Origin of the sequence: Streptosporangium oxazolinicum (assembly GCF_039537505.1) — a bacterium.
GTDB lineage: Bacteria > Actinomycetota > Actinomycetes > Streptosporangiales > Streptosporangiaceae > Streptosporangium > Streptosporangium oxazolinicum.
In genome coordinates this window covers 576,717-632,046 of record NZ_BAABAQ010000002.1, presented here as the reverse complement: position 1 = coordinate 632,046, position 55,330 = coordinate 576,717, and the positions used below count along the sequence as shown (strand labels likewise).

The window sequence follows — 55,330 nt, the reverse complement described above, 5'->3', positions numbered from 1 at the left end:
CGGCTGGTACGCCCGCACGACGGAACTCTGGAACCGTGCGGTGACCGCGCGACCGGCCCTGGTGGCCCGGCCGCGCACCGACGCGGAGGTCGCCACCGCCGTCACCGCCGCCCGGGAAAGCGGCGTCGGCCTCTCGGTGCGCGCGGGGGGCCACGACTGGGCCGGTCGCGCGCTGCGGAACGACGGGCTGGTGATCGACCTCGGCGAGATGCGCGACGTGCGTGTCACGCGGGACACAGCGGTGGCCGGGGGCGGGAGCCGAGCCATGGACGTCGTGACGGCCGCCGCGCCCCACGGCATGAACGTCGCGACGGGGACGGCCGGTGTCGTCGGTATGGCCGGGCTCTCCCTCGGCGGGGGCTACGGCCCGCTGCTGGGCACGGCCGGTCTGGCGGCCGACAACCTGCTCGGCGCCACGGTCGTCCTCGCCGACGGCCGCCTCGTCTCCACCGAGGACGACCCCGAACTGCTGTGGGCGCTGCGCGGCGGCGGCGGAAACTTCGGCGTGGTGACGTCGATGCGGATCCGCCTCCACCCCGATCGCGGCTTGGTGGGCGGCATGGCCCTGTTTCCCTGGCAGGACGCCGCGAAGGTCTTGGACCGGTACGCGGAGCTGACCGCCGACGCCCCCGAAGGGCTGACCCTCCTGCTCGAAATGACCGTCGTTCCCGATGTGGGCCCGAGCCTGCTCGTCGTGCCCGTCTGGTCCGGCGAGCGGCGGGAGGCCGACGCCGCCCTCGACGAGGTCGCGCGACTCGGTACCCCGGTCATGAGCACCGTTGCCCCGATCTCGCAGAAAGACCTGTTGGGGCAGTTCGACGACAGCGTGCCCCACGGAATGCACTGGGACATCCGCACCCGTACCGTCGCCGCGTTGACGCCCGCCGTCATGGAGCTTCTGATCGCCTCGGCCGAGGCGCGTCCCGGGCCCGGAGCGGGGATCGGCCTGCGCCGGTTCCACGGTGCCGCCACCCGTGTCGGCGCTGACGACACGGCCTTCGGCCTGCGTACCGATCATGTACTGGTCGAGATCTCCGCCGGTCGCGGACCGGACGAGGACGATGTCGTATACCGGGATTGGGCCGATCAGGTCAGCGCCGCGCTGGCGCCTCACGCGATGCCCGGCGGCTACCCCAACTTCCTCGGGCCGGATCAGCATGAGCAGATCGAACACGCCTACGGTGCCCACGCCGCGCGTCTGCTGCGAGCGAAGGAGACGTACGACCCCTCGCACGTCTTCACCGCCACGCCCCTTCCCGCACGCCGGTCACAGGAAGCGCCGGTGGCGCCTGAGCGCGTGGCGGACTGACGACCGCCCCATCCCGAAAACGGTTCCGCCGCCGACGGGCGTCACCGAGGCACAGCGTCGCTGACGTCGCGGATGACGCGGCTAAAGCCCGTTCCGAGGTCGCTGTGCGGCGGTGTGTCGTGATCTGCGGGCAATGAGGTCTCGCCGGATTCCCCGAAGTGCGCGGCGGGGAATCCGGCCTCTGCGGTACGGGACGCGCGAGACGGCCGGGGCCTCAGGAGGCACCCGAGCCCGTGAGGTGGGCGCGGATCTGGCGGATGTGCTCCGGGGTGGTGCGGCAGCAGCCGCCGACGAAGGCGGAGCCCGCGGCGGTCCACCCGGCGGCGGCCTCCCCGAACTCCACCGGGTCGGCCAGCCCGAGCCAGCGCCGGTTCGCCGAGTCCCAGACCTCGCCGGAGTTGGGGTAGACCATGGTGGGCTTGCCCTTGATCTGCGAGATCAGGCTGAGCATGTAGCGCGGTGCCGTGCAGTTGACGCCGATCGCGATCACCTGGGGGTTTCCGGCGAAAAGACCGGCCGCCATCTTGAGCGGGGTGCCGTCGTTGATGTGCTCGCCGTCGCGGCAGGAAAAGCTCACCCACGCCCGCATCCCCGGCGTCTCGGCGAGCAGCCGCCTCAGCGCCCTGGCCTCGGTGTAGGACGGGATGGTCTCGCAGGCCATCAGGTCGGCCTCGCTGTCGGCCAGGATGTGCCAGCGGTCGCGGTGCCAGTCGGTCAGGCCGTCCTCGTCGAGGTCGTAGTCGCCGGTGTACTCGGCGCCGTTGGCCAGGTAGGCGCCGTACGGGCCGACGCTGGCGGCCACGGTGCCCGAGCCGTGGGTGTCCCTGGCCTGGGCGGCCAGGTGCACGGAGAGCAGAATGAGGTCCTCGGCCTCGGCGGCGCTCAGGCCCCGTCGTACGAACGCGGGGATGCTCGCCTGGTAACTCGCCGTTATCGCCACCTCGGCGCCCGCGGCGAAGTAGTCGAGATGCGCCTGCCGGATCACGGAGGGGTTCTCCAGCAGGAGTTTCGCCGACCATAGGTCGTCTCGCAGGTCCGCGCCCAGCTCCTCCAAATGGGTGGCCAGGCCGCCGTCCAGAATCACCATCTCGCTACTTTATGTGGCACAGCCGGGGTTGGAACCCCGCTCTGACCGCCCTTGGTCCCAGTCTGTCCCATATCGGTCTCGCGGCATCTTCACCCACGTGTCATTTCTCGCTGTCGTCCGAACCGGCTCGCCGCCGAGTAGATGTCTTTGAGGCTTCAGGACAGAGGAGGCTTCAGGACGGAGATCGTGAATGGACGACGGGTTCGACGCTTACGTGGCGACGCGTTACGAGCGGCTCCGACATACGGCGTATCTGCTCACGGGGAACAGGGCGACCGCCGAGGATCTCGTGCAGACGGCGCTGGCCAAGGCGTGGGTGGCATGGCGGCGGGTCGAGGGCGACCCCGACCCGTACGTGCACCGCATCATCGTCAACACCCACGCCTCCTGGTGGCGCAGGAAGTGGCGCGACGAGGTGCCCGCCGAACACCTTCCCGATCGCGCCGATCCGCGGGACTTCACCGTTCGTACAAGGTCGTGTGCGCCGATCCGAAGGCGGTGGTGGTGATCCCCGCCGTCACCGGAGGTGGTTCGGTCAGCGGCGTTGCTGCGTCCCGAGGTCCTCGAACGGGTGGTCGCCGGGCTTGAGCGACGGCCGGGACGGTGGGAGGTCGGGATCTACGATCGCGTGGGTGCGACCGCGCGGCCGGAGCCGACTCCGGTCGTCACCGTCACCGTCGGGCCGGACGATCGCGCGGGTACGGCCACGCCGCCGGGGCCGATCCCGACGAGGACCGTCACCGTCAAACCGTGAAGGCGGTGAGTCCATCCGCCGGAGGGTGGGGGAGGAGGGCCCGAAGCGTGATATGCCCGGAGGTGGTCACGTGACCACCTCCGGGCCGGTCGCCTCAGGTCGCGGCCCGAGCCGCTTTCCGGGGGGAGATCACCGCTTCCAGAACGGGCGCCGCTTGGCGGAACCCGCCAGGGACTCCAGGACCTCCTCGGCCCGCCGCCACAGGGTGTCCACGTCCCCACCGGCCTGCAGTTCGCGGGCGAGGGCGGCCAGCTCCGCGTGGCCGCCGAGGTAGACGGCCAGGGCCGCGAGGCGGCTGCCCAGGTCCTCCAGCAGGCGCAGCCGTTCGGCGGCGGGCAGGGAGGCGGCGGCGCGCAGCCGCTTCAGCTCCTCGGCGAGCTGCTCCCTCGGCGGATCCTGCGGCCTGGCCTGCGGCGCGCCCCCCCTCGGGGGAGCCCCCGCGGGCACGGGACGGGGCAGCATCCGGGCGCGGTCGTCGAAGCCTCCGGCCGCCGCCTCCTGGGAGATGCCACCGACGGCCGGGCTCGCCGCGAACTTCGGCGCGGCACCGGGAGGGGCCATCCCGGGCGGTCCCATGGGCGGCGGCGGGCTCGGGGCCGCGTTCCCGAAGGCCATCGACGTCAGCATCATCGGCGCGGCGGCGACCGGGCTCTCCCAGCCGCTGGGCAGCTCCACCGGCTGGATCACCCGGTGTCCCGGACCGCCCTCGGCGACCACCTGCGTGTCGATCGCGACGAAGGCGGTGAACCGGCAGAGCACCCCGTACCTGAGGGAGGTCTCCACGATCTCGGCCTCCAGCGACCGGTCACCGGCCGCGTAACGGTCCTCCAGGGCCCGCAGCCGCGCCCGTGCCCAGATCGCCCGTACGGCCGGATTGTCCACCACGGACGCGGTGACCCTCCGTTCCCACGGTGAGCCGTCGGCGCCCAGGCCCCGTACGGTCAGCGCTCCGGCGGCGGCGCCACGGTAGCGGCCGAGCACGGTGAGCGGGACGCCCGAGTAGATCGAGCCGACGTGGCTCACCGTCTCGGTGACCAGGTCGAGGCCGTCGGCCTTGAGGGACAGGTCGGTGACCAGGGGGGCGCCGATCCGGCGGTGGATGTGCTCCATCGCCTCGTCCAGCCGGTCCTCGGACTCGACCAGCTCGCACCTGCCCCCGCCCAGCCCGGCCAGCCTGCCCAGGAAACCGGCGTTGACCGCCCTGTCGATGCCGACCGTGTGCACTCGCACCCCGGCCAGCGCGGCACCGGTCCGCTCCAGGATCTGGTCCTCGTTGCCGACCTGCCCGTCGGTGACGAGCACCAGCACCCGGTCCCCGGCGGAGTCGGCGAGCAGCGCGGCGGCCCGCTCCAGCGGGGACAGCATCTCGGTGCCGCCACGCGCCTCCAGCCTGGCCAGGTGCTCCACGGCCCGGTAGCGGTTGCGGTCGGACGCCTCGGACAGCCCCTCGCCGAGCCCCTCCGGGTACTCCACGACGGTGTCGAAGGAGAGCACCGCGAACCGGTCACCCGAGGTGAGCGTGTCGACGATGCGGGCGGCGGCGCGCCGGGCGGCCACCATCTTCCAGCCGGTCATGCTGCCCGAGCGGTCGAGGACCAGCACCACGTCCTTGGCCCCGGCCCCGGCGGGCGCCGGTTCGGGGACGACGGTCAGCGTGAACGTGCCCTCACCCTCGTCGTCCCCGTCGGGGGCGAGCGCGAGGGAGGTGGAGGCGTCGAAGGCGAGGCGCAGGATGAAGTCGCGGTCGAGCCGTTCACCGGGCTGGAGACGGATCACGGTGCCCTCCTCCTGGACCACGTGCAGGCTGGAGCGGGCCTCGCGCAGCTCCAGACCGGCCGGGTCGACGGAGACGGCCAGCGACAGGCGGACCGGGTTGGGGAAGCCGGGCAGCAGCACCGGCGGGGTGACGCGGGAGGCGTCGGGGACCGCGTCGGTGTCCGAGGCCCAGCCGTCGCCCGCCCGGTCGCCGTCCAGCGGGGTGCCCGGGATGTAGCGGGGGGCGACGACCAGCGGGAAGCGGAAGGTGGCCGCGCCGTCCTCGTACGGGAGCGGCTGGTTCAGCGTGAGGTGCACGGTGACCCGCTCGCCCGGCACGATGTTGCCGACCCTCATGGTGAAGACGTCCGGCCGGTCCTCCTCGGCGATCGCGGCCCGCTTCCCCTGGGAGATCGCCTGGTCGTAGTCGGCCCTGGCCTGGCCGCGCTCCTTGAGCACGCCCTCGATGACCCGGCCGTCGGCCTCCATCCTGAAGGCGGTCACGGCGGCCCGGTCAGGCAGCGGGAAGACGTACGTCGCCTCAAGGGCCACGTCGTGCGGGTTGCGGAAGCCCTGGACCACCTCGACCCCGGCACTCAGGCCGGACACGGCGGCGGTCACGTCCACGCTCTCCAGCGGCAGGTTGCCGCGCTCGGTGGCGAGCGCCCCCAGCCCGGCGTCGGGGACGGGGTGGCACTCCTCCGGCGGCAGCGTTGTGATCGAGGTAATCATGCGTGAATTCCTTCCGGAGGTGTGAGGCCGCGTTCGCGGAGGAGTGACAGGAGCTTCTCCGAGGCGGCGGCGATCTCGGCGAGGTCGTCGGGTGTGGGGGCGTGTCCGCGCGTGTCGAGCATCAGCGTCACGCCGTTCGCCAGCCGTACGCCGTGCACGATCACGGCCTCCGGGGCGGGCGAAGCCGGGGGTGGCGGGGGTGGCGAGGTCCTGCCGGGTGGGCTTTGGGCGGGCGGGGTTTTGACGGGCGGGGTCTTGCCGGTCTCGGCCGCAGGTGGTGGGGCTTCCCTGGACGAGGGCTGGGGTGAGGGCTGGGGCTGGGACGGCGGGGGTGGCTTTGGCGGGGCGGGGGCGGTGGCCGCCGAGGCGGCGGTCGGCCCGGCCCAGAAACGCGGGCGCGCGGCCCTGGGGGAGCCGGTCTCGGGAGGGGTGGGCTGGTGTCCCGGTGAGGGCTCCGGAGGGGAGCCGGGGAGGCGGGCGATCGACTCCAGGGTCTGGTCGGTGGCCCCGGCCAGTTCGGCCTGGATCTCGGCGATGGTCCGGCCGTCGGACTGGCGCCGCTTGACGGCGACGATCTGGAGCAGGTGGCGCCTGCCGTACATGGCGACGCGGCCTCGGCGGGCCGACGGGGGGTCGAGGAGGCCGATCGTCGAATACCAGCGGATGAGGCGCTCGTTGGGCACGTCCCTGACCCGCCCGTTGAGCTGGGCGGTGGGGGCCAGCGCCGCGGACGCCCGCTCAGCCAGTTCACCGATGGTCCATTCCATGCCTCGATAGTGACACTGTAATTATGACAGTGTCAACTTGATGGTCTGAATAGGAGGGCGCATAGGTGGGTACGGACATTTCGTACCAAAGGGGAAACTAAGCTCAAAACAGGGGGAGGACATTCCATGTCCGCCATCACCAGCCCACTCAAGGCAGAAGACAAGAAGGTCGTTGGCAACGTGCTCCAGAGCGCGCTCGTCGACCTGCTCGACCTGTCGCTCCTGACCAAGCAGGCCCACTGGAACGTGATCGGCCACAACTTCCGCTCACTGCACCTGCAGCTCGACAAGATCGTTTCGTCGGCCAGGAAGCACGCGGACACCGTCGCCGAGCGCGCGGTGGCCCTCGGGTGCAACCCCGACGGCAGGTCCTCCACGCTGGCGCAGAACACCGAGGTGCCGCAGCTGGAGAACGGCTACATCAACGACGGCAAGGTCGTCGCCGCCATGACGGACATCCTCGGGTCCATCGTCGGCCGGATGCGCGAGCGTATCGAAGCGACCGAGAAGCCCGACCTGGTCACCCAGGACCTCCTGATCGAGATCACGCAGGACCTGGAGAAGCACCACTGGATGATCGAGGCCCAGCGCTAGATCGTCTTTCGAGGCGCCCCGGCCCGTGCGGGCCGGGGCGCCTTTCGCGTTCCCGTCCGACGGAGGTATTGACGGCCATATGTGTGTCGTGTAATTTAATGACACGACATAGAACTTCGTGAAAGGTCCCCCATGAACGCTTCGGCAGATCCGATCAGGCGTGTGTCCGTCCTCAGCACCGGCTCGGTGGCCATCCGGCCGGAGCACGTCGGGCCGACGTGGAAGCACCTCTACTTCTGGCTGTTCACCTCGACGCGGTGGACCGCCCCCCGGCCGATCAACGTCTACGTCATCGAGCACCGCGAAGGCGTGGTGCTCTTCGACACGGGGCAGGACCGCGCGTCGGTGACCGACCCGGGCTACTTCCCCGGAGGGCTCAACGGACTGATCTACTCACGCCTCGCGAAATTCTCCGTCGAACCGGACGAGACGCTCACGGCCGGTCTGGCCAGGCTGGGGTACGCCGTCGACGACGTGGACACCGCGGTGATCTCCCACCTTCACCAGGACCACATCGGCGGGTTGCCGCTGCTCGGCCACGCCGACATCGTCGTCAGCCACGACGAGTGGGAGTCCCTGCGCAAGCCGTTGCCGGAGGCGCGCGGCCTGATGCCCTCGCACATCGACCTGCCGGGACTCAACTGGAAGCGGATCACCCCCGAGCCGCTCGCGGATCCGGCGGTGGCGCCGTTCGACACCGGCCACGACCTGTTCGGCGACGGAAGCCTCCTGCTCCTGCCCACTCCGGGGCACACGCCCGGATCGCTCTCCCTGCTGATCCGCCGTCCGGGGCACGCGCCGCTGATGCTGGTGGGCGATCTCACCTACGACGTCAACCTGTTGACCGCGGGCGAGCTGCCCGGCGTGGGCGACAAGAAGCAGATGCGGGACGCGGTGAGCAAGGTGAACGCCCTGCGGGCCACGATGCCCGATCTGACGGTCCTGGCGGCCCACGACCCCGGGGCGGCCGGTCGCCTCGCCGAGACACTCGGCCGCGTACGGGCCGCGTGAGGCGCCCCTCTCCGCCGAGTGTCACCGATCCGACGCGACCCACCCATGTATTCAAAGGAGTGAACGATGATCACCGACATCTTCAGGTCCTCGCGGACACGAAGGAACGTGAGCTTCACCAACGCCCTGCGCGTCGAGCGTCCGGCCGGTGTGGTCTTCGACTATCTGGCGGACCTGCGCAATCTCCCCGCCTGGAACTACGCGATTCGCGAGACACGGCCGGTCACACCGGGACCGGCCGGTTTCGGGACCGTCTACCAGCAGACCCGCACCCTTCCCCGGGTGATGCGGGAGCGCCTTGAGATCGTCGAGTACGAGCGCGACCGCCGCCTCGTGGTAGAGGGCGGCTTCGGCCTCTTCCAGGGACGCGCGATCTACACACTCGAGGGGTCCGCCACGGGGACGGACCTGGTCAACGAGATCGAGCTCGAAGCGGGAGCCCTGGGCGCGCCGGTCGGCCTGCTGGCCCGGGGCATGGCCGGTGCCGTCGCGAAGAACCTCCGCGTTCTGAAGGACATCCTCGAGGCCCCTGGCGCCGGGAACGGGACCGCGTGGTGACGGCTGCTTCGGCGGTCCCACCCTCCGGCGCGGCGCCTGCCGTCCAAGACTGTCGCGAGGTAGGCCGATGACACGTCATCATCCGGCGTAACATGCACACGCGTGGACGTACGGAGTGACGTCCGCGAGGTGCTCCGCCTGAGAGTTTCCGCACAGAGCGGAGAAGGGATCCGCACGAGTGAAGGACGCCGAAGAGTTCCGCTACCTCGTCCTGGCGGTGCAGCGAGAGGGGAACCGCATGCTCGCCGCCGCGCTCCGTCCGCTCGGTCTGACGCCGTCCCAGGCCGAGGTGGTGAGCGTCCTCGACGACCGTGGGCCCCTCACCCTCTCCGGGCTCGGTGAGCTGCTCGTGTGCGAGACGGGGGCCAACCCGAGCAGGTTGGTGGACCGGCTCGTGACCGCCGGGATCGTCGAGCGGACAACCGGCGCGAGCGACAGGCGGCACGTCACGCTGACCCTCACGGCGGACGGCGCGCAGCTGGCCGAGCGGGTCCGGGTGGTCCAGGACGGTCTGAACGACGCGCTTGAGGAGATGCTCACCGGACAGCCGGTCGCCCCCACGCTGACCACGCTCCGATCCGTGGCCTCCCACTTCCCGGCGGGCGAAACGGTACGCCGACGCAAGGAAGCCCCGGCCCGCTAGGTTCCCCGGCGCCTGATCTCGTCAGGAGCCGCCGTGTTCGAGGGCGATGGTGACGCTGTGCCGAAAGCGGCTCTTCGGCTCTTCGGCGGCCCGATCGGGCTGGGCGCAGGGGTGATCTCCCGGACGGGTTCGTCCTTCACGCCCGTTTCCCCAGCGCGGTGACCCCCACCTGCCACCGCGGATACCCGTACGCCATCCGCGGTGAGTCCCCGATGACGACCTCGCCGATGCCCTGTCCTTGATGAGGCGATGACCGGCCCGGGGTAGGTGTCCGGCTGTCACGCCGTGCTTGTCGGAGGCGGACACGCGTGTTCGTAAGCGTTGGCAACGGCAGAAGAGCTGCGAGGAGGCAGTGTGCGTATACGGAGAGTCGTCATGGACGTGGACAAAGCCGTGCAGCGGCCGGATGTCATGGAGGTGGGGGCCGCGATCGAGAAGGTGGAGGGGGTGGAGACGCTGAACATCACGGTGACGGAGATCGACATCGAGACCGTGGGCATGGACATCACGGTGGAGGGAGACGGCATCGACTGGCCCGGCCTGCTCAGGGCCATCGAAAGGACCGGGGCGGTCGTGCACAGTGTCGATCAGCTCGTGGCCGGAGTGAGGATCATCGAGGGCGTGAAGCGGGCCAGATGAGGATGCGTCTGGCGTTGGCCGAGGGCAGGCTGCTGCTCTCCTTCGTGCTGGGCTTGACCGACGGCATCCTGAACGCGCTGGTCCTGGCCACGGCGACGATCCTGCGGGGTGGCCACGCCAGTATCGAGGTGGGCCTGAAGGTCGCCACGGTGGCGCTGGTGACGGCGATCTTCGCCGTGTACGTGGCCCAGTACTCCGAGCTGCGCACCCAGCTGGCACGGGCTGGACGCCAGCTCAACCTCACCAGCCGCGGACGACTGGCGACCACCCACCTGGGCCGCGCGGTGATCCGCGAGGCGCTGGTGGCCACCGCGGTCGCGGGCACGGCGAGTTTCTCCGGTTCGCTGCTTCCTCTCCTGGCCGGTGCGCTCCTTCCCGGCCCCTCATGGTTGCCGCTGGCGATCAGTCTCGTGGTGCTGGGCCTGCTCGGAGCCGGTATCGGATCGGTGGTGGGCGGGTCACCCCCGCGGTGGAGTGGCGCGCTGATGATCGGCGGGGCGCTCGTGGCGGCGCTCGGTTACCAGCTGCGCATCGTGTGAACCGGATGCCGGGGCGTCCTGGCCGCCGCGATGAGGCCGAGAACGGCGGCGAGGAGCAGGGTGGGCCGGATCCGATCCGTGGGAGGGACGCGACGGCGAGCGGGGGCCTGGCCGGGCGACGGCGTTCGGTCCGGTCGTCGGCGGGTGGGCCGGCCGAGCCGTCGCCGGGCCTCCTCCAGCACCCTCTCGGCTTCGGTGCGGGATTCCCAGCCGCGGACATCGGTGCTCTTGCCTGGCTCCAGATGCTTGTATATGGCGAAAAAATGACCGATCTCGGCCAGGACGTACGCGGGCACGTCGCCGAGGTCGCGCATGTGGGCGAAGCGCGGGTCACCGGCGGGCACGCACAGGAGCTTGGCGTCCGGGCCGTGCTCGTCGCGCATCCAGAAGATCCCGATCGTCCGGACGTTGATCACGCATCCGGGGAACGTGGGTGCCTCGCCCAGCACCATGGCGTCCAGCGGGTCGTCGTCCTCGCCCAGGGTGCCGGGGACGAAGCCGTAGTCGTAGGGGTAGGCGGTGGAGGTGAACAGCAGCCGATCCAGCCGGATCCGCTGCTTGGCCTCGTCCATCTCGTACTTGTTCCGTGATCTTTGCGGTGTCTCCACGACGACGTCGAAGCGCATCTCAGGCCCCCTTCCGATCGTGCGGCGGCCATGTCCTCTGTGTCGTACTCATACCCGGTACGAAGAGGAGGTTTCCCGTCTCGTCCATCCCCGGCCGTCGGATGATCACTTCGGGCCGCCGAGTTATCCTCGGACAAGGCGCGTTCTCGGACAAGGCGCTAAAGGCCATCGGCGTCCGCGATCACCTCAGGCCGAGGCGGCGGGAGCGCCCACATCCCCGGGGAGCCGGGGGGGCGTGGCGCTCGTCCCGGGAGGGGAAACACCGTGATCTTTTCCAGGTCCGTCGCCGTCCGTGACGCGCACGACGCGCGAGGCCGGAAATCGGTGGGTTCGGCCCCACGCGGGCGAGGTCTGGACGAGCGGCTGCTGGCGATCTTCACCGGCCAGCGGCGGACCGGCCTGGTGTCCATCGCGCACACCGTCACCCATCTCGGCTCGCCGACGCTCATGGGAGCACAGGTCGCGGCGCTCGCGGCGGGAACCAGGGACTGGCGCCTCCTGGCCGTCTACGTGTCCGGCCTGGCCACCCGGCACCAGGTCGCCTCGGTCATCGACCGCGCCCGCCCGCCGAGGGAGGGCTGGCGAGAAACCCCCATCGGGCCGAGCTTCCCCTCCCGCCACACCACCACCGCCCTCCTGGGCACCCTGCTGATCACCGAACGGCTCACCGGTTCACCCGGCCGTGCCGCCGCCGCGGGCATCGCCGTCGGCGGCGCGGTCGGTGTCAGCCGCCTCCTCCTGGGCGTGCACTGGCCCAGCGACGTGGCCGGTGGTGCCGTCTTCGCCTACCTGTGGTGGGCACTGTTCGGACGACGGACGAGTCCCCTGTCGACCCCTCTCACGTACGCTCCAGGGCGCTGAGAGAGGACGATCGCTACGGGGTGGGATTCGTGTCGCCGTCCCCGAGCCAGACCAGGTCGGTGTGCAGCCGCCGCGCCGCGTTGTGCGCGCTCGTCCACCGGCCGAATTCGCTGCCGTTCGCGGCCACGGTCGCCACCGTCCCACCCGGCAGCGCCAGCCCGTAGGCCACCACCTCCGTGAAGCTCTCCACGTCCTCCTCGCCCTCGTCGTCCTCGTAGAACTCCTGGACCAGGGCGAACATGCGGGGAAGGTCGCCCGTCGGCATGCGCGTCGCTTCGTAGGCGTGTTCCGGGTTCGTGTCGCGTACGAGGTGTCCGCCGAAGCCCTGATCGTGGTGAGCGGACGGCTGGCCGAACTTAGGGGAACGTTCCACGATGAGTGCTCTCTTCCTGTCTGGTACCTGCGAAGGCTGCCCGATCTGAATCGTCTCGATCGACTCCGTGGGGGGAGTGCGTGTGATGCATCGTCGGCCTCAGGACTTTCGAACTGTCGGCCTTGACGGGAAGTCGCTCGGAACATCCTCCCGTTGAGGACGATCAGCCCACCTGGCCTTTAGCCTACAACAGCTCTATAGTGTTCTAGAGCACCAGTGAAGTCAATGGCTGATTCAGAGTGCACTAGAACAGGAGTCCCACGATGGCTGACAACCCGCAGGCGATGGCTCCGTACAAGCGGATCGCCGCGCAGATCAAGGCCAGGATCGAGAGCGGGGAGATCCGGCCGGGTGACCGCATTCCGTCGGTACGAGAGATCATGCGCGACGAAGGGGTGTCCACGGCGACCGCCACCCGGGTCGCTGCAGTGTTGAGAGCGGAAGGCTACGCGGAGTCGGTTCCGGGGATCGGAACCCTGGCCAGCCTGCCGAAGAAGATTACGGCGGGTTCTGATCGTCTTCAGATGCTGCGGGCGAGCGGGAGCGGCTATCGCCGGGGTGAGCGAGCTGAGATCTTGAGCGCCGGTCTCGTTCCGGCGCCCGAGGCGGTCGCGGACGCGCTGGGGATCGAAGAGGGGGTCGCTGTTGTTCGGCGCCGTCGCGCCTACTACGACGACATGGGGCTCGTCGCGCTGTCCACGTCGTGGCTTCCGGGTGAGCTGGGCCAGGTGGTGCCCGAGCTGCTGATCGAGGAGCCGCTCCCGAGAATGACTTTCGGGCTGGTCGAGGACAGAGCGGGCCGACGGGCCGTCCGGCGACGTGACATCGTCGCGATCAGGCCGGTTCCTGGGGACATCGCCTCAGTCCTTGGCATCGAGAGCGGTCTACCGGCACTCACCATGACCAACCTCTACTGGGACCAGCACGATGAGGTGACCGAGTACGCCGTGGACTTCCTCGGCCCCGGTCGCGAGCTGTCGGCCGACTACGCCCTGGAATAGCCTCCGGGTCTCCCGTCGCCGCAGCCGGTAATCACGAAAGTGTGGTGCGGAAGGTCAGTGCTGCGAGCTTTGCGCGAGCATACGATCCCCGCAAAGCATCATTCTCAGCCGGGATGAGTCCGCGACCGTCGTCCAAAAAGCGGTCGGTCGTGTCAAGCGAGCGAGAGGGAGGAGTACGTGATGATCAGCCCCGAGGAGTTGGCGGGCGTGGCCTGGCACATCAGCACCAGGAGTGCCGATGGTGGTGGTCAGTGTGTCGAGGCCGGGCCGTTGGCCGACGGTAGTGGGCGGGTGGCCGTGCGGCACAGTCGTCGTCCCGATGCCGAGGTGATCGTCTATACCCGGGCCGAGTGGGAGGCGTTCGTCGGCGGCGTCAAGGACGGCGAATTCGACTTCCCCATCGCGTAACCGCGTCGCAAGGATGGGCGTATCAATCTTCCGGGCGTAGCTAAGTGAGCGAATGGGAGAAGTACGTGATGATCAACTCTGAGGAGTTGGCGGGCGTGGCCTGGCACATCAGCACCAGGAGCGCCAATGGTGGTGGCCAGTGTGTCGAGGCTGGTCCGTTGGCCGACGGTAGTGGGCGGGTGGCCGTGCGGCACAGTCGTCGTCCCGATGCCGAGGTGATCGTCTATACCCGGGCCGAGTGGGAGGCGTTCGTCGGCGGCGTCAAGGACGGCGAGTTCGACTTCTCCTGAGGTTCCCCCGCAGGGCGGACAGGACCATAGCCCGGTGGGACATGAGACGGCGCCGAAATCCCGTCGACAAGGCTGTTGCCGGCCACCTATGGTGCAGCCCATGGCAGATAGCCCCACCATGGGTCAGTGCGACTGTGGTGCAATTTCCGGTCCGCTGGGCGTGTGCGTGGACTATTACCACGGAATCCTGGCTGAAGAGCAGGCTGATCCTCAGATGTACAGGTGGCACGCGCCTGTGGTGTGTGCGTATCTCCTGCAGCATCCTTCCAGGGCTCATGAGAAGTACCTTGACGGTCAGTTCCGCCAGTTGCAGCTCTACATGGACAAGGGCCTTGACGCACTGCTTCGTGTGGCGGCTCATCAGGTGGCGCGGAACAGGCGCGGGGCACGGCCGAGCTCCGATATGGCGCCATTGGCGGCATACGCGCCGCTCCCGCCGGGCGGATCTCCCAAGCACTTCCGTGCTACGTTCTGCGGTTTGCCATTCAGGGAGGGCAGCTTCGTGTCTGATGGGCATCTGGCATACGGACACCGCATCGAAACCATTGTCGAAGCGACTGTGGAATCCTGGAGATCTGTCCAGGACTGATAGTCGAAGGCCCGCGTGACCGATATCCGCGCCCACTGCTCCAGCTACACCTGTTGATCTTTGATTTGCTGTCGCCGGTAGTGGTTTTGTCAGGCGCGGGTTTGGTGGTGTCATCGCGAGTGACACCCCGGCCACCCCGGAGGCCCTTCAGAGGAGATAGCGGGCGAGGTCGGCGATGGGGTGGGGGCGGGAGAGCAGGTCGCGCAGGGCGTCCAGGTGGGTGCCGCCGGGGGTGTGGTGGGCGACGAGGCCGGTGTCGTGGACGGCCCGCTCCCAACCCCCGTCGTCGTTCGCGGTGTCCTCCAGCCGTCGCAGCACGCTCGCCCCGTCCGTCTCCATGGCCAGCAGCGTCAGCAGGTGCGGCCACTGGACGGCGAGCGCCGCGAGTTTGGCGACCTCGCCGTCCGAGGCGGGGGCCGCCCCGGCGAGGGCGCGGCGGTAGGTCAGGAACGAGTAGAAGCGGAACACGTTCACGTACCGCTTGATCTCGCGCGGGTTGAAGAACGTCAGGGCCGGGAGCACGAGCTCGATCGCCCGGTAGGCGTTCTCGTCGCTGTAGAGGTCGTCGAAGACCCGGTCCGCGGCCTCGCGGGTCGCCGCGCAGAGACCGCCGACCGCGTCGGAGCACTCGATCCCCAGCGCGTCCTGTGCCAGCCGCGCCGCCTCGTCGAGGGTCGTCGTGGTCGGGCGCAGCGCCCAGATGGCGTCCTGCAACCGGCTCACCTGCACCTGGTCCGGTGGCTCCGCCGCCCGCGATCCGGGGTCCGGCGTCTCCTGCGGCGTTCGCGGCCCGAATCCCTGCAGTTCCATCGTCGCCCGCAGTCCGAGTCCCGGTGTCTCCACCGGCGTTCGCGGTCGGGGCCTTCGCGGCTTCGCGGGTGCCCGCAGTCCCGGCACGGCCGCTCCCGGTGGCGTGGCGGCGCCGGGCGGGGAGGGCCGTGCGGGAGGCAGGGGACCGCGCGAGCGCGGTCCGGCCGGATCCGGTGGCGGGTCGAGCCGTTCCAGGGCGGCTGGGGGACCCGCCGGACGCGGTCCGGCCGGATTCGGTGTCCGTGTGGTGTCCGGGTTTCGCGGTCGCGTGGTCTCCGCGTCCGTGGGAGTCTCCGTGACCGAAAGAACGTCGGGAACACCCGAGGGGACGGTCGTGGGCCACGCCACGTCGGAGACGCCCAGCAGGGCCCGTACGAAGGCGGGCAGCCGGTCGGCGTCGTCCAGCAGCGGCACGCTCAGCGGGAGCTGCACGATCTTCTCCAGGAACCGCCAGCCCAGGCCGGACCGCCCGCCGCCCGGCAGCGTCCCGGCCAGTTCCGGGTAGGCCGCCTCGACGTGCGCCACGACCACCTCCGGTTCCATGGCCAGCACGAACACGCAGTTGGGGAACTCCCCGGCCAGGAACAGGTTGATCGCCTCGATGACCTGCGCCACCGTTCCCGGGGAACAGCGGTCCAGGTCGTCCACGAACACCACCAGCGGGCGCTCCCCGGTGGCGACCAGGTCGAGGACCTGCCGCATGTCGGTCTGCACCAGGTGCAGGAAGCCGGTCCTGGAGCGGTAGCCGGGGTTGGTCGCGACCTCGTTGACGAACCCGTCGGCCGCGCCGGGGCCGAGCAGGTCGGGCTGGGTGACCAGGCCGCGGAACGCGTTGTCCGCCGACTCCCCGAAGAACCGCGCCAGCCGCAGCGCGCCCGCCACCACCACCACCACCGACCCGGCGGAGCCGACGGCCGCCGCGGCGTTCCCGAGGAAGGCCCCGAGCGCGGGCAGCAGCGCGGCGGCGGCCAGCAGCGCCCCGGTGAGGACGACGGTGGCGACCAGGCCGAGGGCCACGGGCGCCAGGCGGGTCACCGCCAGGTGGTAGGCGCGCCTGCGGACCGCCTCCCGGTCGATCCTGGACAGGTTCAGCTCCAGCCAGAACCGTTCCCGTTCGGCGCGGGGCAACCGCCGGGTGACCTGGCTGATGATCTCGTGGGCGAGCCCGGCCCAGACCTGCTCGCCACTCTGGTACATCCACGGGTTGAACCAGACCGTGGGCCGCCAGTCCGCGGGCCGCAGCGGGAGGGGGCCGGGCTCGGCGCATCCGGCGCTCTCCCGGGGGCGCCGTCCCGTCCTGGCCAGCACCTCGGCGTTGGTCAGCGCCCGTTCCGTACGGGAACCGGGCAGATGGATCGGAGCCGGGGCGGCCCCGGCGGCCCCGGGGTCCAGAAGATCCTGGATCATCCGCATCAGGGAGGTCTTGCCCGCACCCCAGGGGCCCTTGAGGCCGATCGTGAGCGGGGGCCGGGTCTCGGGGTGGCGGACGAACGCGGCGATGGCCTCGGCGTAGACCCGGTGCCCGAGCTGGTCCTCGGTGGTCCACCGGTCGGCGGTGAGCCTCGCCCTGGGCCGTACCGTCCGCAGCCCGGCCCGGCGGCGGCGCAACAGCGCCGAGGTCTGTGCCCGTTCGGCGGCCGACAGCCGCGAGTGGCCGAAGATCCGCACGTCCGGGTGGACGAACGTGGTCGTCTCGCCCAGCAGGCCCCAGTGCCTCAGCTCGGCGGCGTCGCCGAGGATCTCGTCGATCGGCTCGTCCTCGTCGAGCAGGGCCGCCCTGCGCAGCAACTCCCTGGCGGGCTCGCTCAGGTGGAGCTCGTAGACCCGCCGCACGATCTCGATCCCGTGCGCGGGCGGTGCGGGGTCGCCGAGTCGCGCCAGGACGCGGGCGAAGGCGGCGTGCGGCACGGCGGCGGTGTCCCTCGCCGGAGTGAGCGCGACCCCCTTGACGGCTCCGTACGAGATCAGGATGGGCGTGCGGGCGGCCGAGGCCGCCGCGTAGCGGGCGAGCGCGTAGGCGTGCAGGTCCCCGACGCTGATCGTCCCGTCCCCGTCGAGGTCGGCGGCCCGCGTCGTCAGGCCCTCCGCGATGACGTCGGTCAGTGTGCGCACCGGTCCCGGCACCGTCTCGTCGAGCCTCAGCGTGAGGGTGAGGGCCGCCGCGGCCACCCTCGGCTCCCCGGCCACGGCGAGTTGCCTGACCGGTTCCGCGGAGCCGTCCAGGGCGCTCCAGCCGAAGTCGACGATCATCAGTACGGCGGCGGCCAGCGACTCGCCGACCTGCCGCCCGAACGCGCCGATCATCGACCCCAGCTGCCCCGAGGTCCAGCCGCCGTCGGCGGGCAGCCGGATCACCAGCAGGTCGCCCTCCCGCGCCGAACGCAGCAGGTTCCACACGCGCTCGCCGTCCGCGCCCGCCCCCTCGCTGGTCTCGGCGTCGACGGCGAACCCCTCGGCCCGCAGGGCGCTCGCCAGCCGCGTGTCCGGCCGGGTGGCGTACGGCCCGGGGGCGGGGGTCCCCGCGTCCGCGTCCGGTGAGGGCGAGGTCGATGACGTGGGCGAGGGAGGGAGTGGGGTCGCGGCCGGGGGAGAGTCGAGGAAGACGAGAGCTCGGCGGGTGCCCACGTGGGGCGTGGTCTCGAAGACTGGATTCGCGAACGCGAGTCCCTCGCTCAACGGTCCTCCCGATCTGACGACGGTTCAAGATCCCACTGTGGACGCGCCGGGCGGGAAAGATGGCGATCTTGGCGATAGGTCGACCTGTTTTGACGGATGTTTGCTCTCCGGTTTCCGCAAAGTTTGCGGCGGGGGTGTCTCGGCGTTCATGTGAGTTCGATCGACTGGCCACGTACCGCGAGGGACGACGAGGAGGGGCCACATGCTTCGCCATACCGCTTCGCGCACCCTGGCCCCGGCTCATGCTCAGGCTCCGGCCCTGGCGTCGGTCCCGGTCCCGTTCCGGGCCTCGGTCCCGGCGCCTGCGTCGGTCCCGGCCCTGGCAACGGCCACCGTCCTCGCGGGCTCGCTGTGGTACGAGGCCGCGGGCGTCGTCCTCCGGCGCTCGGAGGGTCCCTATGGGCCGCTCCGCGCGCCCGACGCCAACGGGATCGCGCTGCCCGAGGGGTTCGGCAGCCGGATCGTCGCCCGTACCGGCCGCAGGATCGGCGGGGTGCTGTGGCACCCGGCGCCCGGCGGCGGCGCGTGCTTCCCCGACGGCGACGGCTGGATCTACGTGTCCAACTCGGAGGCCCCGCTGCTCGGCGGGGCGTCGGCCATCAGGTTCGGGCCTGACGGGGCCGTCGCCGACGCCTACCGCGTCCTGTCGGGCACCGACCTCAACCGCACGGGCGGGCGCACCCCGTGGAACTCCTGGCTGTCGTGCGAGGAGATCCTCCGCGGCCGGGTCTTCGAGTGCGACCCCTACGGCTCGCGGGCCGCGATGCCGCGCCTGGCGATGGGCCGCTTCAGGCACGGGGCCGTGTCCTGCGACCCCGACCGGGGAGTGGTCTACCTGACCGAGGACGAGCCGGACGGCTGCTTCTACCGGTTCCGTCCGGCCTACTGGGGCGACCTGACGTCGGGCGTCCTGGAGGTGCTCTGCGCCGCGCCCGGCCGGGGGCGGGTCACCTGGCGGCGCGTGCCCGACCCCGGCGGGTCGCGGGAGGCCACCCGCGACCAGGTCGGCGACGTCAGGCGCTTCTCCGGCGGCGAGGGCTGCCACTACGCGGACGGCCTGTGCCTCTTCACCACCGGGGGCGACAACCGGGTGTGGGCGTACGACGTGGAACGCGAACACCTGGAGGTCGCCTACGACGCCTCGCCGGGCTCCGGCACCGTCACCCCCTCGGGTGGCCTGTACGTCGCCGGGGACGACGGTGACACGGAGATCAACCTGATTACTCCCGGCCGGGTCGCCACCCCGGTCCTGCGGATCCCGGGCCACCCCACGTCGGAGATCACCGGCCTCGCCTTCTCACCGGGCGGCGACCGCCTCTACTTCTCCTCCCGGCGCGGACCCCGAGGTGACGCCTCGGACGGCGTCACCTACGAGGTCACCGGCCCCTTCCGCCACTGACGCCACCACCGGCGCCACCGGGCGACGCGGCCTCCCTGACGACCTCCGTCAGTTCCTCGCGCAGCCCGGCGAAGAGCGGGTCGGTACGGGGATGGTCGCCGTACGGCAGCTTCGAGGCGCGGTCGAGGACCACCCGGCCCGGCCTGCCGCTCAGCGCGAGGACGCGGGTGCCCAGATAGACGGCCTCGTCCACGCTGTGGGTGATGAACACCACCGTCGTCCCGGCCCGCCGCCACAGTTCGCGGACCTCCTCCTGCATGCGTTCCCTGGTGAAGGCGTCCAGGGCGGCGAACGGCTCGTCCATCAGCAGTAGCGCGGGATCGGGGGCGAGCGCGCGGGCGATCGCCGCGCGCTGCTGCATGCCCCCGGAGAGCTCGTACGGCCTCGCCCTGGCGACGTCGGCGAGCCCGGTCAGCTCCAGCAGTTCGGCCACCCGCTCGCGCCGCGCCGCCCTGGACAGGCCGCGCAGCCCGAAACCGACGTTCCCCTCGACCGAGAGCCAGGGGAAGAGCCGGTGCTGCTGGAACACGTACCCCCTGGCCGGGTCGGGCCCCGACACCGGCCCGCCGGAGGCGGTGATGACTCCCGCCGACGGCGCGGTGAAGCCCGCCACCAGCCGCAACAGCGTGCTCTTGCCGCATCCCGAGGGGCCCACGACCGTCACGAACTCCCCGGCGGCGATCTCCAGGTCGATCGGCCCGAGCGCGTCGACCGTCCCGGCGCGCCCCCGGTAGGAGTGCGACACCCCGGCGAGCGCGAGCGCCGTGTCGCGGGCTCCGGCGTCGTGAGGCCCGGTGTTCCCGCCGGGCGCCTCCGTGCTCGTGCCGCTCACCGGGTCGGGACCCGTGTTCGTGTTGTCCGCTGTCTCGGGGTCCGTGTTTGTGCCGTCTGTCGTCTCGGGGTCAGTGTTCGTGACGCTCGACGCCTTGGGGTCCGTACCCGTGTCGCCTGCCGTCTCGGGGGCCGCGTCCGTGCGAGCCGCCGTCTCGGGGCCCGCGCCCGTGCGGGCCGGGCCGGGACCCCCGCCCGCGCGGGCGGCCTCAGCTTCCGGCGAAGGCATCCGCGAGCTCCTGCGTGGCCAGGCCCTTCTGGAAGACGCTCAGTTCCGGTACGGCGTCCACCTTCTTCTGGCCCTTGAGGAACTCGGCCGAACTGCGCAGGTTCTCGGCGAACTTGCCGGGGGCCGAGGGGGTGCCGAGATACTCGGCGGAGCGCTGCTCACTCGCGTCGAGGAGCACGAGCTGGCCGAGCTGGCGCGCGGCCTCCGCCGGGTCGAGGTTGAGCTGGCGGCCGATGGCCGAGGCGGCGGCGTCCTTGTCGCTCCTGGCCAGCTTGACCGCGCGGTCCTGCTGCTGGAGCCAGACGTGCAGCGCCTTCGGGTACTTCTTCGCGAAGTCGTCGCTCACCACGGCGAGGTCCGCGGTGAGCTTGCCCCGCTGGGCCAGCTCGCGGCTGGTGACCAGCGTCGTGCCGCCGTTCTTCTGCAACTCGGCCAGGGTGGGCGTCCAGACGTAGGCGGCGTCGATGTCGCCGCGCTGCCAGGCGGCCTGGATGTCCGGCGGCTCCATGTCGAGGATCTTCACGTCGGCCTCCGACAGCCCGGCCTCGGCGAGCGCGGCGAGCAGGCTGTAGTGGGTGGTCGAGGCGAAGGGAGCGGCGACCCGCTTGCCCGCGAGCCCCTTGACGTCGGTCACACCGCCCCGGGCGACGAGCGCCTCGTTGTCACCGATCACGTCGAAGATCCACGGCACCCGGTACGGGATGTTGAGCGGCGCCGACAGCCCCCGGGTGACCGGGCTGCTGCCCGCCAGACCGATGTCGAGCGATCCGGCGATCATCGCGGTGTTCACGTCGCCGCCCGAGTCGAACTTGCTCCACGTGATCTTGGTGTTCGGCAGCGCCTTCTCCAGCCACTGCTGGTCCTTGACGATCAGGTCCCCGTTGGGGATGAGCTGGTAGCCGATGCGCAGGGTCGCCGGGGAGCCGTCGGCGGCGGGCTTGGCCTCCTCCGTACCGGACCCGCAGGCGGTGAGGGCGAGGGCGGCGGCGGTGAGGGCGAGGATCATGCGTTTCATGGGGGTCTTTCCTAGGTACGGCCGCGCCAGGGCACCAGGCGGCGGTCCAGCGTTTGCAGGAGGAAGTCGATGAGCAGGCCGGACAGGCCGATGACGATGATCCCGAGCACGACCACGTCCGTCTGGTTGTAGCGCTGGGCGTCGCGGACCATGCCGCCGATGCCGGGCACGCCGTTCACGGTCTCGGCGGCGACCACGGTGGTGTAGGCGACGCCCACGGCCACCCGTACCCCCGTGATGATCTCGGGCAGCGCGCTCGGCAGCACCACCCGCAGCGGCAGCTCGTGGCGGCGGGCGCCCAGCGAGCGGGCCGCGTTCAGGTAGTCCTCGTGCACGCCGCGCACGGCGTCGGCGGTGGCCACCGCGACCGGTGGGAGCGCGGCGAGCAGCAGGAGCCAGATCTTGGGCTCCTCGTCGATGCCGAACCAGATCACCAGCAGGCTGAGGTACGCCAGCGGCGGCAGGGTGCGCACGAACGTGACCAGCGGGCCCAGCAGCGCGCGCAGCGTCGGGACCATGCCGATCAGCAGTCCCAGCGCGATGCCGCCCGTCACCCCGTACAGGCAGCCGAGCAGGATGCGGCGCAGGCTGGTGAGCAGGTGTTCCTGGAGGGTGTAGCCGCTCACGCCCTCGGCGGTGGTGCGCAGGAACTGGTCCCAGACCGCGACAGGTTCCGGGACGAAGACCGGCGGCCAGATCCCGGCCATCGCCACGGCCTGCCAGATCGCGACCAGCGCGACGATCGCCCCGGCCCGCAGCGCCAGGGCTCGCCAGAACCCCGCCGCGGGCCGGAGACGAGTAGAGGGACCGGGACGGGAGGTGAGGACGCTCACGCGACGAGCATAGGGGCGGGAGTGGGAGCCGCCAGCCGGGGGAGGACGAAGTCGCCCACCCGCCAGGCCTCCTCCAGGTGCGGCCAGCCGGACAGGACGAACTCCGACAGGCCCAGCTCGGCGTATTCGCGGACGCGCTCGGCGACCTCCGCGTAACTGCCGACCAGCGCGGTGCCCGCGCCCTCCCGGACCAGCCCGACCCCCGCCCAGAGGTTGGGCGAGATCTCCAGCGCGTCCGCGGAACCGCCGTGGAGGTCGGCCATACGGCGCTGCCCCACGGAGTCCATCCGGGCGAACCGGGCCTGGGCGGCGGCGATCCTGTCGGGGTCCATGCCGTCGAGCAGGCGCCGGGCGTGCGCCCACGCCTCCTCGGCGGTGTCGCGGGCGATGACGTGGAGCCGGATGCCGAACCGCAGCTCGCGGCCCGCCTCGGCGGCGAGCCCGCGCATCCTGGCGACCCGTTCGGCGATCATCGCCGGGGGTTCGCCCCACATCAGGTAGACGTCCGCCCCGGCGGCGGCCACCCGTTCCGCGGCGGGGGAGGCCCCGCCGAAGTAGATGTCGGGGGTGTCGGGGAGCGCAGTGGCGAGCCCGCCCCCCGACACCCGGTAGTGGGCGCCCACGTGGTCGAACGGCTCGCCCGCCCAGGTGCGCCTGAGCACCTCGATGAACTCGCCGGTCCGCTCGTAGCGGGCGTCGTGGTCGAGGAAGTCGCCGTAGGCGCGCTGCTCCCGGGGGTCGCCGCCGGTGACCACGTTGAGCAGGAGCCGTCCCCCGCTGATCTCCTGGAGGGTCTGCGCCTGCTGGGCGAGCAGCGTGGGCAGGGTGAAGCCGGGCCGGAAGGCCACCAGCAGCTTGAGCCGCTCGGTCCGCGCCGCGACGGCGCTGCACGCCACCAGCGGGTCGGGGCAGCCCGCCCCGACCGGGGTGAGCGCCGCCTCGAAACCGGCCGCCTCGGCGGCGCGGGCCACCTGGGACAGGTAGTCGAGCGTCGCGGGCCTGGCCGCGGCGCCGCCCGCCGCGACGGTGGTCGTGGCGGGCCTGACGTGGTGGCCGTCGCCGGTGGTCGGCAGGAACCAGTGCAAGCGCATCTTCGCCTCATAGGGCTCATACGGAACGGGGTGGTGCCCCCGATATTAACCACATAATACCTATCTATAAAGAGGGAATTAGACAGGGGTGGGGGTGGGGCCCTGACCTCGGGGTTCATGGACGGCTCCCCGGGGCGGGCCCTCGGGGCCGGTGGCTTAGGTGCCCGGTTTTCGGCCGGAGTCCGTGGCGGCCGACAGGTAGCCCGTGAGCAGGGCCTTGAGCTCGGCGGTCAGTTCCGCCGCGCGGTCCGGCGGTCCCGCCGCGACCAGCGGGAGCACCGCCCTGACGGTGGACAGCATCATCGTGGCGACCAGCAGGCGCCGCTCCTCGCCGAGGTGTGGCGCGCGTACGGCGAGGACCCCGGCGATGCGCCGGGCGATGCCCCGGTGGAGCCGCTCGGACGCCGCCGCCAGCCGGTCGCCGGTGGCCGAGCCGTGCAGCAGGGCCCAGTACGCCGGGCGGGAGGTCTTGTAGGCGACGATCTCGTCCACCACCTGGTCGATCAGGTCGGCCACCGGCATCCGCAGGACGTCACCGGTGAGCCTGGCCTCCCAGTGCGCGCTCCGCCCCTCGGTGAACCGGTCGAGCAGGCCGTCCAGGATCTCCTCCTTGTTGCGGAAGAACTGGTACAGCGAGCCCGGGGACATCCCCGCCCGCTCGGCCACCGCGTTCGTGGTCATGTCGGCGTAGCCGATCTCGGCGATCACCTCCTCGGCGGCGTCGAGGATCTCCTCCATCCGCCTGAGGCCGCGCGCCTGCCGCTTGACCGTCCGCCGCGCGGGCGCGGCCCGGCTGCCGGTCTGGTCGGTGGCGATCTGACCGGTCGCGCGCACGGTGGGCCGCCCTGCGGTCGCGGGCCGGTCGTCCGCGGGCTGTCCGGTGACCGGACGCTTCTCAGGCATGCTTCATCCCGTTGACAAATACGAGCATTTACTTGTATTCCTGTCTCGAACCCTAAAACACGAGCAGTTTACCGAATTTCGGGGATGATCATGAAAGCTGACCCGCGCCCGGTCGCGGCGCCTCCCGCGCCGCCGCTGAGACGACTCGGCCACCTCCTCGTACGGCGCCGCCGCCTGGTGATGGTCCTCGCCCTGCTCGGGACCGTCGTGCTGGGAGCGCTGGCCGCGGGCACGGTGTCCGGGCTCTCCCTGGCCAGGTACGAGGCGCCCGGCTCGGAGTCCGACCGGGCGCAGGCGGAGCTGGCCGCGCGCTTCGGCACCGGGAGCGCCGACCTGGTCCTCCTGGTCACCGCCAGGAGCGGCACCGTGGACACCCCCGCCGTCGCCGCCTCCGGGCGGGCGCTCACCGCCCGGCTGGCGGCCTTCGAGGGCGTGGCCGAGACGGCGTCCTACTGGTCGCGGGGCAACCCCGTCACACTGCGCAGCGCCGACGGCAGGCACGCGCTCGTGGTCGCCCGCATCCCCGGCGACGCCAACCGGGTCCGCTCGGAGATCCTGCCGAGGATCATCCCCGAGGTCCTGCGCGGCGACGCCGCGACCACCGTCAGGGCGGGCGGCGGCGAGGAGGTCTTCCGCCAGACCGTGCCGCTGGCCAGGCAGGACTTCGTCCGCGCCGAGCTGGTTGTCGTCCCGCTCGTGCTCGTGCTGCTCTGGGTCCACCTGCGGCGCGTCCTCGCCGCCGTGCTGCCGGTCGTGCTCGGCGCGCTGGCCATGGTGGCCGGGCTGGCGCTGCTGCGGATACCGCTCCTGTACGCGGACCTGTCGACGTTCGCGCTGAACCTCACCCTGGCCATGGGACTCGGCCTGGGCGTCGACTACTCGCTGTTCATGATCGCCAGATTCCGCGAGGAGGTGGGGCTGGGCAGGGACAGGCACGAGGCGGTCGCCCGCGCGGTCGAGCGGGCCGGCCGTACGGTGATCTTCAGCGGGGTGACGGTCGCCGCCTCGCTGAGCGTGCTCCTGTTCATGCCCTTCGACTTCTTCCGCTCCTTCGCCTACGCCGGGGTGGCGGTCGTCGTGGGGGGAGTTGTCGGCGCCGTGGTCGTCCTGCCCGCGATCCTCGCCGCCGTCGGCGACCGGGTGCTGTCGCGCCACCCCGGGAAGGCCGCGGGAGGAACCTTCTGGCGCGGCCTGGCGACCCGCGTCATGCGCCGGCCGGTCGTCTACGGCGGGGTCGCGACCGCGGTGCTGCTGCTGCTCGGCTCGCCCTTCCTCGGCCTGCGCCTCGGGGTCGCCGACGACCGAATCCTGCCCGCGTCCGCGCCCGCCAGGCAGACCTCGGACGTGATCCGCGCCGGGTTTCCCGCCGAAGAGACCGACGCCCTCCAGATCGTCTCCACGGGCGCGGCCGGAGCTCCCCCCGAGGCCGTCCCCGGCTACGCCGCCGCCCTCTCCCGCCTCCCGGGTGTCGCCCAGGTCGACTCCGCCGCAGGGTCGTACGCGGCGGGCGTCCGGATCTCCGCCGGAGACCCGTCGCGGTTCGCGGGGGCCGGGGGCACCTGGCTGTCGGTGGTCCCCTCCGCCGAGCTGATGGAGGAGGACCCCGTCCAGCTGGTGAGCGACGTCAGGGCGCTGCGGGCGCCGTTCGAGGTGCTGGTCGGTGGCTACCCGGCCGAGCTGGCCGACTACCGGCAGGCCGTGATCGAACGGCTGCCGCTGCTGCTCGGGCTGATCCTGGCCGTCACCTTCGCGGTGCTGTTCGTGATGACGGGCAGCGTGCTGATCCCGCTCAAGGCGACGGTGCTCAACCTGCTCAGCCTGTCGGTCATGTTCGGCGCCCTGGTCTGGGTCTACCAGGACGGCAACCTGTCGGGCCTACTCGGCTTCACCCCGACGGGGACCCTCGACCCGAGCATCCCGATCCTGATGTTCTGCGTCGCGTACGGGCTCTCGATGGACTACGAGGTCTTCCTGCTGTCGCGGATCAAGGAGGAGTACGACCTGACCGGCGACACCTCGGGGGCCGTGGTGGCCGGGCTCCAGGGCGGTGCCCCCCTCATCACGGCGGCGGGCGGGATCCTGGCGGTGTCGTTCGCGGCCTACGTGAGCGCGCAGGTGGTCTTCGTGCAGATGCTGGGCGTGGGGATGGCGGTGGCGATCCTCGTGGACGCGACCGTGATCCGCGCGATCCTGGTCCCCGCCGCCATGCGCCTGGCCGGTGAGGCCAACTGGTGGGCTCCAGGACCCCTGCGCCGCCTCCACGCCCGCATCGGCCTGTCCGGCTGAGACCGCCCGGCATGCTCGGCCGCGCTTGGCCTGTCCGGCTGAGACCCCCCGGCGTGCCCGGCGCCGCTCGGGCCGTCCGCTCAACGGACGCGAGCGGAGACACTTCCGGCCTGCTCGCTCCGGACGTGCCCGGGACAGGGGCGGGCACGTCCGGTGAGGGGGCGCGGGCCGTCACGGCGCGCCCGCGCCACCGGCCTGCCGCGAGGGGATCGGGCCGAGTCTCCCCGGCGAGGCGCGGTCTCACGGGTCGTGGGCCCGCAGGTCGCGGGCTGGGAGGTTGCGAGCCTGGAGGGGGGCGGGCTCAGAGGTTACGAACTCAGAGATCACGGGCTTAGAGGTCGCGGGCCCAGATCTCCTCGACGAAACCCCTGTCGCGCCCGTCGCCCCCGCTCCGCTCCTTCTCGACCAGCTCGAAGCCCGCCGCCTGGTAGATGCGCCTGGCGCCCAGCAGCACGTCCCTGGTCCACAGCACCATCCGCCGGTATCCGGCGGCCCTGGCGAAACGCACGCACTCGTCCACGAGCCGGGTGCCGATCCCCATGCCGCGCGTGGACGGCTCGACCAGCAGCATCCGCAGCTGCGCGGTCTCGTCGTCCTTGCGCACGCAGAAGACGCACCCGGCGCGCTCGCCGTCCACCTCGGCGATCCAGCCCGCCTCGCGCCGGGGATCGTGGCCTTTCACGTAGTCGGCCACGATCCCGGCCACGGTCGCCTCGAAATCCATCCCCCAGCCCTGCTCCTGGCTGTAGAGCGTGCCGTGCCGGTAGACCACCCAGCCGAGGTCGCCGGGACGCGGCGGGCGGATGACGTACGGCCGCTCCCGCTTCGGCGCCCGGCCGAGGATCTCCTCGATCGTCGCCATGCTCGCGACCAGCCGCCCGCGGTCCTCGTCGGTCACCCCGGCGAGCAGCTCGCGTACCTCCTCCGCCGCGCGCTCGTCGAAGCCCGCGAACCTGGCCCTGCCCTCGGCGGTCAGCTCGACCACCTGCCGCCGCGCGTCGGCGGCGGACCGCTCGCGCACCACCAGCCCGTCCCCCTCGAACCTGCCGAGCATCCGGCTGAGGTATCCGGCGTCGAGGCCGAGCAGCCGCCGCAGATCGCCCGCCTCCATCCGGCCCGCCCGGTCCAGCTCGAACAGCACCCGCACCTCGGTCAGCGAGTAGGAGCTGTCCAGGACGCCCTGGTGGAGCAGGCCGATGAGCCTCGTGTAGAAGCGGTTGAAGGCGCGGACGTCCGCCACGTGTCTCTCCATGCTTGACAGCATCAACCAATTCGTTGACGTAGTCAATGAATTGACCGGCGTGGACCCCTGTGAGACCGGCGGTCGGCTGCGCTAGCTTCGCACTTTGGCCGAGAACGGATGACGAGCTGGGGGCGGCGCGGGCCGCACCCGTGGCGGGAGCATGATGGCTGAGGTCGCGTACATCGGTGGATACACCCCGGACACCGACGGGTCCGGTCCGGGGATCACCCTGGTCGAGCTGGGGAGCCTCGCGCGGCTCGGGGAGACGGCGGCCTCCGGCCCCTCCTTCCTCGCCGTCCATCCCACCCTCCCGGTCCTGTACGCGGTGGGGGAGAGCGAGCGCGGCACGATCGGCGTCTTCGCCCGCGCCGGGGACGGCACGCTGAGCCCGCTCGCGCAGCGGCCCAGCGAGGGATCGGCCCCCTGCCACCTGGCGGTGGACCCCACCGGCACGCGCCTCGCGGTGGCCAACTACGGCGACGGCACGGTCAGCGTGCACGGCATCGACGAATCCGGCCTCCTGACCGAGGCGTGGATCTTCCCCTACCGCGAGGGCGCCCACGCCCACCAGGCGGTCTTCGGCCCCGACGGGGTGCTGTACGTGAGCGACCTGGGCTGCGACGAGGTCCGCCGCTACCTGGTCGGGGACGAGGTGGTCCCGCACCCCGCAGGGCCGGTGCGGCTCGCGTCCGGCATGGGCCCCCGGCACATGGCCTGGTCGGACGGCCACTGGTACGTGGTGGGAGAGCTGGACGGCACCGTACGCGTCTACGAGGTCTCCGACTCCTTCGACTCCTCCGAGGGTGGGTGGCGCGAGATCGCCGTCGTCCCGGCGAGCGGGAGCGAGGGGCGCAACCAGCCCTCGCACCTGGAGGTCTCCGGCGGCCTCGTCTACGTCGCCAACCGGGGACCCGACACGATCTCGGTCTTCGCGGGCCCCGAACTGGAGCCGGTGACGGAGGTCCCCTGCGGCGGCGTCTGGCCGAGGCACTTCGCCGTCGCCGACGGCCACATGTACGTGGCCAACCAGCGCTCGGACGAGGTCACCGTGCTCCCGCTCAAGGGAGGCGTCCCGCGTCCCGCGGAGGAGGTCTTCGCGGTAGGCACCCCCTCCTGCGTGCTGCCCCTGCCGTAGTGTGCTCCCAGGGGCTTTTCCGAGGTCTCCGACCCGCCGCCGACGCGCGCGCCCGTCCCCGGGTCAACCGGGCCGCTCTTCCGTCGATCGCGGAAAACGACATGTTAGGACTACTAGCCTTGGTCTAGACCATTGGCTGCATCTGCGGGCAGAATGCGTTTCGTCGGTGGCGAAAATCCGTCGCCTGACCGACCGTGCCACTTAGTCTGGCCACCTTGCACCGAACTCACTACCGGAGGATGCCATGCGTATCGGAGTGCTCACCGGGGGCGGCGACTGCCCCGGCCTGAACGCCGTTATCCGCGCCGTTGTACGCAAGGGAGTGGGCGTTCACGGACATGAGTTCGTCGGGTTCCGCGACGGCTGGCGTGGCCCCCTTGAAGGCGACACCATGCCGCTTGACATCGAGGCCGTACGCGGAATCCTGCCGCGCGGCGGAACGATCCTGGGCTCGTCGCGGACCAACCCGATCAAGATCGACGGCGGCGTTGAGAAGATCAAGGAAAACCTCGCGAAGGGCGGGGTCGACGCGCTGATCGCGATCGGCGGCGAGGACACCCTCGGTGTGGCCAAGCAGCTCTTCGACAAGGGCGTGAAGGTCGTCGGCGTGCCCAAGACGATCGACAACGACCTCAACGCCACCGACTACACCTTCGGCTTCGACACGGCCGTCAACATCGCCGTCGAGGCGATCGACCGGCTGCACACCACGGCCGAGTCCCACCACCGCGCGCTGATCTGCGAGGTCATGGGCCGCCACGCGGGCTGGATCGCCCTGCACGCCGGAATGGCGGGCGGCGCCAACGTCATCCTCATCCCGGAGAAGCCCTTCGACATCGACAAGGTGTGCGCCTACGTCGAGTCCCGCTTCAAGACGAAGTACGCGCCGATCATCGTCGTGGCCGAGGGCGCGCACCCGGTCGAGGGCCAGATGGCTTTGCAGGCGGGCGAGCTCGACGCCTTCGGCCACGTGCGGCTCGGCGGCATCGGCGAGACCCTCGCCAAGGAGATCGAGAAGCGCACCGGCAAGGAGGCCCGCACCACCGTGCTCGGCCACATCCAGCGCGGCGGCACCCCCACGGCCTTCGACCGGGTGCTGGCCACCCGGTTCGGCCTGCAGGCCATCGACGCGGTGCAGGACGGCGACTTCGGCAAGATGGTCGCCCTCCAGGGCACCGACATCGTCCGGGTCGGCCTCGACGAGGCCACCAAGGAGCTGAAGACCGTGCCGGTCAGCCGCTACGAGGAGGCCGAGGTCTTCTTCGGCTGAGATCCACTGGGATCCGCCGAGAACTGCTGGGATCCCCTGAGAGACCCACTGGACCGACTGGGATCCGTTGGGATCCGCTGGGATCCGCCCCCGAGGCCCAGCCGGGGTGCCCCGCGGCGTTCCCCCTCGGGGAGCCGCGGGGATCGCCGCGAACGTGTCCTCGGGACGTTGCCGGGGAGTCTCCTGGGGAAGGCGTGCGAGCGTGCCGGGAGTCTCTCCGGGCACGCGCGTGAGCCGTTCCGCGAGGCGTCTCTTCGGGGCTCCGGTACGACGGGCTCCGGCACGACGGCAAGTATCTCCGGGGGCACACCGTCCAAGTGTTTCCAGGAACACCGGTGGCGTCTCCGGACGCGCTGGTGAGTGTGTTTCGGGCACACCGGTGGTGCCTCCAGGCACGCTGGTAAGTGTCTCCGGGCGTGCCTGTAAGTGTTCTGCAAGTGGCCTCCCCTAACCTCCCGGCAGGGCGGTCGCCCGCGATTCCCCTCCATGTACGGCTTGCGCCTTGATCAGGCACCAGCGGGGGCGCAAGCCGTACATCATCGCTTCCGGGCGTCGAACAGTGACGGACCCCTCGGCGCGGGAGCGGGTGGCGGGACGACAGGCTCCCGGAGCCGGTTCTCGTTGCGGCGGCTCTCCAGCTTGGCCAGCAGGGCGGCGTCGTTCTCCAACTCCCGCTCCGACGGCGACAGGATGACGACCAGCAGCAGGCCGAGGGTGAGCAGGCCCACCAGGACCAGCACGGGCAGCACGAAGTCGGCGCCCCTGGCCCCCTCCACCGGCGTCGGCGAGATCAGGGGCCGTACCTCAAGGGCGAACATGCCGGTGTAGTGCATGGCGCAGAACGCCAGGGCCATGATCAGCGCGGCGCCGCCGGTGGCGAGCGCGCCGCTGACCCGCAGGGTGAACCAGAGCGCCACCGTGGAGGCGGCGATCGCGATCAGCACCGAGATCCCGACCAGCAGCGGGTCGTAGGAGACCCGCGCCGATATGTTCATCGCGAACACGCCGAGATAGTGCATGCCCGCCACGCCGAGGCCGGTGAGCACGCCGCCCGACAGGAGGGAGAGCGGCCTCTCCCCCCACCGGGAGACCAGGAACAGGCCCGCGCCCACGGCGACGGCCGCCAGGACCGCCGAGCCGACCGTGAGCGGTACGTCGTAGCGGATCTGGCCACCGTCGACGGTGAAGCCCATCATGGCGACGAAGTGCATGACCCAGACGCCGGTGCCGCCGATGGACAGCGCCCCGCCCGCCAGTCGGCGGGCGCGCGCCACGCCCCCCGTCGCGCGGGCCCTGGCGGTGAGCAGGAGACCGAGCACGCACCCGACGCTCGACACGACGTAGGCCAGTACGGGCGTGAGCAGGCCGTAGGAGAAGTGATCTACGTGGGACATGTTCCAGTTTCTCGCGAGGGAAAAATCGGTGAATTATTGCAGCCCGTAGCCTTTCCGGGGAAAGGTATGGGCGATCGGGTGACGGGAATCGAAGGTTCGTTCTGGCGGGCGGTCGCGGTCTTCCGCGTCGCGTCCCTCGCGTACGCGGCGGTCCTGCTCATCCGCGCCGGGGGGTACGCCCACCCGGCGACCGGCTGGCTGGTGATCGGCGTCATGGCGCTGTGGACCGTGGCGACGATCTTCGCCTACTCCGTCGAGGAGCTCCGCGGCCGGCCGCTGCTCGCCGCAGACATGCTCGTGACCGTGGGCTGCCTGCTCGCCACCCCGGCCGTGCAGGGCGCCTACCAGCAGGGCAGCCTGCCGATCACCGGCACCTGGATGGGCGGGGCGGTCCTCGCCTGGGGGGTGTACGGCGGGCGGCGGCTGGGGGCCGTGGCCGCGCTGATCGTCTCGCTGGCCGACCTGTGGCTGCGCGGCGTCCCCTGGGGCGGCTTCGAGATGCTGCCGATCAACGGTACCGTCCTGCTCTTCCTCGCCGGGGTGGTCGTCGGGCACGTGGCCCGGCTGGCCAAGGAGGCCGAGGAGCGCATGCAGCGAGCGATCGAACTGGAGGCGGCCGGGCGGGAGCGGGAGCGGCTCGCCCGGGGGATCCACGACTCGGTGCTCCAGGTGCTGGCGCTGGTTCAGCGGCGTGGGCAGGAGATCGGCGGCGAGGCGGCCGAGCTGGGCAGGCTCGCCGGCGAGCAGGAGGCGGCCCTGCGCGAGCTGGTCAGGCTCAGGCCGGAGACGTCCGCCCTCGGCACCGCCGACCTGTGCGTCCTGCTGCACAGGTACGGTTCGGCCACGGTCACCGTCTCCGCCCCGGCGACCCCGCTGACCCTGCCCGCGGCCACCGCGGCCGAGATGGCCGCCGCGGTCGGGGCCGCCCTGGACAACGTCACCCGCCACTGCGGGGCGCGGGCGCCCGCGTGGGTCTTCGCCGAGGGTGACGGCGGGCTGGTCACCGTGACCGTCAGGGACGAGGGGCCCGGCATCGCGCCCGGACGCCTGGAGGAGGCCGCCGCCGACGGGCGGCTCGGCGTCGCGCAGTCCATCCGGGGCCGCATCGCCGACCTCGGCGGCACGGTCACCGTGATCTCGGGCCCCGGCCGGGGCACCGAGATCGAGATGTCGGTCCCGGCCGGTCAGGTCGGTTAAGCCGTGTCGTGGAGGTCGCCGGGGTCGCGGGGGCGCCGGGTCACTTCCCGCCTACGGGCGTCGCGTACGGGGCGCGGATGCACCGGGAGGCCGGGACACCGGATGCGCGGAAGGCGAGGGGCCGGGGCGGGGAAGCGGGGCGCGAGGAAGGCTGACCGGGCGGGGGGAACGGTTCTAAGGTTGGCCAATGCGCGTGATGGTGGTGGACGACCACCCGATGTGGAGGGACGGGGTGGCCAGGGATCTGGCCGAGGCCGGATACGAGGTCGTGGCCACGGTCGGGGAGGGGCGGCAGGCGGTCCGGGTGGCGGCGGCGGTCCGGCCCGAGCTGGTCGTGCTCGACCTGCAACTGCCCGACCTGCCGGGGGTCGAGGTGGCCAGGAGGCTGGCCGCGTCGGAGCCGCCGCCCCGGGTGCTGGTGCTGTCGGCCAGCGGTGAGCAGGAGGACGTCCTGGAGGCCATCAAAGCGGGCGCGTCCGGATATCTCCTGAAATCCGCGAGCAAGGAGGAGTTCCTCGACGCGGTCCGGCGCACCGCCGAGGGCGACGCGGTGTTCACCCCCGGCCTGGCGGGACTCGTCCTGGGGGAGTACCGCAGGCTCGCCGCCAGGCCCGCGCCCGAGGCGACGCCCCGCCTGACCGAGCGGGAGACCGAGGTGCTCCGCCTGGTCGCCAAGGGCCTGTCGTACAAGCAGATCGCCGAGCGTCTCGTGCTCTCCCACCGGACGGTGCAGAACCACGTCCAGAACACGCTGAACAAGCTCCAGCTCCACAATCGGGTGGAACTGGTCCGCTACGCGATCGAGCAGGGCCTCGACGGGTCGTAGGCGCGACTAAAGTGACAAGGTCGAGACGTTGTCTTTGCGTGGGCACACGAGAGACTTGACTGTGACTCCCCGGCGCCGGTTCTCCGGCGTCCTCATGACTCCCCGTTCCCCTCGAAGCTCCACCGGAGGTCGCACCATGACCATGTCCGCCTTGGGCGAGCCCTGCGTTCTGCTCAAACTGGGCGAGGTCGTCCTCAAGGGCAACAACCGCGAGCTCTTCGAGCGCAGGTTGCAGGCCAACATCAAGGCCGCCCTGAAGGACGTCGGCGTCAAGGTCGACGTACGGCAGCGCCACGGTGTCATCGCGCTCTTCCTGCCGGACGGCAGCGACGTCGAGATCGCCGACGCGGTCGCCGAGCGCGTCTCGTACGTCCCCGGCCTGGTCTGGGTCCACCGCGCCTGGCGGGTGGAGAAGGACCCCTCGATGATCACCAAGGCCGCCATCGAGCTGCTGGCCGACCGCGACGACGTCAGGCGCGGCGTCTCCTTCGCGGTCCGCTCCCGCCGCCGCGACAAGCGCTTCCCGCTCACCTCGATGCAGCTGGACCGCTCGGTCGGCGGCGAGCTCAACGACATCTACGGCCTGCCGGTCGACCTGAAGAGCCCCGAGCTGGTCGTCTCCATCGAGATCGACCGCGACGAGGCGTTCGTCTTCACCGGCGGGCAGCCGGGCCAGGGCGGGCTGCCGGTCGGCACCAGCGGCAGGGGCCTGGTGCTGATGTCCGGCGGCATCGACTCCCCGGTGGCCGCCTACCGGATGATGCGCCGTGGCCTGCGGGTCGACTTCCTGCACTTCTCCGGCATCCCCTTCACCACCTCCGAGTCCATCTACAAGGCGTACGCGCTGGTCAGGGCCCTCGACAAGTTCCAGGGCGGGTCCCGGCTGTGGGTCGTCCCCTTCGGCAAGGCCCAGCAGTCGATCAAGGCGTCGGGTCAGGAGCGCCTGGCGATCATCACCCAGCGGCGCCTGATGCTGAAGACCGGTGAGGAGGTCGCCCGCCGCCTGCGCGCCGGGGCACTGGTCACCGGCGACTCCCTGGGACAGGTCTCCTCGCAGACCCTGCAGAACATCACCGCCCAGGACGACGCCGTCGACATGCCGATCCTGCGCCCCCTCATCGGTCTCGACAAGACCGAGATCATGGCCGAGGCCCGCCGCATCGGCACCCTGGCGATCTCCGAGCTGCCGGACGAGGACTGCTGCACGCTCCTGGCCCCCCGCCGGGCCGAGACCGCCGCGAAGATCGTCGACCTGAAGAAGATCGAGCGCCGCCTCGACGCCGAGGAGCTCGCCGTCCAGCTGGCCGGGTCTCTGCAGGAGTACAGGCTCGACGCCTGAGGACCCCCTCGGGTACTCCCGAGGGGGCCGAGAGGTGTCAGGCGGGGGCGAGGAGGTCACCGGCGGCGACCTTGCCCAGCAGCGGCGGGAGGTGCTCCATCACCTGGGCGAGCTCGTCCAGGTCGCCGTCGACCAGCGCCTGGGGGCCGTCGCAGAGGGCCTGCTCGGGATGCGGGTGGACATCGATGATCACGCCGTCGGCGCCGACCGCGATGGCCGCGCGGGTGAGCGGCAGGACCAGGTCGCGGTGCCCGCCGGAGTGGGACGGGTCGACGATCACCGGCAGGTGCGACAGCCGCTGGGCGAGCGGCACCGCCGAGACGTCCAGGGTGTTGCGGGTCGCGGTCTCGAAGGTGCGGATGCCGCGCTCGCACAGCACGATGTCGAGGTTGCCGCGCTGGGCGACGTACTCGGCGGCCATCAGCCACTCCTCGATGGTGGCGCTCATCCCGCGCTTGAGCATCACCGGCTTGCCCGCCGCGCCGACGGCCTGCAGCAGCGCGAAGTTCTGCGCGTTACGGGTGCCGACCTGGAGCATGTCGGCGTAGGAGGCCACCAGCTCCACGTCGTTCGCGTCGACGACCTCGGTGACGACGGGGAGCCCGGTCCGCTCGCGTACGTCGGCGAGGATGCGCAGGCCCGCCTCGCCGAGCCCCTGGAAGGCGTACGGGGAGGTGCGGGGCTTGTAGGCGCCGCCGCGCAGCAGGGTGGCCCCGGCCGCCTTCGCCATCAGGGCGGCCTCCAGGGTCTGCTGAGGCGTCTCCACCGCGCACGGCCCGGCGATCAGGGTGACCGTGCCCGGCCCGATCGGCACGCCGCCGACGCGGACGGTGGACCGCTCGGGATGGTTGTCGCGGCTCACCAGCTTGTACGGCGCGCTCACCCGCATCACGTCGGCCACCCCCGGCATCCCCCGCAGGTCGAGGGTGGCCAGCTGGGCGATGTCGCCGACCAGGCCGATGATCGTGCGGCTCACGCCCCGGCTGACGAACGCCTCGCCGCCCGCCGCGTCGATGATCTCCACGATCGCCTCGACGTCCTCCCGCGTGGCGCCGGGACCCATGACGATGACCATTTCTCTCCCTCTCGATCACTCCGCCGGGGCCCGCCCGTCCCGGCGGGCCCCGTTGGTCTCTGTGGTGGTGACGTTCTCGACGAAGGCCGGGAAAAGCAGAAGGCCCCGGGTCCGAAAACCGGACCCGGGGCCTTCTGTTCGCCAGGCTGTCAGCGCAGCATCTGGAGGCGAACGGTCCGACCTGAGGGTCCGTCGCCATACCAAAACCAGAACGCGGTGCGCATAGCGGCAAATGATAGCGCACGGAGAGAACACGCCTTTCCGGTGACCCGGAGGCGGGCCGGGGAAGGGGGCTATGCGGTGGCCACCGAGAGGGCGGGAAAGCCACGGTGGCAGGATTACCCCGTGTCATGGGGGAAACGGCGAGGGGAGTGATGGTGGAGCAGCCCGAACCTTCGGAGGAGCCTCGCCTGCCCCCGGGCCAGTACGTCCCCCGGGGCAGGCCCGTCATCCACTACGGCCGGGTGCCCACGTTCCGTCCCGCGACCTGGCAGCTGCACGTCATGGGGGCGACCGCCTCGGGCGAGCAGCACCGCTTCACCTGGCCCCAGTTCTCCGAGCTGCCGCGCACCACGATCGTGGCCGACTTCCACTGCGTCACCAAGTTCTCGATCATGGGCAACGAGTGGAACGGGGTGTCCACGGCGACGCTGATGGAGATCGCCCCGCCCGCGCCCGGCGTGAGGCACGTGATGATCTGGGGCGAGTACGGCTACAGCGCCAACATCCGCATCGGCGACTTCACCCGCTCCCAGACGATGTTCGCGATGGAGTTCGACGAGAAGCCCATCTCCCCGGAGCGCGGCTTCCCGGTGCGGATGATCGTCCCGCACCTGTACGCCTGGAAGAGCGTCAAGTGGGTCCGCGCCGTGGAGTACCTACTGGAGGACAAACGGGGCTTCTGGGAGGAGCGCGGCTACCACAACATCGCCGACCCCTGGCGTGAGCAGCGCTACTCCTATCAGGAGGAAGCGGGCGAAGGTCCGCCGTGATCGGCGTTCGCCCCTGATCAGAGGGGTGGGTTGACTACCGTTTCCCGCATGTCGACCACCGGCTGGGTGCTGCTCTGCGCCTTCAGCACCCTCCTCGGATTCTTCCTGCCCCGCCCGCGCCGGGAGCACCCGGACCGTTCGGGGGGGCCGACGGACGAGGCCACCTTCCTAGCGTTGCACATCGCGGCGATGGCGGCCCCCTCGCTGCGGGCCGGGCTCACCCGCGAGTCCGCCCGCAAGGCGGTCCGCCACCTGCGCGCCCTGCTGGGCACCAGCGCCATCGCGGTCACCGGCACCGACGGCCTGCTCGCCTGGGACGGCGCGGCAGGCTGCCACCGCGACCACGTGCCCGAGCACGCCCGTGCCGTCCTCGCCTCGGCCCGCCCTCGTGTGGTGGCCGGAGACGAACTGACCTGCGACACGCCGGGCTGCGCCATCCGGGGCGGCGTCGTCGTACCGCTCACCGTCGACGGACGGGTGGTCGGCGCGCTCGCCGCGTACGACACCGTGGTGAGCGCGGCGCTGGCGCGGACCGTCATCGAGGTCGCCCGATGGGTCTCGGGGCAGCTGGAGCTGGCCGAGGTCGACTCCTCGCGGCGGCGGACGATGGAGGCCGAGATGCGGGTGCTGCGCGCCCAGATGTCCCCCCACTTCGTCTACAACGCGCTGACCACGATCGCTTCGTTCGTCCGCACCGACCCCGACCGGGCGCGGGAGCTGCTGGTCGAGTTCGCCGACTTCAACCGGTACGCGCTGCGCCGGGTCCGAGACTTCGCCACCCTCGCCGAGGAACTGCACTGCGTGGACCGCTACCTGCTCCTGGAACGTGCCAGGTTCGGCGACCGGCTCCACGTCACCCTCAGGGTCGCGCCGGAGGTGTTGTCGCTCTCCGTCCCCTTCCTCTGTCTGCAGCCCCTGGTGGAGAACGCCGTCAAGCACGGGGTGGCCGCGGCGGGACGTCGCGGCGAGGTCCGGGTGGTGGTCAGCGACGCCGGGCCCGAAGCCCACATCAGCGTGGAGGACGACGGCCTGGGCATGCCGCCCGAGCGGACCCGGCTGCTCCTCGACGGCGGCCCCCCTCGGGGGGAGCCGTACGGGGACTCACATGGCGACTCGTACGGGGACTCGTACGGGGATTCGTACGGAGGTGAGGAGGGCGGGATCGGGCTGGCCGGAGTCGACGTGCGGTTCCGCCAGATCTACGGCGAGGACTACGGCCTGGTCGTGGAGAGTGCCCCGAACGCGGGCACCACGGTGAGGCTCCGCGTCCCCAAGCCCCCTCGTCAGTAGCTATTTGTAGTCAAAGCATTACCTGAAGTTGTCATGAGGCTTGCGGCGGATGTGGTTCAGGGGGCAGCGTAGGGTCATGTTGCGAGTCCTGGCCGTTGACGACGAGGTCCCCGCTCTTGAGGAGATCGCCTATCTCCTCCGCCAGGACCCCCGTATCGAGCACGTCTCCACCGCCGTGGGCGGCGTCACCGCGCTCCAGGACATGGTCCAGATGATCGGCACGGGCGAGCGGCTGGACGGGGTCTTCCTCGACATCCGGATGCCCGGCCTCGACGGCCTCGACCTGGCCAGGCTCATCGCGGGCTTCCCCAACCCGCCCCGGCTGGTCTTCGTCACCGCCCACGAGGAGTGCGCGGTGCAGGCCTTCGAGCTGGAGGCGGTCGACTACCTGCTCAAGCCGATCAGGGCCGACCGGCTGGCGGAGACGGTACGGCGCCTGGAGTCCATGACACCCGCGGCGGCCGACCCCGTGCCCGAGGACGTCATCCCGGTCGAGCTCGCCGGGCGGACGAGGTTCGTGCCCCAGCAGGCCGTCTGGTTCGCCGAGGCGCAGGGCGACTACGTCCGGCTGCACACCGACGAGGGCAGCTACCTGGTCCGCATGCCGCTCGCCGCCCTGGAGCGGCGCTGGGCCGGTTCGGGGTTCATCAGGGTGCACCGCAGCACGCTGGTCTCGGTACGGCACGTGAGCGAGCTGCGTTTCGACGGCGGCCGGGTGACGCTCAGGGTGGGCACCGAGACGCTCCCGGTCAGCCGCCGCCACACCCGCCAGGTCCGTGAGCGGCTCATCCGCCAGTTCCGTGACCGTCCGGCCGTTCCCGGCGTGGTCCGGGCCAGGCCGCTGCCCTCCGCCGCCCTGCGGTAGCCGCCGCCGTCTTCTTCGCGGATCGCGTCCCGCCCGTTCTCCACTTTCTGGCCTTTGGGCTTCATGGGCCTCAGGGGGGTTCAGGGGTCGCAGAGGGCTCGTGGGCTCGTGGGCTCGTGGGCTCGTGCGGCGAGTCTGCCGGACTCGGATGGAAGCCCGTACGCGGCGGCGCCGCACGGCGGGGGTCTCCACCAGTCTGGTGCCGACCGGCGGGAGCCCGTACGCGGCGGCGCCGCGCGTGGTCATGGGCGGGCCCTTCGCTCCCTCGTGGCCGCACGAACCGCCGTACGAGACCCCTCGCCGCCCCTCGTCACCCACGGGTCTACGGCTCCCGTCTCCGTGCCCATACGCCCCCGTACGGCGATTCACGCCCGTGTGGACCCCGGCACGCCCGCCCCCGGCCGCCGGGTGTCCGGCCGTCGCCCCGGCCGTGGCCCGGGTGACGACCCGCGTCCTGGGCGCCCACCTGCCGTCGCCGGACCTCTGATCCTGGATCCCGTTCGTCGGCACGTCCTTCGTACGTCCCGCAGGGATTTCCCGCACCGGTGGTCACAGGGGCCTCATGAGCCCCTGATCGACCGTTCGTCGTCCGGCGACGGCCGTTCGTCGTGGCGGCACTCTCCGCACATCGACAACTACGAACCGTTAATCGCGCTGGGGGGAAAGCGCCGCTCACGCGTCTGGACGCGCCTCTAGTGTTCCCTCATCGGAGAGCGGGACCCGCCGCGTCAGGGGGGACAGAGCCGGAAGGTTCGCACAAGGTCTGACGCGCGGACGCCGGGTGACCGTTGAGAACCGGTGACATCCGGTCACTCGGCCGCCGGGTCCTTGGCCGGAAGGGGAGGGGCCGCCGATCTCCGATATGACGGGACGCCCGCGCTAGCCGACGGGCCGGACCGTGATCCGGCCACACGGGGGCGGTCGGATCACGAGGACGGGCGTCCCGTCCGACCTCGCGGATCCCGTTGACGCGGACCTCCCGGCCGGTGGACGGGTCGTCCCATCCGATCTCGTGGATTCTGGTGACGCGGCCCTCCTGGCCGATGGACGCCGGAGGGGGACCGGTCGTCGCGTCAGCCGTCGCGGAGTTTCTTGAGCACCTCGATGTCCTCGCGGTGCTTCTCGGCACCGCCCGGCGTCTCGATGCAGAACGGCACCCCCGCCACCGCGGGGTGGCGCATCATCTCGGCGAAGGAGGCGGCGCCGATGTGGCCGGAACCGATGTTCTCGTGCCGGTCCCTCCTGGAGGCGCACGGGTCCTTGGAATCGTTGGCGTGGACCAGCTTGAGCCGCCCCGGGGCGATCGCGTGCAGGGCGTCCAGGGTCTCCTTGACGCCCTCGGAGGTCGACAGGTCGTGCCCGGCGGAGAAGACGTGGCAGGTGTCGAAGCAGACGCCCGCCTTCGGGTGCCAGTCGAGGGCCTCCAGGTAGGGCTCCAGGTCCTGGACGGTCGCGCAGAGCACCCCGCCCTGCCCGGCCATCGACTCCAGCAGCAGGTCGGGCCCGTCGTCCGGGATCTCCTCCAGGAGCGGCAGGAGATGCTCGTGCAACTGGCGCAGGGCGGCGTCACGGGGCTGGCTCACCGCCGATCCCGTGTGGATGACCACTCCCTTCGCGCCGATCGCGTGGCCGCGCAGCAGGTTGTGCCGCACGGTGGCCACCGACTTCTCCAGCGTCTCGGGGCTGGGAGAACCCACGTTGACGAGGTAGGAGGCGTGTACGAAGGACAGCACGCCCGATTCGAGCAGCTTGGCGTCCTGGACGGGGTCGCCAGCGGCGAGCGCCCAGCCACGGGGGTTGCTGACGAACACCTGGATCATCTCGGCACCGATGTCCGCGGCATACCGCAGCCCGCCCTTGGCGAGGCCGCCGGTGACGGAGACGTGCCCGCCGATCGGAGAGAGTGAAGTCATAGTGCCACCATTTTAGGCGCCGCCCGGAGGGCCGCCCTGTCTGCGGCGATCGGTGTTCCTTGTCACCCGGCGTCACCCGGCGCCACCTACCCGTCGTCGTCCGGCGCCCGCGGACGGGTGGGCGGCTCGCGCGGGCAGGGCGGGGACGAGGGTCGTACGGGACGACCCGATGGTGCTCCTACGGGCGGCCCGGCCCGTTTCGCCGGGCCCGTAGCCGGTGATCGGTGACCTGTGACGGGCCGGATCCCGCGTCTCCGCGGGTCCTCCGGTCGTACGGTACGGGGACGAGCGGGCGCCGAAGATCAGCGATTTTGGAGCATGTTACGAAAATCTGGGGCAAATCATGGCTCAGTTTGCGGTTCGTGGCGCTGGACCGCGCGCACCGGCGGTGTGTGTACTGCTCACATGCCTAAGGTGAACTCCGCGCCGCCGGTCCGGGGACTGGCCGCGTTCAACGCGCTGGGCGCCGAGGAGGCCGAGACCGGGCTGCTGGCCTGCTGCGCCTGCCGGGCCTTCGCCCGGGAGATGGCCGCGTCGCGCCCCTACCGTGACCTCGACCGGCTGGCCGAGGTGGCGGAGGCCGCCGTGCTGGGGCTGGACTGGTCCGGCGTCAGCGAGGCGCTGGCCGCCCACCCCCGGATCGGCGAGCCGCCTCGCGCCGCGGAGTCGTCCCGCGAGGGCGGTCCGGTGGCGGGCTCCGCGCCGCACGGCCATTCGGGTCACCCGGAACCTGTGACGGGTTCCGAGCCCCCCGGCCGTTCGGAAATACACCCGGAGGGGCACTCGGAGAGGGAGGCGGCCTGGTCGCGCGGGGAGCAGGCGGGGGTCGGCACGGCCGGGCGGGAGGTCCTCGACCGGCTGGCGGAAGGCAACCGCGCCTACGAGCGGCGGTTCGGCCACATCTACCTGATCTGCGCCACCGGCCTGTCGGCCGAGGAGATGCTGGCCCGTCTCACCGAGCGGCTCGGCAACGACGAGGACACCGAGCGGGACGTCGTCAGGACCGAACTCGCGAAGATCACCCGTTTGCGGCTGGCGAAGCTCCTGGAGGCCGCGCCATGAGCCCCACATCTCCGGGAGCCGCCCGTGAGGCCCGCGTCTCCGGGAGCCATCACATGAGCCCCGCGCCTCCGGGAGCCGTCACGAACTCCGTACTCCTCGGGAAGGGGGCCGCGTGAGCCTGTCCACCCACGTGCTGGACGCCGCCCTGGGCAGGCCCGCGGCGGGGGTCGCCGTACGCCTGGAAAGGGACGGCCAGGTGCTCGCCGAGGGCGTCACCGACGCCGACGGGCGGATCGCGGGATGGACCTGCGGGGCGGGCGACCACCGCCTGGTCTTCGACACCGGCGGCTACTTCGCCTCCCGCGCCGTGGACGCCTTCTACCCCCGGGTCTCGATCGACTTCACGGTGACGGACCCCGGGGAGCACCACCACGTGCCCCTGCTGCTCAGCCCGTTCGCCTACTCGACGTACCGAGGGAGCTAGCATGCCCGTCGTTCTCGGCCCCAACCGCTACGGCAAGGCGGAGACCCGCCTGGTCCGCGTCGTCAGGGACGGCGGCGTCCACCACGTCAAGGACGTCACCGTCGGCTCGGCGCTGTCCGGCGACATGGAGGCGGTCCACCGCACCGGCGACAACGCCGCGGTCCTGCCGACCGACACGCAGAAGAACACCGTGTACGCCTTCGCCAGGAAGCACGGCGTGGCGGAGATCGAGGACTTCGCGATCCTGCTGGCCCGCCACTACGTGGAGTCGCAGCCGACCGTCCACCACGCCCGCGTGGAGATCGAGGAGTACTTCTGGGACCGCATCCCGGTGGCGGGGGAGGGCGGGGGGCACTCCTTCGTCCGCTCGGGAAGGGAGGTGCGCACCTGCGCCGTCCACCACGACCGGGACGGCACCACCACCGTGGTCTCCGGGCTGAGGGACCTGGTGGTGCTCAACTCGACCGACTCGGAGTTCTCCGGCTTCATCGAGGACGAGTACACCACCCTGCCCCCCACCAAGGACCGCGTCCTGGCCACCGCCGTCTCGGCCCGCTGGCGGCACCCGCCGGTGGCGGCCGGGCGGGGGACGGCGTACGGGGAGTCGTACGACGAGGTGCGCCGCCACCTGCTCGGGGCGTTCGCCGAGACCTACAGCCTGTCGCTGCAGCAGACGCTCTACGCGATGGGGGAGCGGGTCCTGAACGCCCGCGAGGAGGTCTGCGAGGTGCGCCTGGCGATGCCGAACAAGCACCACTTCCTGGTCGATCTCACCCCGTTCGGGCTGGACAACCCCAACGAGGTGTTCTACGCGGCCGACCGTCCGTACGGGCTGATCGAGGGCAGTGTGCTCCGCGACGACGCCCCCGACGCCCGCTTCGCCTGGGAGTGACGATCATGGATTTCCTGCGACCCGCCACGTGGGCGGAGGCACTGGCCGCCAAGGCGGACCGGCCGGAGGCGGTCCCCATCCAGGGCGGCACCGACATGATGGTCGAGCTCAACTTCGACGTGCGGCGGCCCGCCGCGCTGCTCGACCTGAACCGGGTCACCGAGCTCGCGGGGTGGAGCGAGGAGCCGGACGGCAGGCTCAGGGTCGGCGCGGGCGTGACGTACGCCCGGCTCATCGCCGAGCTGGGCGACCGGCTGCCGGGCCTGGCGCAGGCCTCCCGCACGGTCGGCTCGCCACAGATCCGCAACCGGGGCACCGTGGGGGGCAACCTCGGCGCGGCCTCGCCCGCCGGGGACAGCCACCCGCCGCTGCTGGCCGGGGACGCGGTCGTCGAGGTCGAGTCCGCGGCCAGGGGCGTGCGGATGATCCCGGCCGACGACTTCTACCTCGGGGTCAAGCGCAGCGCGCTGGAGGCCGACGAGCTGATCCGGGCGTTCCGGATGAGCCCCGCGAGCGGTCCCCAGTACTTCTCCAAGGTCGGCACCCGCAACGCCATGGTGATCGCGGTCTGCTCGTTCGCGATCGCGCTGCGCCCCGGCGAGCGCCGGGTCGGCACCGGCATCGGCTCGGCCGCCCCGACCCCCCGCCGCGCCGTCGCCGCAGAGGAGTTCCTCGCCGCCGAACTCGACTGGGAGGCCCGGCTCGACCCCTCGGTGCTCGGGCGTTTCGGGGAGCTGGCCGCCGAGGCCGCCTCGCCGATCGACGACGTGCGCGGCACCGCCGACTACCGGCGCCACGCCATCGCGGTGATGGCGCGGCGCACCCTCACCTGGGCGTGGAACGAGTTCCGCTCCGGACACTTCGAGAGGAGGGCCGGGTGATGCGTGTCACCTTCACCGTCAACGGCCGCACGGAGACCGCCGACGACGTCTGGGAGGGCGAGAGCCTCCTGTACGTCCTGCGCGAGCGGGTCGGCCTGCCGGGTTCCAAGAACGCGTGCGAGCAGGGCGAGTGCGGCTCCTGCACGGTCTATCTCGACGGGATCCCCGTCTGCGCGTGCCTGGTCGCGGCCGGGCAGGCCGAGGGACGCCAGGTCCGTACCGTCGAGGGGCTCGCCGACGGCGACCGGCTCGACCCGATCCAGGAGGCCTTCGTCGAGTGCGGTGCCGTCCAGTGTGGCTTCTGCACCCCCGGCCTCCTCGTCCAGGCCCATGACCTGATCGAACGGGTCGCGCGGCCGTCCGACGCGGAGATCCGCGAGGCCCTGGCGGGCAACCTGTGCCGGTGCACCGGCTACGAGAAGATCCTCGACGCCGTACGGCTCGCCGCGGCGCGGAAGGCGGGGGCCTCGTGAGCTCCGCCCCGATCGAGAACGTCCATGCGGAGGGTGGTCTCGTGGGCTCTCCCCTGATCGAGAACGTCGGAGCGGAAGGCGGTCTCGTGAACCCGTCCCCGATCGAGAACGTGTTCGCGCGGAAGGCGGCCCCGTGAGTTCCACCCCGATCGAGAACGCGTCCATGCGGAAGGCGGCCCGGTGAGTTCCATCCTGATCGAGAACGTCCACATCGCCCCGGTGGTGGGCCCGGAGATCCCCTCGGGGCACATCCACGTCGAGGGCGACAGGATCGCGGCCCTGGGCGCGGGCCCCGCGCCGGACGTCCCGGGAGCGGTCAGGATCGACGGCACCGGCTGCCTCGCCACCCCCGGACTGGTCAACACCCACCACCACCTCTACCAGTGGGCCTCCCAGGGGCTCGCCCAGGACGCCACCCTGTTCGAGTGGCTGACGGCGCTCTACCAGGTGTGGGCCGCGATGGACGCCGAGGTCGTCAGGGGCGCGGCGGGCGCGGGGCTGGGCTATCTGGCCCTGTCCGGTTGCACCACCTCCAGCGACCACCACTACATCTTCCCCTCCGGGCGCGGGGACCTGTTCGCCGCGGAGATCGAGGCGGCCCGGGAGGTCGGCCTCCGCTTCCACCCCGCCCGAGGCTCGATGGACCGGGGGAAGTCACAGGGCGGCCTGCCGCCGGACGTCGTGGTCGAGCGGCTCGACGACATCCTCGACGCGACGGCCGAGGCCGTCGACACCTACCACGACCCGTCCTTCTCCTCGATGCTCCGCGTCGCGGTCGCCCCCTGCTCGCCGTTCTCCGTCAGTGCCGACCTGATGACCGAGGCCGCCGCGCTGGCCAGGTCCAAGGGGGTGCGCCTGCACACCCACCTCGCCGAGACCCTCGACGAGGAGGAGCACTGCCTGCGGCAGGTCGGGCAGCGCCCGGTCGACTACATGGAGAAGCTCGGCTGGCTCGGCCCGGACGTGTGGTTCGCCCACGCCGTCCACCTGAGCGACGGGGACATCGACGTCTTCGCCCAGACCGGTACGGGGTCGGCGCACTGCCCCAGCTCCAACGGACGCCTCGGCGCCGGGATCGCCCGCGTCTCCGAGATGCTCCACCGGGGCGCGAACGTCGGCCTGGGGGTGGACGGCAGCGCCTCCGCCGAGCTGACCTCGCTCTCCGGCGAGATGCGGCAGGCCCTGCTGTTCCAGCGGGCCAGGTACGGGCCCACCGCGCTCACCGCCCGCCAGGCCCTGGAGATCGCCACCCTCGGCGGGGCGAGGAACCTGGGCCGCCAGGAGGAGCTCGGCTCCCTGGAGGCCGGGAAGCTCGCCGACATCGCCCTCTGGCGCACCGGGGCGTTCGCCTCCGCGGTCGCCGACCCGGTCTGCGCCCTGGTGTTCGGCACCCGGCAGCCCCCGCTGGCCCGGCTGCTGGTCGGCGGCGAGACCGTCGTCGAGGACGACGAGCTGCGTACCGTCGCCCAGGACGAACTCGGCCGCGCGGGAGGCGAGGCGCACCGCAGGCTCATGCGCCTGGCCGGGGAGCAGGGCTTCACGGCGGGCAAGGAGGTCGGAGGATAGGCGGGCCCGCCGACTTCGCCCCGTTGTGTCCTGCAATATCCCGTTACGCCGCTCGATGTCCCGCGACGCCTCCGGCCGCCCGGCGACGCCTCCGGGGAGGACCGGGCGTCGAGGGCGTACCGGGGTGGATGTGATGATGGTCCTCCGTCTCACCGGGATCCGGCACCCGCCCCCCGTCCGCTCGTACCGGCCGGGGACGCGTGCCCCCCATCCGTCACCAGGGAGCAGGGTTGTCTGAGTCGTCGGGACATGTCGTGATCGCCCCGGACAAGTTCAAGGGCTCGCTGACCGGCGCCGAGGTCGCCGCGCGGGTCGCGGCGGGCCTCGGGCCCGGCGTCGCCACGGTCGCGCTGCCGGTGGCCGACGGCGGTGACGGCACCGTGGACGCGGTCGTGGCCTGCGGGTTCACCCGCGTCGAGGTCGAGGTCACCGGCCCCGTCGGCGAACCGGTCCTCGCCTCCTACGCCTGGCGCGACGCCTCCTCGCAAAAGGACGCCCCTCCGGGAGGGGACGTGCCGACGGCGGTCGTCGAGCTGGCCGAGGCGTCCGGCCTGCGGCGACTGCCGGTCGCCTCCGGGCCCGCCGCCCCGGCGGGATCCCCCGCGCACGAGGGCGTCGAGCTGGCCCCGCTCACCGCGACCAGCCACGGCACCGGAGAGCTGATCGCCCACGCCGTACGGCGGGGGGCCCGGCGGGTCGTGCTCGGTCTCGGCGGCAGCGCCTGCACCGACGGCGGCGCGGGCATGATGCGGGCGCTCGGCGTCCGCTTCCTGGACGCCGGGGGACGGGAACTCCCCTTCGGGGGAGCGGCCCTCCGCGACCTGGAAAAAATCGATACATCCGGACTTATTGCGATTGATGGTGTCGAGTTCGTCGTCGCGGGCGACGTGGACAACCCGCTGCTCGGCCCGCACGGCGCCGCCGCCGTGTACGGACCGCAGAAGGGCGCGAGCCCCGACGACGTGAAGCTGCTCGACCGGGCCCTCGCCCGGCTCGCCGCCGTCGCCGCGCACACCCACGGCCTGGTCGGGGCCATCGAGCACGACGGCGTCGTCCGCTCGATGGGCGTGGCGGGGCGGCCGGGCGCGGGCGCCGCGGGGGGAGTGGGCTTCGCCGCGCTCGCCTTCCTGGCGGCCGACTTCCGTCCCGGCATCGACTATCTCCTGGAGCTGCTCGGCTTCCGCGACCGGCTTGAGGGCGCCCGCCTGGTCGTCACCGGTGAGGGCTCGCTCGACGAGCAGACGCTGCGCGGCAAGGCACCCGCCGGGGTCGCGAGCGCCGCCGCCAAGGCGGGGGTCCCGGTCGTCGCGGTCTGCGGGCGCCGCGGCCTCGGCGACGAGGAGCTGAACGCGGCGGGCATCACGGCCGCCTACGCGCTCACCGACATCGAGCCCGACCCGGCCGTGTGCATGTCCCAGGCGGGCCCGCTGCTGGAGCGGCTCGCCCGCACGGTCGCGGAAAGGCACCTCTGAGAAGCGGCGAGGAACGGAGAGCGGATGAGCGCAGGGGTTGAGGACGTACCGGATCTGGTCATCCGGTCTCTCCGGGCCGTGCTGCCCGGAGGGGAGGGACCGGCGGCGGTCGCCGTACGGGACGGGAGGATCGTCGGGGTGCACGCCCACGACGCCGAGCTGAACGCCGTCGAGTGGGTCGACCTCGGCGGCGTCGCGCTGCTGCCCGGCCTGGTCGACACCCACGTGCATGTCAACGAGCCCGGCCGCACCCACTGGGAGGGGTTCGCCTCCGCCACCCGGGCGGCCGCGGCGGGCGGGGTGACCACGATCGTGGACATGCCGCTCAACTCGCTGCCGCCGACGGTGACCGCGGACGCCCTCGCCGTGAAGCGGAGGGCCGCGGACGGGCAGTGCGCGGTGGACGTCGCCTTCTGGGGCGGGGCGATCCCCGGCAACGTCGGTGACCTGCGACCGCTGCACGAGGCGGGCGTGCGCGGGTTCAAGTGCTTCCTGTCCCCGTCGGGCGTGGAGGAGTTCCCGCCGCTGGACGCGGACGGGCTGCGGGCCGCCATGGTGGAGATCGCCTCCTTCGACGGCCTGCTGATCGTGCACGCCGAGGACCCCGCGCTGCTCGCCGACCCCGAGGGGCCGGGATATCCGGAGTTCCTCGACTCCCGGCCGGGGGAGGCCGAGCGCCGCGCCGTCGAACGGGTCGCCGCGCTGGCGGGGGAGACCGGGGTGCGGGCGCACATCCTGCACGTGTCGTCCGCATTGTGCCTGGAACCGCTGGCGAGAGCCCGGCGGGAGGGGGTCAGGCTCACCGCGGAGACCTGCCCGCACTACCTCACGCTGATGGCCGAGGAGGTGCCCGAGGGCGCCACCCAGTTCAAGTGCTGCCCGCCGATCCGCTCCTCGGCCAACCGCGACGAACTCTGGCGCGGCCTCGCCGACGGGATCCTCGGCTGCGTCGTCTCCGACCACTCGCCGTCCACCCCCGACCTGAAGGTGCCCGACTTCGCCGCCGCCTGGGGCGGGATCTCCTCCCTCCAACTCGGCCTGACCGCCGTCTGGACCGAGGCGGCCCGGCGCGGGCACGGCCTGGGCGACGTCGTCCGCTGGATGGCGGAACGCCCGGCCGAGCTGGCCGGGCTGCGCGGCAAGGGCGCCATCGCCGAGGGCGCGGACGCCGACCTGGTCGCCTTCGACGCCGACGCCGTCCACACCGTGGACGTCTCCGCCCTGCACCACAGGAACCCGGTCACGCCCTACCACGGCAGGACGCTGACGGGTGTGGTCCGCACGACGTGGCTGCGCGGCCGGGTCGCGGGGAAGGATCCCCGGGGCGCCCTCCTGTAGCGGCGTCCTCCTGTAGCACAGCCTCGCCAGGACGATCCCGGTCCGCCGGGCGCCCCGGCGGCCCGGCCGGTTCCTCGCGAGAAAGGCCCACCCCTTGACCGGATCAGCCGAACCAACCGAATCGACCGGATTCACCGCACTGCCCGACCTCGCCCTGCGTACCCTCGGCGGCTCGGTCGTCGCGGCCAACGACGAGTCCTTCGCCGAGCGGGAGAGCCTCATCAGGCCGGGCCGCCCCGGCTTCATGCCGCACACCTTCGGGGCCAAGGGCCAGGTCTACGACGGCTGGGAGACCCGCAGGCGGCGCGAGCCGGGCCACGACTGGGCGCTGGTCAGACTCGGCATGCCCGGGGTGGTGCGGGGCGTCGTGATCGACACCGCCTGGTTCAAGGGCAACTACCCGCCGTACGCCTCCGTCGAGGCCGCCGAGGTCGAGGGCTATCCGACGGTCGCCGAACTGGAGGCGGCCGACTGGGTGGAGATCGTTCCCAGGAGCGGCCTCAGGGGGGACGCCGAGCACCTCTTCCCGGTGTCCGGCGAGCGCCGCCACACGCACGTGCGGCTGAACATGTTCCCCGACGGGGGCATCGCCCGCCTGCGGGTGCACGGCGAGGTCAGGCCCGACCTGTCCCTGTACGAGGGGCTCGGCCTGGACCTGGCCGCCCTGGAGAACGGCGCCCTCGTCACCGCCTGCTCCAACGAGTTCTACTCCTCGCCCAACAACGTCATCTCCCCCGGCCTGGCCCGTCACCAGGCCGAAGGCTGGGAGACCGCCCGCCGCCGCGACGGCGGCAACGACTGGCTGGTGATCCGCCTGGCGGGCTCCGGCGTCGTCGGCCTCGTCGAGATCGACACCACGAACCTGGTGTTCAACGCCCCCGCAGAGGTCTCCGTCACGGGCACCGCGGACGGCACCACCTGGTTCCCGCTGCTGCCCAGGACCCGCCTGCTGCCCGACACCCGGCACCGCTTCCGCGTCCGGGACGCGCCCTCGGCCACGTACGCCAGGGTGGACATCTACCCCGACGGCGGCCTGGCCAGGGTCCGCCTGCACGGCTTCCTCACCGGGGGCTGACCCCCAGCCCCCCGCGCCGGAGGAGGGGTCAGTACCAGATGGTGACCTCGGTGCCGGGCGGGACCGTCTGGCCGCCCGACGGGATCTGGGCCAGGACCCTGCCCTTGCCCAGGGTGCGCTTCAGCTTCACCGTGACCCCCGCGGCGCGCAGCTCGTCTCTCGCCGCCCGGTAGTCCTTGAACACGATGTTCGGGACCACCACGACGTTGCCGCCGTTGTCGCCGGGCGGGATCTCACCCTCGCGCTCCCAGGGCCAGCGCCATTCGCTGTTGCACTGCGACAGGGTGAGCCGGACCACGGCGCCCCTGTCGATCTCGGCCTTGGGCTGCGGCTCCTGGGCGATGACGGTGCACGGCTGGGCGGAGTCGGTCTGCTCGACGAACTCGGGAGTGAAACCGGCCCCGCGCAGCACCCCGTCGGCCTGGTCGCGGGGCATGCCCCTGACGTCCGGCATGAGCAGACCCGCGCTCACGACCAGGTCGACCTTGCTGTTCTCCTTGACCGGGTTTCCCACGGCGGGGATGGTCCGCATCACCTGGCCGCGCGGCACGGTCTCGCTGGGCAGCTTCCTGATGTCGTCGACGAGGAGGGTGGACTCCGCCAGCTTGCTCCTGGCCTGCGGCTCGGTCATGCTCACCACGTTGGGCACCGCGACCCGCTTGGGCCCGGCCGAGGGGATGAGGATCAGCTTGCTCCCCGGCTCGGCCTCGGTGCCCGCCACCGGATCGGTGCGCAGCACGGTCCCCTTGGGAGCCTTCTCGTCGTGCTCGGCCTTGCCCGCCTCGACCGTGAAGCCGCGCTGCTTGGCCTCACCGGTGGCGGCCGTGACGTTCTTGCCCACCAGGGTGGCGGGCACCACGATGGAGGTGTTCTGCGAGAACAGCCAGCCGGTCACCCCCACCGCGATCACCATGACCACGGCCAGCCCGATCAGGAACCAGCGGGCACCGGACCTTCCGCGCGCCCTGGGGGCGGCCGCGTGGCGGTCGCCGGCCGGGCCGGTGAGCAGCTCGGCGCGGGGCTGGATCAGCGTGTGGTTGGCCGGGGCGGGAGGCGCGGGCGCCGCCGTCTCGTGGCCGTGCGGCGGGCCGACGGGGACGGACGGCACCGGGCCGCTGTCCCTGGGCAGCATCCGGTGCGCCTCGACGGCGGCGACCAGCAGCGCGGTGGCGTCCGCCGGGCGGTTCGCGGGGTCGCGGGCCGTCGCCCTGGCCACCAGGGTGTCGAGCAGCGGGGGAGAGCCGGGCAGCAGCGCCGAGGGCACGGGAACCGTGTCGTGCACGTGCCGGTAGGCCACCGACATCGGGGTCTCGCCCTCGTACGGCTGGCGGCCGGTCAGGAGCTCGAACAGCATGATGCCGGCCGCGTAGACGTCGCTGCGGGCGTCGGCGCCCCCGGCGGTCACCTGCTCGGGCGACATGTAGCCGATGGTGCCGATCATGACGCCGGTGCGCGTCTGGTTGCTCGCCTCGATCGCGCGGGCCAGGCCGAAGTCGACGACCTTGACCCGGCCGTCGTCGGCGAGCAGCACGTTCTCCGGTTTGACGTCCCGGTGGATCAGGCCGGACTGGTGGGCGGCGCCCAGCGCGGCGAGGACGGGGATCATGACCTCCAGCGCCTCGCGGGCGGGCAGCCTGCCCCGGGCGCGGAGCACGTCGCGCAGGGTCCGCCCCGGCACGTACTCCATCGAGAGGTAGACGTTGTCACCGTCCGTGCCCTGGTCGAACACGTGCACCACGTTGGGGTGCGACAGGCTCGCCACCGACTTGGCCTCGCCGATGAAGCGCCGCACGAAGGCGGGGTCCTCGGCGAGCGAACGGTGCATCACCTTGACGGCGACCGTGCGGTCGAGCCGGACGTCCAGGGCCAGATAGACGGTCGCCATTCCGCCCCGGGCGATCCGGGACTCGACGCGGTAACGCCCGTCGAGGAGTTTCCCGACCAGGGGGTCCGTAAGCGTCGTGTCCACGTGGCCGAGTTTACGGGCGATTTGGCGCCGACAGGATCCCCGAATCCCAAACCGATGCCGAGACGTGGTGGTTTTCTATCGATGAACCACCGGCGGGCTGTCGATCGAGGGAGAGGAGGCTTCCGCGTAGCGACGCCGGGGTATCCGCCCGGCCATACGCGCGGCCCGGCCCGCGGAGACGGCCGAGCGCATCGCGCGGGCCATCAGGTCAGGACGCTGCGCGCGGGTGACCGCCGTGGCCAGCAGGACCGCGTCGCAGCCCAGTTCCATGGCCAGCGCCGCGTCGCTGGCCGTGCCGATCCCGGCGTCCAGGATCACCGGCACGCTCGCGAACTCCACGATCAGCTCGATGTTGTGCGGGTTGCGGACGCCCAGCCCCGAGCCGATCGGCGCGCCCAGCGGCATCACCGCCGCGCAGCCCGCCTGCTCCAGCCTGCGCGCCAGCACGGGGTCGTCGCCGATGTAGGGCAGCACCGTGAACCCGTCGGCGACCAGCCGCTCGGCCGCGTCGAAGGTCTCGATGGGGTCGGGCAGCAGGGTGCGCTCGTCGGCGATGACCTCCAGCTTGACCCAGTCGGTCTCCAGCGCCTCCCTGGCCAGCCTGGCGGTCAGCACGGCCTCACCGGCGGTGAAGCAGCCCGCGGTGTTCGGCAGCACCTTGATGTCACGCCGGCGCAGCACGTCGAGCACCGAGCCCCGCGCGGCCGGGTCGAGCCGCCGCATCGCGACCGTGGTCAGCTCGGTCCCCGAGGCGGCGAGCGCCTGGTCGAGGACCTCCAGGGACGGGGCGCCCCCGGTGCCCATGATGAGGCGGGAGGAGAACTTCTCCCCGCCGATGATGAGATCGTCCGCCATATCCGTTGTATTCGCCATGTCCGTCATCGCCGGTCAACCTCCCTGAACCGCGGTGAGCACCTCGACGCGGTCGGCCTCCGCGAGCGCCGTAGACTCCCAGGCGCCGCGCGACACGACCTCGTCGTTCACCGCGACGGCCACCCCGCTCCGCACGCCGGTCAGCCGCTGCACGGCCTGCGCGACGGTCGCCCCCGGGGGAAACTCGTGCGCGGTCCCGTTGATGGTCACGTTCATCGGTACTCCCGCGGTGTGTGCTCCCGCAGGCGGTCCTCCCGCGGCGGGGGTTCCCGGACATCGTGTCCCCGGGGGTCGTGCTCCCGGGAGCGGTCTCCCGGGGGGCGGTGTTCTCCGGGATCGCCCTCGCGGAAGCGGAGGGGGGAACAGATCGCGGAGAGCCCCGGGTCGGGCTCACCCGTCCCGCCCACGCAGAGGTCGGCGGTGAGCGGCGCGAGCAGCACCCCGCCCCGGTGGTGCCCGGTGGCCAGGTGGAGGCCGGGGACGACCGTGGGGCCGATCAGCGGCAGGTTGTCCGGGGTGCCGGGACGCAGTCCCGCGGCCACCTCGGCCACCTCCAGCTCGGTCACCCCGGGGACGAGCTCCCGCGCGTCGCGCAGCAGCTCCCACAGCCCTCCGGCGGTGACGCGGGTGTCGAAGCCCATCTCCTCCTGGGTGGCGCCGAGGACCACCTCGCCGTCGCCGCGCGGCACCAGGTAGACGTGCGAGCCGTGGACCACCCCGCGCACGCACCGCCGCAGGATCGGCGCCGGGGAGCGCAGCCGCATGATCTGGCCCTTGACCGGCCGTACCGGGGGCAGCGCCTCGGGGGGCACCCCCTCCAGGGAGCCCGACCAGGCCCCGGCGGCGAGGATCACCAGGTCGGCCCCGAGGGTCTCGCCGGTCGGCAGGCGTACCCCGGTGGCCCTTGCCGAGGTCGTGAGCAGCTCGGCCGCGCGGGCGCGCACCAGGACGCCGCCCGCGTGCCCCAGGGCCGCCAGGAGCGCCGAGGTGACCCTCCGGGGGTCCACCCAGGCGTCGCCGCCCGCCAGCAGGCCGCCACGGACGGCGGGGGCGAGCATGGGCTCCAGGCGGCGGCACTCGCGGCCGGTGAGCCGTTCGGCGGGCAGTCCCAGCTTGGCGGTGAAGGCGGCGAGGTCGTCCAGCGCGGCCAGGTCGTCCGTGCCGAAGGCGACGTCGAGCGTGCCGTCGGCGCGGTGGTCGAGGTCGTGCCCGCTCGCCTCCGCCAGCTCGGCGGCGAAGGCGGGCCAGCGCTCCAGGGAGGCCAGGCCCAGCCGCAGCAGCGGCTCCTCGGTGTAGGTGACCTCGCTGACCGGGGCCAGCATGCCCGCCGCCGCGTGCGAGGCGCCGGAGGCCGGCGCGGGGTCGGCCACCGCCACCCTCAGGCCCCGGCGGGCGGCGCGCCAGGCCACCGACAGGCCGATCACGCCCCCGCCGACGACGAGGAGATCGAAATGATCCGCCATACGTGCTCCGCTCCCTTCGCCGGCATGACCCGGATCAGGTTCGTGGCGGTCGAGGGCTCGCTCGCGGCCGTTTCCGGACCTCGCGCGCCCGTGCCGTGCCGGACCGCGCCCCAGGGCGCGTCTCCTCGCACATCACCGGCTCGCAGGGGTCCTTCCCCGCCGCAGCCCTCCTCTCAGCCCGGTGCGTTCCGGGCTCCCGCGCGTCTTCCTCCCCCACCCTAAGGGTTCGGGCAACACGCTTAGCGCGCTGGATGTGAGGTAAATCCCGTTTTCGTTATCAACGACCGTTGGTAGGAGTACGGGGTTCCCGCTTATGGTCGGGAAGTGTGAATCATGTCGTGGTGGTTGGCGCCGGCCTGGCCGGCGTACGCAGCGTCGAGGCGTTACGGGCCCGTGGGTTCGGCGGCGGGATCACCCTGATCGGAGAGGAGCGGCACCGGCCCTACGACCGCCCGCCCCTGTCCAAGGGGGTGCTGCTCGGCGAGACCGACTCCACGGTCGTCGACTCCGACCTCGACGCCCTTGAGGTCGACTTCCGCGCGGGCGTGTCCGCCAAGGGACTCCACCCCGGCGTGGTCGAGACCACCGAGGGCGAACTGGCCTACGACGGCCTGGTCGTCGCCACCGGCGCCCGCCCGATCAGGCTGCGCGGAGACGGCCCCCAGCACGTGGTGCGCACCATCGACGACGCGCT

Annotated in this window: 53 protein-coding genes (2 of these 53 only partly in view); 34 read left to right on the top strand and 19 right to left on the bottom strand. The window is 71.9% G+C overall.

What is annotated here, in order from left to right; all coding sequences use genetic code 11:
* Nucleotides 1-1,309: the 3' portion of an FAD-binding oxidoreductase gene (locus ABD817_RS07790; RefSeq protein WP_344916493.1), read on the top strand. The gene continues 83 nt to the left of window position 1, outside the view; 1,309 of the gene's 1,392 nt are visible here — the last part of the coding sequence; its start codon lies beyond the left edge, outside the window; it ends in the stop codon at nucleotides 1,307-1,309.
* A 214-nt stretch (nucleotides 1,310-1,523) separates the two neighbouring features.
* Here the strand turns inward: ABD817_RS07790 and mmuM are convergent, their stop codons facing one another.
* The gene (gene mmuM / locus ABD817_RS07785; protein WP_344916492.1) at nucleotides 1,524-2,396 is read right to left on the bottom strand and encodes a homocysteine S-methyltransferase; all 873 of its coding nucleotides are present in this window, start codon (nucleotides 2,394-2,396) and stop codon (nucleotides 1,524-1,526) included.
* A gap of 190 nt (nucleotides 2,397-2,586) precedes the next feature.
* On the opposite strand from mmuM, the gene ABD817_RS07780 reads away from it, so the two are divergent.
* Nucleotides 2,587-2,904 carry a sigma factor gene (locus ABD817_RS07780; protein ID WP_344916490.1) on the top strand — a complete coding sequence of 106 codons (318 nt, stop codon included), beginning with the start codon at nucleotides 2,587-2,589 and terminating at the stop codon, nucleotides 2,902-2,904.
* 18 nt (nucleotides 2,905-2,922) lie between these two features.
* Nucleotides 2,923-3,150 carry a hypothetical protein gene (locus ABD817_RS07775; protein ID WP_344916488.1) on the top strand — a complete coding sequence of 76 codons (228 nt, stop codon included), beginning with the start codon at nucleotides 2,923-2,925 and terminating at the stop codon, nucleotides 3,148-3,150.
* Nucleotides 3,151-3,279: 129 nt separating this feature from the next.
* On the opposite strand, the gene ABD817_RS07770 is transcribed toward ABD817_RS07775, so the two are convergent.
* Both ABD817_RS07770 and ABD817_RS07765 read right to left on the bottom strand, forming a co-directional pair.
* Entirely contained in the window at nucleotides 3,280-5,637 is a 2,358-nt protein-coding gene (locus tag ABD817_RS07770; protein WP_344916486.1) for a VIT domain-containing protein, read from the bottom strand.
* Nucleotides 5,634-6,404 (bottom strand): MerR family transcriptional regulator, encoded by a 771-nt coding sequence (locus ABD817_RS07765; RefSeq protein WP_344916484.1) that lies wholly within the window; start codon nucleotides 6,402-6,404, stop codon nucleotides 5,634-5,636. Before ABD817_RS07765 ends, ABD817_RS07770 begins: the two co-directional genes overlap by 4 nt.
* A gap of 126 nt (nucleotides 6,405-6,530) precedes the next feature.
* Here ABD817_RS07765 and ABD817_RS07760 point away from each other — a divergent pair, with 126 nt between their 5' ends.
* The 6 genes from ABD817_RS07760 (at nucleotide 6,531) to ABD817_RS07735 (ending at nucleotide 10,388) form a co-directional block, all read left to right on the top strand.
* Nucleotides 6,531-6,998, top strand: a complete 468-nt coding sequence (locus ABD817_RS07760; protein ID WP_344916482.1) for a Dps family protein — start codon at nucleotides 6,531-6,533, stop codon at nucleotides 6,996-6,998.
* 162 nt (nucleotides 6,999-7,160) lie between these two features.
* Entirely contained in the window at nucleotides 7,161-8,009 is an 849-nt protein-coding gene (locus ABD817_RS07755) for an N-acyl homoserine lactonase family protein (protein WP_344916480.1), read from the top strand.
* Between the two features lie 66 nt (nucleotides 8,010-8,075).
* On the top strand, nucleotides 8,076-8,567 hold the full coding sequence (locus tag ABD817_RS07750) for an SRPBCC family protein (RefSeq protein WP_344916478.1): 492 nt from the start codon (nucleotides 8,076-8,078) through the stop codon (nucleotides 8,565-8,567).
* A gap of 178 nt (nucleotides 8,568-8,745) precedes the next feature.
* Entirely contained in the window at nucleotides 8,746-9,210 is a 465-nt protein-coding gene (locus tag ABD817_RS07745; protein WP_344916476.1) for a MarR family winged helix-turn-helix transcriptional regulator, read from the top strand.
* 354 nt (nucleotides 9,211-9,564) lie between these two features.
* Nucleotides 9,565-9,849 (top strand): DUF211 domain-containing protein, encoded by a 285-nt coding sequence (locus ABD817_RS07740; RefSeq protein ID WP_344916474.1) that lies wholly within the window; start codon nucleotides 9,565-9,567, stop codon nucleotides 9,847-9,849.
* Nucleotides 9,846-10,388 carry a hypothetical protein gene (locus tag ABD817_RS07735; protein WP_344916472.1) on the top strand — a complete coding sequence of 181 codons (543 nt, stop codon included), beginning with the start codon at nucleotides 9,846-9,848 and terminating at the stop codon, nucleotides 10,386-10,388. The genes ABD817_RS07740 and ABD817_RS07735 overlap by 4 nt, the downstream gene beginning before the upstream one ends.
* On the opposite strand, the gene ABD817_RS07730 is transcribed toward ABD817_RS07735, so the two are convergent.
* Nucleotides 10,367-11,014, bottom strand: a complete 648-nt coding sequence (locus ABD817_RS07730; RefSeq protein ID WP_344916470.1) for an inorganic diphosphatase — start codon at nucleotides 11,012-11,014, stop codon at nucleotides 10,367-10,369. The two genes, ABD817_RS07735 and ABD817_RS07730, sit on opposite strands and share 22 nt — an antisense overlap.
* A 264-nt stretch (nucleotides 11,015-11,278) precedes the next feature.
* On the opposite strand from ABD817_RS07730, the gene ABD817_RS07725 reads away from it, so the two are divergent.
* Complete coding sequence (locus tag ABD817_RS07725) at nucleotides 11,279-11,875, top strand: phosphatase PAP2 family protein (protein WP_344916468.1); 597 nt, start codon at nucleotides 11,279-11,281, stop codon at nucleotides 11,873-11,875.
* A gap of 13 nt (nucleotides 11,876-11,888) precedes the next feature.
* On the opposite strand, the gene ABD817_RS07720 is transcribed toward ABD817_RS07725, so the two are convergent.
* Nucleotides 11,889-12,248 carry a hypothetical protein gene (locus ABD817_RS07720; protein WP_344916466.1) on the bottom strand — a complete coding sequence of 120 codons (360 nt, stop codon included), beginning with the start codon at nucleotides 12,246-12,248 and terminating at the stop codon, nucleotides 11,889-11,891.
* Between the two features lie 263 nt (nucleotides 12,249-12,511).
* On the opposite strand from ABD817_RS07720, the gene ABD817_RS07715 reads away from it, so the two are divergent.
* From ABD817_RS07715 to ABD817_RS39555, 4 genes are all read left to right on the top strand, one after another.
* Complete coding sequence (locus ABD817_RS07715; RefSeq protein WP_344916464.1) at nucleotides 12,512-13,249, top strand: GntR family transcriptional regulator; 738 nt, start codon at nucleotides 12,512-12,514, stop codon at nucleotides 13,247-13,249.
* 180 nt (nucleotides 13,250-13,429) lie between these two features.
* The gene (locus ABD817_RS07710; protein WP_344916462.1) at nucleotides 13,430-13,657 is read left to right on the top strand and encodes a DUF397 domain-containing protein; all 228 of its coding nucleotides are present in this window, start codon (nucleotides 13,430-13,432) and stop codon (nucleotides 13,655-13,657) included.
* A 68-nt stretch (nucleotides 13,658-13,725) separates the two neighbouring features.
* The gene (locus ABD817_RS07705) at nucleotides 13,726-13,947 is read left to right on the top strand and encodes a DUF397 domain-containing protein (protein WP_344916460.1); all 222 of its coding nucleotides are present in this window, start codon (nucleotides 13,726-13,728) and stop codon (nucleotides 13,945-13,947) included.
* 88 nt (nucleotides 13,948-14,035) lie between these two features.
* Nucleotides 14,036-14,536: a DUF5946 family protein gene (locus ABD817_RS39555; RefSeq protein ID WP_425583285.1), complete on the top strand. Its 501-nt coding sequence runs from the start codon at nucleotides 14,036-14,038 to the stop codon at nucleotides 14,534-14,536.
* Between the two features lie 147 nt (nucleotides 14,537-14,683).
* Here ABD817_RS39555 and ABD817_RS07700 read toward each other — a convergent pair whose 3' ends face one another.
* Nucleotides 14,684-18,022 (bottom strand): KAP family P-loop NTPase fold protein, encoded by a 3,339-nt coding sequence (locus ABD817_RS07700; RefSeq protein WP_344916458.1) that lies wholly within the window; start codon nucleotides 18,020-18,022, stop codon nucleotides 14,684-14,686.
* Between the two features lie 202 nt (nucleotides 18,023-18,224).
* Between ABD817_RS07700 and ABD817_RS07695 the strand changes: the two genes are divergently transcribed.
* Nucleotides 18,225-19,421: an alkaline phosphatase PhoX gene (locus tag ABD817_RS07695; protein WP_344916456.1), complete on the top strand. Its 1,197-nt coding sequence runs from the start codon at nucleotides 18,225-18,227 to the stop codon at nucleotides 19,419-19,421.
* Here ABD817_RS07695 and ABD817_RS07690 read toward each other — a convergent pair.
* The 5 genes from ABD817_RS07690 to ABD817_RS07670 form a co-directional block, all read right to left on the bottom strand.
* Entirely contained in the window at nucleotides 19,399-20,481 is a 1,083-nt protein-coding gene (locus ABD817_RS07690) for an ABC transporter ATP-binding protein (protein ID WP_344916454.1), read from the bottom strand. The two genes, ABD817_RS07695 and ABD817_RS07690, sit on opposite strands and share 23 nt — an antisense overlap.
* Nucleotides 20,462-21,496, bottom strand: a complete 1,035-nt coding sequence (locus ABD817_RS07685; protein WP_344916452.1) for a taurine ABC transporter substrate-binding protein — start codon at nucleotides 21,494-21,496, stop codon at nucleotides 20,462-20,464. Before ABD817_RS07685 ends, ABD817_RS07690 begins: the two co-directional genes overlap by 20 nt.
* Nucleotides 21,497-21,507: 11 nt before the next feature.
* Nucleotides 21,508-22,329, bottom strand: coding sequence for an ABC transporter permease (locus tag ABD817_RS07680; RefSeq protein WP_344916450.1), 822 nt, complete (start codon nucleotides 22,327-22,329; stop codon nucleotides 21,508-21,510).
* Nucleotides 22,326-23,420, bottom strand: coding sequence for an LLM class flavin-dependent oxidoreductase (locus ABD817_RS07675; protein WP_344916448.1), 1,095 nt, complete (start codon nucleotides 23,418-23,420; stop codon nucleotides 22,326-22,328). The genes ABD817_RS07680 and ABD817_RS07675 overlap by 4 nt, the downstream gene beginning before the upstream one ends.
* 156 nt (nucleotides 23,421-23,576) lie before the next feature.
* Nucleotides 23,577-24,323, bottom strand: a complete 747-nt coding sequence (locus tag ABD817_RS07670) for a TetR/AcrR family transcriptional regulator (protein WP_344916446.1) — start codon at nucleotides 24,321-24,323, stop codon at nucleotides 23,577-23,579.
* A 90-nt stretch (nucleotides 24,324-24,413) separates the two neighbouring features.
* On the opposite strand from ABD817_RS07670, the gene ABD817_RS07665 reads away from it, so the two are divergent.
* Nucleotides 24,414-26,609, top strand: coding sequence for an MMPL family transporter (locus ABD817_RS07665; RefSeq protein WP_344916443.1), 2,196 nt, complete (start codon nucleotides 24,414-24,416; stop codon nucleotides 26,607-26,609).
* Between the two features lie 331 nt (nucleotides 26,610-26,940).
* Here the strand turns inward: ABD817_RS07665 and ABD817_RS07660 are convergent, their stop codons facing one another.
* Nucleotides 26,941-27,861: a bifunctional helix-turn-helix transcriptional regulator/GNAT family N-acetyltransferase gene (locus tag ABD817_RS07660; RefSeq protein WP_344916441.1), complete on the bottom strand. Its 921-nt coding sequence runs from the start codon at nucleotides 27,859-27,861 to the stop codon at nucleotides 26,941-26,943.
* Between the two features lie 154 nt (nucleotides 27,862-28,015).
* On the opposite strand from ABD817_RS07660, the gene ABD817_RS07655 reads away from it, so the two are divergent.
* Nucleotides 28,016-28,987, top strand: a complete 972-nt coding sequence (locus tag ABD817_RS07655) for a lactonase family protein (protein WP_344916439.1) — start codon at nucleotides 28,016-28,018, stop codon at nucleotides 28,985-28,987.
* Nucleotides 28,988-29,231: 244 nt separating this feature from the next.
* Entirely contained in the window at nucleotides 29,232-30,257 is a 1,026-nt protein-coding gene (locus tag ABD817_RS07650) for a 6-phosphofructokinase (RefSeq protein ID WP_344916437.1), read from the top strand.
* A gap of 536 nt (nucleotides 30,258-30,793) precedes the next feature.
* On the opposite strand, the gene ABD817_RS07645 is transcribed toward ABD817_RS07650, so the two are convergent.
* The gene (locus ABD817_RS07645) at nucleotides 30,794-31,651 is read right to left on the bottom strand and encodes an MHYT domain-containing protein (RefSeq protein WP_344916435.1); all 858 of its coding nucleotides are present in this window, start codon (nucleotides 31,649-31,651) and stop codon (nucleotides 30,794-30,796) included.
* A 78-nt stretch (nucleotides 31,652-31,729) separates the two neighbouring features.
* On the opposite strand from ABD817_RS07645, the gene macS reads away from it, so the two are divergent.
* The 3 genes from macS to thiI all read left to right on the top strand — a co-directional run bounded on the left by macS (nucleotide 31,730) and on the right by thiI (nucleotide 35,013).
* Nucleotides 31,730-32,848 (top strand): MacS family sensor histidine kinase, encoded by a 1,119-nt coding sequence (gene macS, locus ABD817_RS07640; RefSeq protein WP_344916433.1) that lies wholly within the window; start codon nucleotides 31,730-31,732, stop codon nucleotides 32,846-32,848.
* 196 nt (nucleotides 32,849-33,044) lie between these two features.
* Entirely contained in the window at nucleotides 33,045-33,674 is a 630-nt protein-coding gene (locus ABD817_RS07635; RefSeq protein ID WP_344917236.1) for a response regulator, read from the top strand.
* Nucleotides 33,675-33,810: 136 nt separating this feature from the next.
* Complete coding sequence (gene thiI / locus ABD817_RS07630; RefSeq protein ID WP_344916430.1) at nucleotides 33,811-35,013, top strand: tRNA uracil 4-sulfurtransferase ThiI; 1,203 nt, start codon at nucleotides 33,811-33,813, stop codon at nucleotides 35,011-35,013.
* Between the two features lie 37 nt (nucleotides 35,014-35,050).
* Here the strand turns inward: thiI and aroF are convergent, their stop codons facing one another.
* The gene (gene aroF, locus ABD817_RS07625) at nucleotides 35,051-36,088 is read right to left on the bottom strand and encodes a 3-deoxy-7-phosphoheptulonate synthase (RefSeq protein WP_344916428.1); all 1,038 of its coding nucleotides are present in this window, start codon (nucleotides 36,086-36,088) and stop codon (nucleotides 35,051-35,053) included.
* Nucleotides 36,089-36,438: 350 nt separating this feature from the next.
* Here aroF and ABD817_RS07620 point away from each other — a divergent pair, with 350 nt between their 5' ends.
* From ABD817_RS07620 to ABD817_RS07610, 3 genes are all read left to right on the top strand, one after another.
* Nucleotides 36,439-37,080, top strand: coding sequence for a molybdopterin-dependent oxidoreductase (locus tag ABD817_RS07620; RefSeq protein WP_344916426.1), 642 nt, complete (start codon nucleotides 36,439-36,441; stop codon nucleotides 37,078-37,080).
* A gap of 48 nt (nucleotides 37,081-37,128) precedes the next feature.
* Complete coding sequence (locus ABD817_RS07615) at nucleotides 37,129-38,370, top strand: histidine kinase (RefSeq protein ID WP_344916424.1); 1,242 nt, start codon at nucleotides 37,129-37,131, stop codon at nucleotides 38,368-38,370.
* A gap of 76 nt (nucleotides 38,371-38,446) precedes the next feature.
* Nucleotides 38,447-39,235, top strand: a complete 789-nt coding sequence (locus ABD817_RS07610; protein WP_344916422.1) for a LytR/AlgR family response regulator transcription factor — start codon at nucleotides 38,447-38,449, stop codon at nucleotides 39,233-39,235.
* 1,073 nt (nucleotides 39,236-40,308) lie between these two features.
* Here ABD817_RS07610 and ABD817_RS07605 read toward each other — a convergent pair.
* The gene (locus ABD817_RS07605; RefSeq protein ID WP_344916420.1) at nucleotides 40,309-41,148 is read right to left on the bottom strand and encodes a deoxyribonuclease IV; all 840 of its coding nucleotides are present in this window, start codon (nucleotides 41,146-41,148) and stop codon (nucleotides 40,309-40,311) included.
* Nucleotides 41,149-41,553: 405 nt separating this feature from the next.
* Between ABD817_RS07605 and ABD817_RS07600 the strand changes: the two genes are divergently transcribed.
* The 9 genes from ABD817_RS07600 to alc all read left to right on the top strand — a co-directional run bounded on the left by ABD817_RS07600 (nucleotide 41,554) and on the right by alc (nucleotide 50,331).
* A complete protein-coding gene (locus ABD817_RS07600; protein WP_344916418.1) occupies nucleotides 41,554-42,210 on the top strand; it encodes a 2-oxo-4-hydroxy-4-carboxy-5-ureidoimidazoline decarboxylase in 657 nt (218 codons plus the stop codon).
* A 112-nt stretch (nucleotides 42,211-42,322) separates the two neighbouring features.
* Entirely contained in the window at nucleotides 42,323-42,634 is a 312-nt protein-coding gene (uraH, locus tag ABD817_RS07595; protein WP_344916416.1) for a hydroxyisourate hydrolase, read from the top strand.
* 1 nt (nucleotide 42,635) lies between these two features.
* Complete coding sequence (gene pucL / locus ABD817_RS07590) at nucleotides 42,636-43,526, top strand: factor-independent urate hydroxylase (protein ID WP_344916414.1); 891 nt, start codon at nucleotides 42,636-42,638, stop codon at nucleotides 43,524-43,526.
* Between the two features lie 5 nt (nucleotides 43,527-43,531).
* Nucleotides 43,532-44,407, top strand: a complete 876-nt coding sequence (locus ABD817_RS07585; RefSeq protein ID WP_344916411.1) for an FAD binding domain-containing protein — start codon at nucleotides 43,532-43,534, stop codon at nucleotides 44,405-44,407.
* The gene (locus tag ABD817_RS07580) at nucleotides 44,407-44,880 is read left to right on the top strand and encodes a (2Fe-2S)-binding protein (protein WP_344916409.1); all 474 of its coding nucleotides are present in this window, start codon (nucleotides 44,407-44,409) and stop codon (nucleotides 44,878-44,880) included. The genes ABD817_RS07585 and ABD817_RS07580 overlap by 1 nt, the downstream gene beginning before the upstream one ends.
* Before the next feature lie 180 nt (nucleotides 44,881-45,060).
* Nucleotides 45,061-46,446: an 8-oxoguanine deaminase gene (locus tag ABD817_RS07575; RefSeq protein WP_344916407.1), complete on the top strand. Its 1,386-nt coding sequence runs from the start codon at nucleotides 45,061-45,063 to the stop codon at nucleotides 46,444-46,446.
* Nucleotides 46,447-46,676: 230 nt separating this feature from the next.
* Nucleotides 46,677-47,918: a glycerate kinase gene (locus ABD817_RS07570; protein WP_344916405.1), complete on the top strand. Its 1,242-nt coding sequence runs from the start codon at nucleotides 46,677-46,679 to the stop codon at nucleotides 47,916-47,918.
* Between the two features lie 24 nt (nucleotides 47,919-47,942).
* Entirely contained in the window at nucleotides 47,943-49,256 is a 1,314-nt protein-coding gene (allB, locus tag ABD817_RS07565) for an allantoinase AllB (RefSeq protein ID WP_344916403.1), read from the top strand.
* Between the two features lie 94 nt (nucleotides 49,257-49,350).
* Nucleotides 49,351-50,331, top strand: coding sequence for an allantoicase (gene alc / locus ABD817_RS07560; protein WP_344916401.1), 981 nt, complete (start codon nucleotides 49,351-49,353; stop codon nucleotides 50,329-50,331).
* Nucleotides 50,332-50,359: 28 nt separating this feature from the next.
* Here alc and pknB read toward each other — a convergent pair whose 3' ends face one another.
* From pknB to thiO, 4 genes are all read right to left on the bottom strand, one after another.
* Entirely contained in the window at nucleotides 50,360-52,300 is a 1,941-nt protein-coding gene (gene pknB, locus ABD817_RS07555) for a Stk1 family PASTA domain-containing Ser/Thr kinase (protein WP_344916399.1), read from the bottom strand.
* Between the two features lie 75 nt (nucleotides 52,301-52,375).
* Nucleotides 52,376-53,182, bottom strand: coding sequence for a thiazole synthase (locus ABD817_RS07550; protein ID WP_344916397.1), 807 nt, complete (start codon nucleotides 53,180-53,182; stop codon nucleotides 52,376-52,378).
* A gap of 6 nt (nucleotides 53,183-53,188) precedes the next feature.
* Nucleotides 53,189-53,389: a sulfur carrier protein ThiS gene (gene thiS, locus ABD817_RS07545; RefSeq protein WP_344916395.1), complete on the bottom strand. Its 201-nt coding sequence runs from the start codon at nucleotides 53,387-53,389 to the stop codon at nucleotides 53,189-53,191.
* A complete protein-coding gene (gene thiO, locus ABD817_RS07540) occupies nucleotides 53,386-54,636 on the bottom strand; it encodes a glycine oxidase ThiO (protein ID WP_344916393.1) in 1,251 nt (416 codons plus the stop codon). Before thiO ends, thiS begins: the two co-directional genes overlap by 4 nt.
* 326 nt (nucleotides 54,637-54,962) lie before the next feature.
* Here thiO and ABD817_RS07535 point away from each other — a divergent pair, with 326 nt between their 5' ends.
* Nucleotides 54,963-55,330, top strand: the 5' end (the start) of a protein-coding gene (locus ABD817_RS07535) for an NAD(P)/FAD-dependent oxidoreductase (protein ID WP_344916391.1). Its footprint extends 811 nt past the window's final position; only the first 368 of its 1,179 coding nucleotides appear in the window; its start codon is at nucleotides 54,963-54,965; its stop codon lies beyond the right edge, outside the window.

What these genes read in the sequence shown, in the direction of transcription:
- mmuM (WP_344916492.1), bottom strand. Translation starts at nt 2,396, where the DNA reads ATGGTGATTCTGGACGGCGGCCTGGCCACCCATTTGGAGGAGCTGGGC.
- ABD817_RS07780 (WP_344916490.1), top strand. Translation starts at nt 2,587, where the DNA reads ATGGACGACGGGTTCGACGCTTACGTGGCGACGCGTTACGAGCGGCTC.
- ABD817_RS07770 (WP_344916486.1), bottom strand. Translation starts at nt 5,637, where the DNA reads ATGATTACCTCGATCACAACGCTGCCGCCGGAGGAGTGCCACCCCGTC.
- ABD817_RS07765 (WP_344916484.1), bottom strand. Translation starts at nt 6,404, where the DNA reads ATGGAATGGACCATCGGTGAACTGGCTGAGCGGGCGTCCGCGGCGCTG.
- ABD817_RS07760 (WP_344916482.1), top strand. Translation starts at nt 6,531, where the DNA reads ATGTCCGCCATCACCAGCCCACTCAAGGCAGAAGACAAGAAGGTCGTT.
- ABD817_RS07750 (WP_344916478.1), top strand. Translation starts at nt 8,076, where the DNA reads ATGATCACCGACATCTTCAGGTCCTCGCGGACACGAAGGAACGTGAGC.
- ABD817_RS07735 (WP_344916472.1), top strand. Translation starts at nt 9,846, where the DNA reads ATGAGGATGCGTCTGGCGTTGGCCGAGGGCAGGCTGCTGCTCTCCTTC.
- ABD817_RS07730 (WP_344916470.1), bottom strand. Translation starts at nt 11,014, where the DNA reads ATGCGCTTCGACGTCGTCGTGGAGACACCGCAAAGATCACGGAACAAG.
- ABD817_RS07715 (WP_344916464.1), top strand. Translation starts at nt 12,512, where the DNA reads ATGGCTGACAACCCGCAGGCGATGGCTCCGTACAAGCGGATCGCCGCG.
- ABD817_RS07710 (WP_344916462.1), top strand. Translation starts at nt 13,430, where the DNA reads ATGATCAGCCCCGAGGAGTTGGCGGGCGTGGCCTGGCACATCAGCACC.
- ABD817_RS07705 (WP_344916460.1), top strand. Translation starts at nt 13,726, where the DNA reads ATGATCAACTCTGAGGAGTTGGCGGGCGTGGCCTGGCACATCAGCACC.
- ABD817_RS39555 (WP_425583285.1), top strand. Translation starts at nt 14,036, where the DNA reads ATGGTGCAGCCCATGGCAGATAGCCCCACCATGGGTCAGTGCGACTGT.
- ABD817_RS07695 (WP_344916456.1), top strand. Translation starts at nt 18,225, where the DNA reads ATGCTTCGCCATACCGCTTCGCGCACCCTGGCCCCGGCTCATGCTCAG.
- ABD817_RS07690 (WP_344916454.1), bottom strand. Translation starts at nt 20,481, where the DNA reads ATGCCTTCGCCGGAAGCTGAGGCCGCCCGCGCGGGCGGGGGTCCCGGC.
- ABD817_RS07685 (WP_344916452.1), bottom strand. Translation starts at nt 21,496, where the DNA reads ATGAAACGCATGATCCTCGCCCTCACCGCCGCCGCCCTCGCCCTCACC.
- ABD817_RS07675 (WP_344916448.1), bottom strand. Translation starts at nt 23,420, where the DNA reads ATGCGCTTGCACTGGTTCCTGCCGACCACCGGCGACGGCCACCACGTC.
- ABD817_RS07670 (WP_344916446.1), bottom strand. Translation starts at nt 24,323, where the DNA reads ATGCCTGAGAAGCGTCCGGTCACCGGACAGCCCGCGGACGACCGGCCC.
- ABD817_RS07665 (WP_344916443.1), top strand. Translation starts at nt 24,414, where the DNA reads ATGAAAGCTGACCCGCGCCCGGTCGCGGCGCCTCCCGCGCCGCCGCTG.
- ABD817_RS07660 (WP_344916441.1), bottom strand. Translation starts at nt 27,861, where the DNA reads ATGGAGAGACACGTGGCGGACGTCCGCGCCTTCAACCGCTTCTACACG.
- ABD817_RS07655 (WP_344916439.1), top strand. Translation starts at nt 28,016, where the DNA reads ATGGCTGAGGTCGCGTACATCGGTGGATACACCCCGGACACCGACGGG.
- ABD817_RS07650 (WP_344916437.1), top strand. Translation starts at nt 29,232, where the DNA reads ATGCGTATCGGAGTGCTCACCGGGGGCGGCGACTGCCCCGGCCTGAAC.
- ABD817_RS07645 (WP_344916435.1), bottom strand. Translation starts at nt 31,651, where the DNA reads ATGTCCCACGTAGATCACTTCTCCTACGGCCTGCTCACGCCCGTACTG.
- ABD817_RS07635 (WP_344917236.1), top strand. Translation starts at nt 33,045, where the DNA reads ATGGTGGTGGACGACCACCCGATGTGGAGGGACGGGGTGGCCAGGGAT.
- thiI (WP_344916430.1), top strand. Translation starts at nt 33,811, where the DNA reads ATGACCATGTCCGCCTTGGGCGAGCCCTGCGTTCTGCTCAAACTGGGC.
- aroF (WP_344916428.1), bottom strand. Translation starts at nt 36,088, where the DNA reads ATGGTCATCGTCATGGGTCCCGGCGCCACGCGGGAGGACGTCGAGGCG.
- ABD817_RS07620 (WP_344916426.1), top strand. Translation starts at nt 36,439, where the DNA reads ATGGGGGAAACGGCGAGGGGAGTGATGGTGGAGCAGCCCGAACCTTCG.
- ABD817_RS07615 (WP_344916424.1), top strand. Translation starts at nt 37,129, where the DNA reads ATGTCGACCACCGGCTGGGTGCTGCTCTGCGCCTTCAGCACCCTCCTC.
- ABD817_RS07610 (WP_344916422.1), top strand. Translation starts at nt 38,447, where the DNA reads ATGTTGCGAGTCCTGGCCGTTGACGACGAGGTCCCCGCTCTTGAGGAG.
- ABD817_RS07605 (WP_344916420.1), bottom strand. Translation starts at nt 41,148, where the DNA reads ATGACTTCACTCTCTCCGATCGGCGGGCACGTCTCCGTCACCGGCGGC.
- ABD817_RS07600 (WP_344916418.1), top strand. Translation starts at nt 41,554, where the DNA reads ATGCCTAAGGTGAACTCCGCGCCGCCGGTCCGGGGACTGGCCGCGTTC.
- pucL (WP_344916414.1), top strand. Translation starts at nt 42,636, where the DNA reads ATGCCCGTCGTTCTCGGCCCCAACCGCTACGGCAAGGCGGAGACCCGC.
- ABD817_RS07585 (WP_344916411.1), top strand. Translation starts at nt 43,532, where the DNA reads ATGGATTTCCTGCGACCCGCCACGTGGGCGGAGGCACTGGCCGCCAAG.
- ABD817_RS07580 (WP_344916409.1), top strand. Translation starts at nt 44,407, where the DNA reads ATGCGTGTCACCTTCACCGTCAACGGCCGCACGGAGACCGCCGACGAC.
- allB (WP_344916403.1), top strand. Translation starts at nt 47,943, where the DNA reads ATGAGCGCAGGGGTTGAGGACGTACCGGATCTGGTCATCCGGTCTCTC.
- ABD817_RS07550 (WP_344916397.1), bottom strand. Translation starts at nt 53,182, where the DNA reads ATGACGGACATGGCGAATACAACGGATATGGCGGACGATCTCATCATC.
- thiS (WP_344916395.1), bottom strand. Translation starts at nt 53,389, where the DNA reads ATGAACGTGACCATCAACGGGACCGCGCACGAGTTTCCCCCGGGGGCG.
- thiO (WP_344916393.1), bottom strand. Translation starts at nt 54,636, where the DNA reads ATGGCGGATCATTTCGATCTCCTCGTCGTCGGCGGGGGCGTGATCGGC.